General features: G+C 69.6%; 45 protein-coding genes, 1 tRNA gene and 1 pseudogene (1 of these 47 running past the window's edge). 14 read left to right on the top strand and 33 right to left on the bottom strand.

Annotation, left to right across the window (positions count from 1 at the left end; translation table 11 throughout):
• Nucleotides 1-2054: the 5' portion of a tetratricopeptide repeat protein gene (locus JK363_RS35745; RefSeq protein WP_201881838.1), read on the bottom strand. Its footprint begins 73 nt before the window's first position; only the first 2054 of its 2127 coding nucleotides appear in the window; it begins with the start codon at nucleotides 2052-2054; the stop codon falls past the left edge of the window.
• A 108-nt stretch (nucleotides 2055-2162) separates the two neighbouring features.
• On the opposite strand from JK363_RS35745, the pseudogene JK363_RS45200 reads away from it, so the two are divergent.
• Nucleotides 2163-2963 (top strand): annotated as a pseudogene (locus JK363_RS45200) (AfsR/SARP family transcriptional regulator); the annotation flags it as partial.
• A gap of 384 nt (nucleotides 2964-3347) precedes the next feature.
• Complete coding sequence (locus tag JK363_RS45195) at nucleotides 3348-5417, top strand: tetratricopeptide repeat protein (protein ID WP_504752525.1); 2070 nt, start codon at nucleotides 3348-3350, stop codon at nucleotides 5415-5417.
• A gap of 618 nt (nucleotides 5418-6035) precedes the next feature.
• Here JK363_RS45195 and JK363_RS44010 read toward each other — a convergent pair.
• Together JK363_RS44010 and JK363_RS35735 are read right to left on the bottom strand one after the other, a co-directional pair.
• A complete protein-coding gene (locus tag JK363_RS44010) occupies nucleotides 6036-6167 on the bottom strand; it encodes a hypothetical protein (RefSeq protein WP_268981139.1) in 132 nt (43 codons plus the stop codon).
• A gap of 820 nt (nucleotides 6168-6987) precedes the next feature.
• A tRNA-Pro gene (locus tag JK363_RS35735) sits at nucleotides 6988-7064 on the bottom strand.
• A 532-nt stretch (nucleotides 7065-7596) separates the two neighbouring features.
• Here JK363_RS35735 and JK363_RS35730 point away from each other — a divergent pair.
• On the top strand, nucleotides 7597-8298 hold the full coding sequence (locus JK363_RS35730; RefSeq protein ID WP_201881835.1) for a thiamine pyrophosphate-binding protein: 702 nt from the start codon (nucleotides 7597-7599) through the stop codon (nucleotides 8296-8298).
• Between the two features lie 56 nt (nucleotides 8299-8354).
• Entirely contained in the window at nucleotides 8355-9245 is an 891-nt protein-coding gene (locus JK363_RS35725; protein WP_201881833.1) for a transketolase family protein, read from the top strand.
• Between the two features lie 38 nt (nucleotides 9246-9283).
• Here the strand turns inward: JK363_RS35725 and JK363_RS35720 are convergent, their stop codons facing one another.
• Nucleotides 9284-10243 carry an alpha/beta hydrolase gene (locus JK363_RS35720; RefSeq protein WP_201881832.1) on the bottom strand — a complete coding sequence of 320 codons (960 nt, stop codon included), beginning with the start codon at nucleotides 10241-10243 and terminating at the stop codon, nucleotides 9284-9286.
• A 265-nt stretch (nucleotides 10244-10508) separates the two neighbouring features.
• Here JK363_RS35720 and JK363_RS35715 point away from each other — a divergent pair, with 265 nt between their 5' ends.
• Nucleotides 10509-13751, top strand: coding sequence for an amidohydrolase family protein (locus JK363_RS35715; protein ID WP_201881900.1), 3243 nt, complete (start codon nucleotides 10509-10511; stop codon nucleotides 13749-13751).
• A 51-nt stretch (nucleotides 13752-13802) separates the two neighbouring features.
• Here the strand turns inward: JK363_RS35715 and JK363_RS35710 are convergent, their stop codons facing one another.
• Together JK363_RS35710 and JK363_RS35705 are read right to left on the bottom strand one after the other, a co-directional pair.
• A complete protein-coding gene (locus JK363_RS35710; RefSeq protein WP_201881831.1) occupies nucleotides 13803-14228 on the bottom strand; it encodes a VOC family protein in 426 nt (141 codons plus the stop codon).
• A gap of 43 nt (nucleotides 14229-14271) precedes the next feature.
• A complete protein-coding gene (locus JK363_RS35705) occupies nucleotides 14272-15291 on the bottom strand; it encodes a LysR family transcriptional regulator (RefSeq protein ID WP_201881829.1) in 1020 nt (339 codons plus the stop codon).
• Nucleotides 15292-15361: 70 nt separating this feature from the next.
• On the opposite strand from JK363_RS35705, the gene JK363_RS35700 reads away from it, so the two are divergent.
• A complete protein-coding gene (locus JK363_RS35700) occupies nucleotides 15362-16594 on the top strand; it encodes a TDT family transporter (RefSeq protein WP_201881827.1) in 1233 nt (410 codons plus the stop codon).
• Here the strand turns inward: JK363_RS35700 and JK363_RS35695 are convergent.
• The 4 genes from JK363_RS35695 to JK363_RS35680 all read right to left on the bottom strand — a co-directional run bounded on the left by JK363_RS35695 (nucleotide 16566) and on the right by JK363_RS35680 (nucleotide 23116).
• The gene (locus tag JK363_RS35695; RefSeq protein ID WP_201881825.1) at nucleotides 16566-17303 is read right to left on the bottom strand and encodes a helical backbone metal receptor; all 738 of its coding nucleotides are present in this window, start codon (nucleotides 17301-17303) and stop codon (nucleotides 16566-16568) included. The genes JK363_RS35700 and JK363_RS35695 overlap by 29 nt on opposite strands.
• 28 nt (nucleotides 17304-17331) lie before the next feature.
• On the bottom strand, nucleotides 17332-18936 hold the full coding sequence (locus JK363_RS35690; RefSeq protein ID WP_201881823.1) for a TROVE domain-containing protein: 1605 nt from the start codon (nucleotides 18934-18936) through the stop codon (nucleotides 17332-17334).
• Nucleotides 18937-19350: 414 nt separating this feature from the next.
• A complete protein-coding gene (locus tag JK363_RS35685; RefSeq protein WP_201881821.1) occupies nucleotides 19351-21975 on the bottom strand; it encodes an ABC transporter permease/substrate binding protein in 2625 nt (874 codons plus the stop codon).
• Complete coding sequence (locus JK363_RS35680) at nucleotides 21968-23116, bottom strand: quaternary amine ABC transporter ATP-binding protein (RefSeq protein WP_201881819.1); 1149 nt, start codon at nucleotides 23114-23116, stop codon at nucleotides 21968-21970. Before JK363_RS35680 ends, JK363_RS35685 begins: the two co-directional genes overlap by 8 nt.
• Nucleotides 23117-23326: 210 nt before the next feature.
• On the opposite strand from JK363_RS35680, the gene JK363_RS35675 reads away from it, so the two are divergent.
• The 4 genes from JK363_RS35675 (at nucleotide 23327) to JK363_RS35660 (ending at nucleotide 28148) form a co-directional block, all read left to right on the top strand.
• Nucleotides 23327-24262 (top strand): 5'-3' exonuclease, encoded by a 936-nt coding sequence (locus JK363_RS35675; protein WP_236076367.1) that lies wholly within the window; start codon nucleotides 23327-23329, stop codon nucleotides 24260-24262.
• A 47-nt stretch (nucleotides 24263-24309) separates the two neighbouring features.
• Complete coding sequence (locus JK363_RS35670; protein WP_201881817.1) at nucleotides 24310-25194, top strand: siderophore-interacting protein; 885 nt, start codon at nucleotides 24310-24312, stop codon at nucleotides 25192-25194.
• 496 nt (nucleotides 25195-25690) lie between these two features.
• A complete protein-coding gene (locus JK363_RS35665) occupies nucleotides 25691-26479 on the top strand; it encodes an IPT/TIG domain-containing protein (RefSeq protein WP_201881815.1) in 789 nt (262 codons plus the stop codon).
• A 151-nt stretch (nucleotides 26480-26630) separates the two neighbouring features.
• Nucleotides 26631-28148, top strand: a complete 1518-nt coding sequence (locus JK363_RS35660; protein WP_201881813.1) for an IPT/TIG domain-containing protein — start codon at nucleotides 26631-26633, stop codon at nucleotides 28146-28148.
• Between the two features lie 29 nt (nucleotides 28149-28177).
• Here JK363_RS35660 and JK363_RS35655 read toward each other — a convergent pair whose 3' ends face one another.
• The 11 genes from JK363_RS35655 to JK363_RS35605 form a co-directional block, all read right to left on the bottom strand.
• On the bottom strand, nucleotides 28178-31000 hold the full coding sequence (locus JK363_RS35655; RefSeq protein WP_201881805.1) for a DEAD/DEAH box helicase: 2823 nt from the start codon (nucleotides 30998-31000) through the stop codon (nucleotides 28178-28180).
• A gap of 163 nt (nucleotides 31001-31163) precedes the next feature.
• The gene (gene tatC, locus JK363_RS35650) at nucleotides 31164-32138 is read right to left on the bottom strand and encodes a twin-arginine translocase subunit TatC (protein ID WP_201881797.1); all 975 of its coding nucleotides are present in this window, start codon (nucleotides 32136-32138) and stop codon (nucleotides 31164-31166) included.
• Between the two features lie 63 nt (nucleotides 32139-32201).
• Entirely contained in the window at nucleotides 32202-32492 is a 291-nt protein-coding gene (gene tatA, locus JK363_RS35645; RefSeq protein ID WP_201881789.1) for a Sec-independent protein translocase subunit TatA, read from the bottom strand.
• Nucleotides 32493-32722: 230 nt separating this feature from the next.
• A complete protein-coding gene (locus tag JK363_RS35640) occupies nucleotides 32723-32959 on the bottom strand; it encodes a hypothetical protein (RefSeq protein WP_201881788.1) in 237 nt (78 codons plus the stop codon).
• A gap of 173 nt (nucleotides 32960-33132) precedes the next feature.
• Nucleotides 33133-33396, bottom strand: a complete 264-nt coding sequence (locus tag JK363_RS35635) for a hypothetical protein (RefSeq protein WP_201881787.1) — start codon at nucleotides 33394-33396, stop codon at nucleotides 33133-33135.
• Complete coding sequence (locus JK363_RS35630) at nucleotides 33389-34348, bottom strand: helix-turn-helix transcriptional regulator (RefSeq protein WP_201881786.1); 960 nt, start codon at nucleotides 34346-34348, stop codon at nucleotides 33389-33391. The genes JK363_RS35635 and JK363_RS35630 overlap by 8 nt, the downstream gene beginning before the upstream one ends.
• A gap of 19 nt (nucleotides 34349-34367) precedes the next feature.
• Nucleotides 34368-35345 carry a helix-turn-helix transcriptional regulator gene (locus JK363_RS35625; protein WP_201881785.1) on the bottom strand — a complete coding sequence of 326 codons (978 nt, stop codon included), beginning with the start codon at nucleotides 35343-35345 and terminating at the stop codon, nucleotides 34368-34370.
• A gap of 114 nt (nucleotides 35346-35459) precedes the next feature.
• Nucleotides 35460-35831 carry an FKBP-type peptidyl-prolyl cis-trans isomerase gene (locus tag JK363_RS35620; protein ID WP_201881783.1) on the bottom strand — a complete coding sequence of 124 codons (372 nt, stop codon included), beginning with the start codon at nucleotides 35829-35831 and terminating at the stop codon, nucleotides 35460-35462.
• 40 nt (nucleotides 35832-35871) lie between these two features.
• Nucleotides 35872-36867 carry an FKBP-type peptidyl-prolyl cis-trans isomerase gene (locus JK363_RS35615; RefSeq protein WP_201881782.1) on the bottom strand — a complete coding sequence of 332 codons (996 nt, stop codon included), beginning with the start codon at nucleotides 36865-36867 and terminating at the stop codon, nucleotides 35872-35874.
• A gap of 114 nt (nucleotides 36868-36981) precedes the next feature.
• The gene (gene pafA / locus JK363_RS35610) at nucleotides 36982-38343 is read right to left on the bottom strand and encodes a Pup--protein ligase (RefSeq protein ID WP_201881780.1); all 1362 of its coding nucleotides are present in this window, start codon (nucleotides 38341-38343) and stop codon (nucleotides 36982-36984) included.
• Nucleotides 38344-38352: 9 nt separating this feature from the next.
• Nucleotides 38353-39756 (bottom strand): MFS transporter, encoded by a 1404-nt coding sequence (locus tag JK363_RS35605; protein WP_201881778.1) that lies wholly within the window; start codon nucleotides 39754-39756, stop codon nucleotides 38353-38355.
• Nucleotides 39757-39929: 173 nt separating this feature from the next.
• On the opposite strand from JK363_RS35605, the gene JK363_RS35600 reads away from it, so the two are divergent.
• Nucleotides 39930-41015 carry a LacI family DNA-binding transcriptional regulator gene (locus JK363_RS35600; protein WP_201881777.1) on the top strand — a complete coding sequence of 362 codons (1086 nt, stop codon included), beginning with the start codon at nucleotides 39930-39932 and terminating at the stop codon, nucleotides 41013-41015.
• A 904-nt stretch (nucleotides 41016-41919) separates the two neighbouring features.
• On the opposite strand, the gene prcA is transcribed toward JK363_RS35600, so the two are convergent.
• From prcA to arc, 5 genes are all read right to left on the bottom strand, one after another.
• Nucleotides 41920-42696 (bottom strand): proteasome subunit alpha, encoded by a 777-nt coding sequence (gene prcA / locus JK363_RS35595; RefSeq protein WP_201881775.1) that lies wholly within the window; start codon nucleotides 42694-42696, stop codon nucleotides 41920-41922.
• Between the two features lie 53 nt (nucleotides 42697-42749).
• On the bottom strand, nucleotides 42750-43595 hold the full coding sequence (prcB, locus tag JK363_RS35590) for a proteasome subunit beta (protein WP_201881772.1): 846 nt from the start codon (nucleotides 43593-43595) through the stop codon (nucleotides 42750-42752).
• 112 nt (nucleotides 43596-43707) lie between these two features.
• Nucleotides 43708-43926: a ubiquitin-like protein Pup gene (locus JK363_RS35585; RefSeq protein ID WP_069869121.1), complete on the bottom strand. Its 219-nt coding sequence runs from the start codon at nucleotides 43924-43926 to the stop codon at nucleotides 43708-43710.
• Nucleotides 43927-44061: 135 nt separating this feature from the next.
• The gene (gene dop / locus JK363_RS35580) at nucleotides 44062-45573 is read right to left on the bottom strand and encodes a depupylase/deamidase Dop (RefSeq protein ID WP_201881765.1); all 1512 of its coding nucleotides are present in this window, start codon (nucleotides 45571-45573) and stop codon (nucleotides 44062-44064) included.
• A gap of 258 nt (nucleotides 45574-45831) precedes the next feature.
• Entirely contained in the window at nucleotides 45832-47598 is a 1767-nt protein-coding gene (gene arc, locus JK363_RS35575; RefSeq protein WP_201881762.1) for a proteasome ATPase, read from the bottom strand.
• A gap of 257 nt (nucleotides 47599-47855) precedes the next feature.
• Here arc and JK363_RS35570 point away from each other — a divergent pair, with 257 nt between their 5' ends.
• Entirely contained in the window at nucleotides 47856-48146 is a 291-nt protein-coding gene (locus tag JK363_RS35570) for a ferredoxin (protein ID WP_201881755.1), read from the top strand.
• 19 nt (nucleotides 48147-48165) lie between these two features.
• On the opposite strand, the gene JK363_RS35565 is transcribed toward JK363_RS35570, so the two are convergent.
• The 3 genes from JK363_RS35565 to JK363_RS35555 all read right to left on the bottom strand — a co-directional run bounded on the left by JK363_RS35565 (nucleotide 48166) and on the right by JK363_RS35555 (nucleotide 51230).
• Nucleotides 48166-48762 carry a hypothetical protein gene (locus JK363_RS35565; RefSeq protein WP_201881753.1) on the bottom strand — a complete coding sequence of 199 codons (597 nt, stop codon included), beginning with the start codon at nucleotides 48760-48762 and terminating at the stop codon, nucleotides 48166-48168.
• Nucleotides 48763-48886: 124 nt separating this feature from the next.
• Nucleotides 48887-49861, bottom strand: a complete 975-nt coding sequence (locus JK363_RS35560; protein WP_201881751.1) for a tRNA (adenine-N1)-methyltransferase — start codon at nucleotides 49859-49861, stop codon at nucleotides 48887-48889.
• Between the two features lie 127 nt (nucleotides 49862-49988).
• Nucleotides 49989-51230 carry a site-2 protease family protein gene (locus JK363_RS35555; RefSeq protein WP_201881749.1) on the bottom strand — a complete coding sequence of 414 codons (1242 nt, stop codon included), beginning with the start codon at nucleotides 51228-51230 and terminating at the stop codon, nucleotides 49989-49991.
• Between the two features lie 83 nt (nucleotides 51231-51313).
• Between JK363_RS35555 and JK363_RS35550 the strand changes: the two genes are divergently transcribed.
• Nucleotides 51314-52300, top strand: a complete 987-nt coding sequence (locus JK363_RS35550; protein ID WP_201881747.1) for a RecB family exonuclease — start codon at nucleotides 51314-51316, stop codon at nucleotides 52298-52300.
• Between the two features lie 27 nt (nucleotides 52301-52327).
• A complete protein-coding gene (locus JK363_RS35545) occupies nucleotides 52328-52999 on the top strand; it encodes a response regulator (RefSeq protein WP_201881745.1) in 672 nt (223 codons plus the stop codon).
• A gap of 119 nt (nucleotides 53000-53118) precedes the next feature.
• On the opposite strand, the gene JK363_RS35540 is transcribed toward JK363_RS35545, so the two are convergent.
• The 4 genes from JK363_RS35540 to JK363_RS44845 all read right to left on the bottom strand — a co-directional run.
• Entirely contained in the window at nucleotides 53119-54711 is a 1593-nt protein-coding gene (locus JK363_RS35540; RefSeq protein ID WP_201881743.1) for an ABC transporter substrate-binding protein, read from the bottom strand.
• A 54-nt stretch (nucleotides 54712-54765) separates the two neighbouring features.
• A complete protein-coding gene (locus JK363_RS35535; protein WP_201881741.1) occupies nucleotides 54766-56370 on the bottom strand; it encodes an ABC transporter substrate-binding protein in 1605 nt (534 codons plus the stop codon).
• Between the two features lie 338 nt (nucleotides 56371-56708).
• Entirely contained in the window at nucleotides 56709-57410 is a 702-nt protein-coding gene (locus JK363_RS35530) for an HAD family hydrolase (RefSeq protein WP_201881739.1), read from the bottom strand.
• A 138-nt stretch (nucleotides 57411-57548) separates the two neighbouring features.
• Nucleotides 57549-57671: vitamin B12 dependent-methionine synthase activation domain-containing protein (locus tag JK363_RS44845; protein WP_201881738.1), on the bottom strand; the 123-nt coding region annotated here is incomplete at its 5' end.

The raw sequence follows: 57671 nt of genomic DNA, 5'->3' as shown, positions 1-57671 counted from the left end.
TGGGCGCGGAAGTCCGCAGCTGGCCCTGTGTCCCCACGCTCCCAGGCACTGTCACCAAGCATTTCAAGCGTGCGGGCTTGCCAGTGAGCGGCTCCAGATGAAGAGAATACTGCGAGCGCCTCTTGCATTGCGGCCGCACCCGCCGTGTGCTCGCCAGCTCGGACACGGGCACGACCCAAGAAGGCGAGGGCGCGCGCGGCATCATGCGGGTCGTTCACGGCAAGCAGACCGGCATGCGCTCGGTTGAAGTGTTCGATAGCGCGACTGGGATTGGTCTCGGCGAGCGCAATCTCCCCGAGGACGATTCTGGCGAGGGCCGCACCACGCGGGTAACCGCAATTCTCCCACACGGCGATGGCCTGGTTTAGGTACAGTCTGGCCTCTGCCATCCGTCCGGCCTCGCGGTGGCAGGTACCAATGCCCAGCAAAGCCTGTCCTTCATCCCTCACATCACCTGCGTCTCTTGCTGCTCGGAGGGACTGCGAATACCACTCGGCCGCATCGTCGATGCGCCCAGCGGCGCTGAGGCCGATGGCCCCGGAGTTGAGCATCTGGCGCTCGGCCTCGGCATTCCTCTCTCTCTGCGCCGCCTCCAGACCTACCTGATGGGCCTCAAGCCATAAGTTGTAGTAGCGCAGTCGGAGGAAGACAGGCCACATCGCATCCACAAGCTGCCAGGTCATGGCGTTCCACTCACACTGGAACGCAGCTCGTACCAGTGCCATCAGATTCATCCGCTGGGAATCCAGCCAGGCAAGCGCGCCTGGATCATCGGTGAACGGCACCGGCAGGCCAGCAGGATGGACAAGGGTCCTCTCGAGGGTGAACTGCGCTGGCGTGAGCCGCTTCTCAGCTTCTGTAGCAGTCTCCAGATACCAATCGCAGACCCTCCGCAGTGCCTCCTCCCGGGCCGAAGCCGTCTCTTCCGCAGATGCTCGACCATGGGCATGGATCTGTACAAGGTCATGGAAGCGGCAAGCGTTTGGGCCTACGTCCTCTACCAGGTTTGCCTCGACCAATTCGTCCAGCCGGGCTTCCGCCCACCCCAAAGGCTCGCCACAGGACGCGGCAGCAGTTCTCGAGTCGAAAGTACGCACTGGCAGCAGGCCAAGCCTGCGGTACAGGAGAGCAGCACCTTCGCTTAAGACGGCATACGACGCGTCCAGTGCCTTGCTCACCGTTGCCTCCCCCTCTACCTCAAGCGCAGCCAGACGTTCTGTGTTTCGCGTGAGAGCATCGGCCAGTGTCTTTACAGGCTGTTTCGGTCTCGACGCCAACCGAGCAGACGCAAGACAGACAGCAAGCGGCACACCGGCGCACAGCGTCACGACCTGACGCGCCGCATGCGGCTCAGTTGCAACCCGATCCTCGCCGATCGCACGGCTGAACAACTCGACGCCAGCAGCCGTTCCCAGCGCCCCCAGCTGACGAAAGGACGCTCCATCCATACGAAGTCCGGTCAGCTTGCGGCGGCTGGTAACGACCGTGACGCTGCTCGACCCCGCACACAGCAGTGGACGCACTTGTGCGGCGGTAAAGGCGTTGTCCAACATCACCGCTATCCGCGCATCCGCGGTCCAGGACCGCCACAGCGACGCCTTTTCAGCCACATCAACGGGCAGGGCGCCGGCGCCGAGTGCACGTAGGAACTGGTCCAGAACCTCGCCTGGGCCGGCTGGGCCCCCCGCGGAGTGCCCGCGCAGGTCGGCATAGAACTGACCGTCAGGAAAGTCGGAGCTAAGCGAGCGCAACCATCTGCACACCAGCGTGGTCTTGCCGATGCCTGCTGGCCCGCTGACCACGATCAGTGCCCGTGAGGAGGTGTTCCGTCCTGCTCGGGTGAGTAGTTCCCCCAAAGCAGCTAGGTCGTCGCATCGGTCTGTGAAGTGTGCTGACACTGGTAAGAGCTGACGCGGCGGAGGTGGAGCAGCGCCGTCCCGCACAGCATGCACATGGATGCCGCCATGCACGTCTCGCGCCTGTACCGTGGGCCCGTACAACCGAGTCAGCCCACTGATCGAATTCTTGTGGGAATCCTCCTGCGCCGCGTCCATGTACCGCCCCGATCATTCGACTCTCACGTCCATAGATCAGTCCGGTCCTACCCTTAACTGGGCCTCAACGATGCGCGCACTCAGCACCTGCGTCGCGATTCAGCCAGTGTGGCAGAGGGACTATGGCGACTCTCCCGACCTCATGTCATCCTCACTAGAAATGGACGGACCAGCGGGAGGTCGCTGGTGGACTTCCACATACTGGGGCCGGTGGGACTTCAGCAGGACGGAGAGCGGCTCGGGCTCGGTTCAGACAAGGAACGTGCCCTGCTAGCCGCGCTAGTGCTGGATCTAGGCCGCCCTGTCTCAATAGACGCCCTCATAGATCGACTCTGGGATGGCGAGGCTCCACCTCGCGCACGCGAGAACACTCACACTTACATCTCCAGGGTACGCAGACACCTGCGCCGTGCCGGTACAGACCCAGGTGCGCCGCGCATCGCTAGCCGGGCTCATACCTATGTTCTGGAAGCGAACCCCGATTCGGTCGACCTCAACCGCTTTCAACGCCTTGCCGATCTGGCGGGGTCGTTTGCGAAGAGAGGGCATGACGAGCGTACCGTGGAGGTTCTCACCCGTGCGGACACGCTTTGGCAGGGTGATGCCCTCGCTGGGCTCCCTGGCATCTGGGCCGAGACAGTACGCACGGCCCTCTCTGAGCAACGCCTCCAGGCCACCGTTTCCCGCATCTCCGCGAGCCTTCGGCTCGGCCGGTTCGCTGGCTCGGTCGGGGAGCTCGCAGCCCTAGTCCGCCAGCACCCGGAAGACGAGTCGCTGGCAGGACTGTTGATGCTGGCGTACTACGGCAGCGGGAGGTATACAGAAGCCCTGCGAGTCCACCAGCAGGCTCGTCAGCTGCTGATGGCGGAATTCGGCTCTCGCCCGGGCGTAGAGCTAAATCGGATACATCGCGGCATCCTCGACCGAAGGCCAGCAGAGAACCTTATCCAAGGTTCTGATGTAACTACGTCACTTCCCTCATCCGGCACAGGCTCCCGCTCAACGCCGCCTCCCCCACAGAATCTCCCGTACCAACCTCCGCTCGTCGGCAGGCGCTCCGAACTCGATGCCTTGATCGCTTCAGTCGGCGCCAAATCGGCGGCAAGCGGATCGGTTCTGACATTGGAGACTGTCAGCGGCATGGCAGGAGTTGGCAAGACGGCGGTTGCGGTACACACCGCACGCAGCCTCGCCTCCCGATTCCCAGACGGCCAAGCATTCCTGGACCTTCGGGCCCACTCGCCGGCTCAGGGACCCATGAGCCCGAGTGCCGCCCTCTCCACACTTCTACGCATGTTTGGCGTATCACCCGACACGATTCCCGTCCAACTCGACGAGCTGATCGCCCAGTGGCGGACCACCATCGCCGCGCGCCGAGCCGTGATCGTGCTGGATGACGCAGCCAGTCCCGAACAGGTCTCACCGCTGCTGCCAGGCAACTCGCCGTCCCTGACCATCATTACCAGTCGCCGTCACTTAGCCGGGCTACCACACGCCTTGCCAATCCCACTTGACGTTCTCCCGGCCGACGACGCAGTTGCCCTCTTCCGCAGTTTCGCGGGCCAGGAAAGAACCCAGGACGCCGCAGCGACCACCCGGATCGTTCACATGTGTGGGTACTTGCCCCTCGCCATAGAGCTGGTGGCCAGCCGATACCGCTCTCGCCCCTCGTGGACCCTGACCACCCTGTCGGAACGTTTGGCGCGTGGCACGGGACCCCTCAATGAGATCCGCAACGCCGACGAGGAGATGGTGCGCGCATTCGACCTCTCCTACCGGGCCCTCGACCAGGCGCAGCGAAGAGCGTTCCGCCGCCTAGGCCTACACCCGGGACCCGACTTCACGGCCAAAGCGGCTGCAGCTCTACTTGACCTGCCAGCCGAGGAAACTGAACGGCTGATCGAAGCCCTGCTGGAATGCCACCTCCTCCGGGAACCGACACCGGATCGGTATCGGTACCACGACCTTCTGGGCGAATACGCCCGCATGCTCGCTCGCTCGGAAGATACCGACCAGGACCACAGGCAGGCGATGGATCGGCTGACCACCTTCTACCTGATGGGCGCGGAACAGGCTGACCGCCTCGCCTATCCCAGGCGGGTTCGTCTCGCCGGCTACCGCACTGACCAGCCTCCCGCCCTCCCTCGCATACGAACCGCCCAAGAGGCGCGCGCCTGGTTCGCCGCTGAACACGGCAACCTCTTGGCTACCGAACACCACGCCCGCAGCCACGATGCCCCCTGGGGCGCGGCCCGGATGGCTCATGCCCTGGCTGGCTTCCTGGACGCCGAGTGTCACTGGCAGAACGCTGCCGACCTCCTCCAGCACGCCGTCGATTACTGGTCCCGGACCGGCGACCAGCCTGCCCTATGTCATGCGTTGCTCTGTCTCAGCTCGAACCAGGCGAGCACGGGCCGCTACCCGCAAGCCGCTGAGACCGGTGAGCGGGCCCTTGACATCGCGCGGACGACGGGCGATTACGAGGCAGAGGCAGAGAGCTACCGGGTGCTGGGGGTACTCCATTGGCACCTGGGGGAAAATCAAACGGCGGTGAAACTTCACCAGAGGGCCCTAGCAATAAGCATGAATGCGGGAAATTTGTGGACCCAAGCAAGGTGCCGCAACAACATTGCGATATCCTTGCTTGCTCTTGGAAAAATAAGCCTCGCGCAACACCACTTCCGGGAGGCAATTTCCGGATTCCGAGCCACCGGCGACCAATCAGGGCTCATTAGAACTCTCAATAACCTAGGCGATCTGTACGCCCACAGAGGTGACCTGACACTGGCAAGGCAGACTTTCGAGCAGCTCCTGCCACTGACGGAGTCCACCGGAAATCTCTACGCGCACGCGATGGTGCGCACAAATCTGGCTACGATCCTCGCCGAATCCGGCGACATTGATACCGCATTAGCTCTGCACCGTCAGGCGCTGGCGGACTTTCGCACACTTGGAGATAGAAAGAGTCAAGCGACGGCGCACAACGGACTAGGGGAAGCACACCACAAGAGCGGCTCCATCGAAGCATCCGCCGAGAATCACTTACAGGCACTCCAAATTGCCCGCGAAATTGGAGCACCCCAAGAGGTTACACGCGCATTGCGCGGGGCCGGAAGAGCTGAACTCTCAAGGGGTCAACTCGATTCTGCCGCTGAACACTTCGAGGCAGCCATAATCGTCGCCCATAGGGTGAACGCTCTGGACGAGGAAGCCAGAGCACAGGGCGCCCTCGCCGAGGTGCGGCTAGCAACGGGAAAAACTTCGGAAGCACGGAAACTATTACAGCAGGCACTCACCACACTGCGCTCGCTGGACGACCGAGAAGCGAACAGAATCAGCGAACAATTGAGCGAACTCGAGTGAGTCGACTACTGACCGGTTGGTAACTTATTCGCATGCAAACCGAGCACCCTCGCCGATTTTGAGTATGGAGACCCATCGGCTACCCTCCAGCAACGGACAGATGATCTTGTCCTAGGAGAGGATTAGCGAAGCAAGTGAAGAGAGTTACCCTGTCTGCCCTTTTTGCGGTAGTTGCAGTGACGTTTCTTGGGACATCGACGGCATCTGCGGCATGCATGCCGACGCTGGTCAAGAAGTCAGCGACTCAGTCTTCCGAGTAGCACGGGCCATGGCGATGCTTCCAGCACCGCCATGGCCCCCGGGCGCACGACGCCTTGAGGGAGAGACGATATGCCCTCGCCCGCGCAAGCCGCGTTCCTCATTGTGGTTGCCGTGAACTCACCAGGACCGAGGGTCTCGCCGGTTGGCTCACCCTAAGCCCGTGCCCTATGTGGCGAGTTGGACGTTGTCGAGGTATGGGGAAGGCGTCAATCCCCTCGCAGCGTGGACAAGATCTATGCGGCCAGTCCCTCGCGAGAGTGGCCCGGTAGCCACGTTTGCAGTCGATGCCTTGGCGACTTGACGGTCTGACAGGTTGAGCAGGAACTGCAGCACACAGACGGTGGTCAGCCGGGCAGGCTAGAGGCCGGGGCGTCCATCGCGCGGATACCAGGCGGCGAAGTCCGCGTCGCGCCACAGCCCGTCCAGCCGGTCTCTCACCCACATCGTCGTACCGCCCGGGCTGCTCGCCCGCGCGATCTGCCCGGCCACCAACGGGACTTGCTCACCGGAACTGAGACGGATGGACGCCGGACACCTCGACAACTGCAGCGACCCTCGCTGTACGACGGAGAGGGGCTTCCTCGCAGTACTGGGCCCCAGTGACTGACCGCGGCCTCACACCGGAAATATACGAAGCGCGGCTGAGCGAAGCTCTTCAGCGGTCGCTAAACGTTGAAGCGGAACTCCACCACATGCCATACCCCCTTCGCCCACTGCGCCCCACTCCCCCAGCCAGCAAGAGCACATTCACACCCCGCCATGCAAGTGATGCGTTCTGACGCTACCAACCACTCCTCGGCCGGATGTCTCGCTATGGCGCCACAGAGCCGACCACGGCGCTCGCGCCCTGGGAGTGCCCCGTCTGCCGCCCAGCGAAAAGGGGCTTTGCCCCGCCTTGACGGGACAAGCATCTGACAACCGGAGAGTCCGAGTGACTACTGGCCTGTGAAGACGCCCGCCCGGCGTCGCCAGCGTGACCAGACCTCCCCTGTCGCATGGGGAGCAGGAAACCCGTGCTCCCACTCCGAAAGGGGGTCGGGAGCCGTCAAGGGGTTCTTATGCCTCTCGATGGCGAGAGCATCCATACCGGCGGGGTGACCTTCGCGCCCTACGGTTGACGACGGCGCGCGGCGGCGCGGTACCGCGTGGCAGGTCGACCGGATCGGGTGACGGACAAACCGGACGGGATTGACCCGTCTGCGAGTTGGGAGCACGAGGGCTCCCAGAGGGCTCCCCATCGCTCCCAGTCCGGGAACGACAAAGGCCGCTTCCGCTACCTGCGGAAACGGCCTCCGACCTGCAAAAACGCTGGTCGGGACGACAGGATTTGAACCTGCGACCCCTTGACCCCCAGTCAAGTGCGCTACCAAACTGCGCCACGTCCCGGTGCTTGTCCGGCTCGGGCCTTCGCCCTCGCCGACCGCGCACGAGAACAATACCGCACTTCAGGGGGTGGTCGCTGCCAGCCCTGGAGGGACGGTGGATCTCTGCCAGGTGGGCGACGGTGCGGAAGGGACGGCGGGGGGCAGGCGCGCCAGCGGTGTCACGTTGCGTGGCCGGGTGGTTGCGGTTCGTCGCCCAGGAGGTAGCGGGCGCCGGGGCCGTGGGTGGAGGCGGTGTCGGCGGGGTGGTAGAGGGAGCATGTGCGCAGGGATAGACAGCCGCAGCCGATGCACCCGGTGAGCTTGCGCTTCAGGCGCTCCAGATCGGCGATCTGCTGGTCGATGCGGTGGGACCAGGTGCGGCGGGTCGACCTTCGACCTCCTCCCCGCGAATCGCGCCCCCACCGCCGCCCAGTGGGCGGTCGATCCTCAGGCCGCCTCGGCTCCAGGCCCCCGGCGCGGTTCTCCTCCGGGCCCCCGGCGAGCCGACCCCGAGCGCTTGACTTCAAGTCCGCTTGAAGTTGCACGCTCTTTCCATGACCTCCACCGCAGTTCACAGCGCATACGCCTACGCCGACCTTCCCCGGCTCATGGCCCTGATGACCGGCGACGAGAAGCACGGCCCGGCCGCCACCTCCACCCTGGACGCGCTCTGGGTGCTCTACGACCGGGTGCTGCGGGTCTCGCCGGAGAGCGTGGACGACGCCGAACGTGACCGGTTTCTGCTCTCCAAGGGGCACGGGCCGATGGCGTACTACGCGGTGCTCGCCGCCAGGGGCTTCTTCAGCGAGTCGCTGCTACCGGGCTTCGGGTCCTACGACTCACCGCTCGGGCACCATCCCGACCGGCTGCTGGTACCCGGCGCCGAGATCAGCAGCGGGTCGCTCGGACACGGGCTGCCGCTGGCCGTGGGGACGGCGCTCGGGCTGCGGGCCCAAGGGCGCGGCGGGCCCGCGGTGTGGGTGCTCATCGGCGACGCGGAGCTGGACGAGGGCAGCAACCACGAGGCGATCGCGTACGCCGGGGCGGTCGGGCTGGAGCGGCTGCACACGCTCGTCATCGACAACGCCTCCGCCACCCACGGCCGGCCCGGTGGCATCGCCTCCCGCTTCGCGGCCGAGGGGTGGTCCACGACCACCGTGGACGGGCGTGATCACCAGGCCCTGTACGAGGCGTACACCGCACCGCACCCGGGGCGGCCGCACGCCGTCGTGGCCCGGGTCGAGCCCAAGATCTGAGCCTTGCCCGATCCGCGGTAGTCGATCACTCCTCTTCGCGAAAGGACCTTCGCGCCATGGACACCATGCGTGAGCGCTTCGCCTCCACCGTCTCCCGTCTCCTCGACGACGACCCCCGGCTGGCGGTCGTGCTCGCCGAGATCGGCGTGGCCGGCTTCGCCGACGCCCAGCGCGCTCATCCCGACCGTGTGATCAACGTCGGCATCCGGGAGCAGTTGCTGGTCGGGGTGGGCGGCGGGCTGGCGCTGACCGGAATGCGGCCGATTCTGCACACGTTCGCCAGCTTTCTGGTCGAGCGCCCCTTCGAACAGCTCAAGCTGGACTTCGGGCACCAGGGCACGGGTGGGGTGCTGGTGAGCGCGGCCGGTTCGTACGACTGGCCCGCGGGCGGCTTCACCCATATGTCGCCCGGGGACATCGCCCTGCTGGACACCCTCGACGGCTGGACCATGCAGGTGCCCGGCCACCCCGATGAGGCCGAAACGCTGCTGCGGCACGCCGCCGCGGCCGACGACGACGCCGTTTACGTCCGGCTGTCCGCCCACACCAACGCCACCCCGCGCGCCATCACGCCCGGCCGTTTCCTGACCGTACGGGAGGGGCGCGGCGGTGTGGTGGTCGCGGTCGGGCCGATGCTCGACAACGTGCTCGCCGCCGTGGAGGGGCTGGAGGTGACCGTGCTGTACGCCACGACCGTCCGCCCCTTCGACGAGCACGCGCTGCGCGCCGCCGTCGGGACGGACGTCGTGCTTGTCGAGCCGTATCTCGCGGGGACCTCGACCGCCGCCGTCAACGACGCCCTCGCCGATCTGCCGCACCGGGTGCTGGGGCTCGGTATCGGACGGCGCGAGCTGCGCCGCTACGGCACCATCGACGAGCACCTCGCAGGTCAGGGGCTGGACCCCGCCTCGCTCCGGCGGCGCATCTCCGGCTTCCTGGCCCGGTGACATGACCCCGGTGAGGCGGACCCGCGTCCTCCGTCACCTCAGATGTGCTGCTCCAGCCAGCCCAGCAGGTCCGCGTGCACCTCGTCCCGGTTGGTCTCGTTGAGGATCTCGTGCCGGGCACCCTGGTATCCCCTCCAGCTCAGCTCCCGCGTACCGATGGAGCGGAAGTCCTCGAGCAGTTCGTAGACCAGGGTCATCCGCTGGTTGCAGGGGTCCTCGGTGCCCACCACCAGGTGCACCGGCAGTCCGGCCGGGATCCGGGCCTGCTGACGGGGGTCGTTGATCTTGCGTACGGCGCGTACCCAGTCCAGGGCCAGGCCCGCGCTGAAGGCGAAGCCGCACCGGTCGTCCGCGGCGTACGCCGCCACCTCCGCCGCGTCCCGTGAGAGCCATTCGAAGCCCGTGCCGCGCTCGTACGGGTCGTTGAAGGAGGCGAAGAGGGAGGGGGTGAAGGCGGATGGCGCGCTCCGGCCGCCGGCCGCGATCTCCTCCCCGATCCGCGCCATGGCGTCCTCGATCTCGACGCCCGGGAGGGTGCGGAAGGTGCCCGAGAGGATCAGCCCGGCCAGCTCCGCGCCGTACTCCTGGGCGCAGTCGCGGGCCAGCATCGAGCCCAAGCTGTGGCCGAAGAGGACCAGCGGCAGACCGGGGTGCTCGGCGCGGGCGCGGGCGCCGATCGCGCGCAGGTCCGAGACGATCGCCCGCCAGCTGTCGCCCTCCTCGCCGACGACCCCGACACCCCCGACGACTCCAAGGCCGCCCGTGAACGCCGCGGTGGCACCGTGTCCGCGGTGGTCCGAGGCCACCACGGCGTAGCCGTGCCCGCTCAGGAAGCGGGCGAACCGGTCGTAGCGCTGGGCGTGTTCGGCGGCGCCGTGGGCGATCTGCACGATCGCGCGCGGCGCGCGCCCTTCCGGCAACCAGGTGTACGTCGCGATGCGCACACCGTCCGGAGTGGTCAGATGGTCGGTGCGGTAGGTGGTACCTCCTGCTGGCATACGGTCTCGTCTCCTGAGGGTTGAGGGCCGGGTCCCACTGGAACAAGAGGCTCACTCTCCCCCTGCCCGCGGCTCAAACCAAGGCTGTTGGCCGGGAGGTGTTGACCACGGACCTGTGGGGTGTGCAACGATCAAGCGTTTTGTCTGCCGTTTGTGCACTCCTGACCCGTGCAACCCCCGTGTTCCAGGAGGACAGTTGGACACTCCAGACGCCCCAGGCGCCATCAACGCTTCCGTCACCCCCGGCGTTCCAGAAAGCCCGAACATCCCGGACACCCCGGACACTTCCCTCTCCGCCCTCTCCCGGCGGCGTTTCCTCCAGGCAACCGCCGTCGGCACCGCAACCGCCGCCGCCGTCACCGCACTGCCCGCCGAAGCGGCCGCCGCCGTCGGGGCGCAGGCCGCCTCTCGGACGCGGCGCGCCTCGCTCTCCTTCACCGCGGCCACCAACGGCGCCGCGACCCTCGCGCCCTCCGGCCGACGTCTCGTCGCCGAGGTGCAGAACGTGCTGTGGTCCGTGCCCCGTGACGGCGGCGACGCCACCCCGCTCACCCCGCCCGAGCTCGAACCCACCCGCCCCGTCTTCTCCCCCGACGGCAAGCTGCTGGCGGTGTGCGCCTACAAGGGCGGGGGGTTCCACATATGGACGCTGCGCCCCGACGGTACGGATGTGCGACAGCGAACGGACGGTCCCTGGGACGACCGCGGGCCGGCGTGGTCGCCCGACGGCACCCGTATCGCCTTCGCCTCCGAGCGCGGCGGTGACCCGGTCGCGGGCAGCCCGTACCGGGTGTGGGTGCTGGACCTGGCGAGCGGTGAACTCACCCGGCTCACCGGGCTGCCCGGCCAGGAGGGGCCGCTCCAGGACGGCGCCTGGGAGGACTTCGACCCGACGTGGTCCGCGGACGGCGAGCGGGTGCTGTTCGTCCGCGGGGTGCCCGGAGGATTACCCGTGGGGAGCGTTCTGGACGCCCGTACGGTGGCCTCCGTACGGGCCGACGGCAGCGGTCCGGTGCGGGTGGAGCACACCGAGACGGCCACCGGTACGCAGGTGATGACACCCGCCCTCTCGGCGGGCGGACGGCTGGCCTATCTGCGGACCACCCCCGCGCCGAGCGCGTCCTGCACCCTGGTGGTGGACGGCAGACCGGTCGCCCTGGAGGGCGAACCCCATCCCGTACCGCCGCGCTGGACGCCCGAGGAGCAGCTGCTGCTGACCGTGGACGGGCGGTTCCGGATGGTGCGGCCCGATCCGTCCGGCGGCGGTGGGCACGCCGGGCGCGCGGCGGAGGAGATACCCTTCCGCGCCACCCTGCCCGTCGACCGGCCCCGCTACCGCGTCAAGGACTACGACTTCGACGGCGGCGGAGCACGGCCGGTGCGCGGGATCCATCTGCCCGCGCTGTCCCCGGACGGCCGCCAGGTGGCCTTCGCCGCGTTCAACTCCCTCTGGGTCGCGGACATCTCCGGCGGCCGAACTCCCAAGCGGGTCGTACGGGCCGCGCCCACCCGCTATCTGCTGGCGCCCACCTGGACGTCCGACGGGCGCGCGCTGGTGTACGCCGACGACCGGGACGGGCTGCTGGCGGTGCGCCGCCGGGACCTCCGTTCCGGAGAGGAGACCGTGCTCGCCTCCGGGGGCCGCGTGCATCCCGCGCTGTCCCCCGACGGCAAGCGGCTCGCCTGTGTCGACATGTCGGGAAACCTGGTCCTGCGCGATCTCGAGGCCGCTACGGAACGGGTGCTGGCCACGCCCCTGGGCGCGGGCGGGCTGCCGGGGCGGCCGAGCTGGTCCCCCGACGGCCGGTCTATCGCACTGTGCGATCGCAACCGTCTGAACCAGCGGTTCCGTGAGGGCTACAACCTGATCCGGGTCGTGGACGCCGGCAGCGGCGCGGCGAAGCTGCACGCGGTGGCGGCGCACACCTCGGTCTCGGACCGCTATGACTCCGGGCCCGTCTGGTCCCCCGACGGCCGCCATATGGCGCTCATCGTCGAATCCGCGCTGTGGCTGCTGCCGGTGCGGCCCGACGGCACCCCCGACGGGAAGCCGCGGCGGCTGACCGACGAGGCCGCCGACCACCCGTCCTGGTCGGGGGACTCGCGCCGGCTGCTGTATCTGTCGGCGGGCCGGCTGCGGCTGCTGGACGTGGAGTCGGGTGAGGCCCGTACGGTGCGGGTGCCGCTGGACCGGCGGCGGCCGCGCCCGGCCGACACCGTGGTGCACGCCGGGCGGTTCTGGGACGGTACGGGCGGTGGCGGCACGGTCCGCGAGGACGTCGACATCGTGGTGCGCGGCGGGCGGATCGCCGCCGTGGAGCCGCACCGCGGCGGGCGGGTGGCCAAACGCCGCGTCGACGCCTCGTCCCGCACCGTCCTGCCGGGGCTGTGGGACGCGCACACCCACCCCTGGCAGTACACCTACGGCGGCCGTCAGACGGCTCTCCAGCTCGCCTACGGCATCACCACGGCGGTCTCCCTGGGCGGTTTCGCGTACGAGCAGGCGCGGCTGCGGGAGGCGGTCGCCGCGGGTGCCCTGGCCGGACCGCGGCTGCTGGCCACCGGTGAGCTGCTGGACGGGCCGCGGGTGGCGTACAGCATGGGCCGCGCGCATCGCACCCGGGACGGACTGCGCCGGTCGCTGGAGCGCGCCGCCGGGCTCGACTGGGACTTCGTCAAGACCTATGTACGGGCGCCCGGTTGGGTCATGGAGGAGGCCGCGCGGTTCGCGCACGAGCGGCTCGGGGTACGCACCGGAAGCCATCTGTGCACCCCCGGTATCCAGCTCGGCCAGGATCTGACGACCCACCTCCAGGCCACTCAGCGGCTGGAGTACGGGCATGCGACAACGGCCGCCGGGCGCGCGTACCAGGATCTGGCCGAGGTCTACACGGCCACATCGGACTTCCGGCTCATCGCAACGCCGTTCACGGCCTCGCCGCTGATCGGCGACGATCCCTCACTGGCGCAGGACGAGCGGGTCACCCGGCTGATGCCGCCCTGGGACACCGCGCTGGTCCAGAAGACCGCCGGAACACGGCCGACCGACGCCCAACTCGCCACTCTGCGCACCGAGATCGGCGTCTACCGGAGGATCCTGGCGGCGGGCGGGGTGGTGGCCCTGGGCACCGACCAGCCGCTGGTGCCGGTGGGGCTCCATCTGCACCTGGCATTGCGGGCGCTGCACCGGTACGGGCTCTCGCCCGCGGAGGCGCTGCGCACGGCGACGGTACTGCCCGCGCGGACCTTCGGCGCCGAACGCGATCTGGGCACCCTGGAGGTCGGGAAGCTGGCGGACCTGACGGTCGTGGACGGCGATCCGTTCACCGACTTCGACTCCCTGGTGCGCACGGTGGCGGTGCTGCGCGGCGGAATTCCGTTCCAGAGCCGGGACCTGGTCGAGTCCTTCCCGGCCGCCGGGCAGCCGCTGCGCGGGAAGACGGCCGACCGCTGGCTGGAGGTGGGACGGCAACTGCGCCGCGACACCTGCTGCGAGCTCCACGGCTGACGAGAGGGGTGGTGGGGCGGCGCCGGGTCTCCGGGCCCGGTGCCGCTCCGTTCAGCACACCAACTGGCCGACGCCCAGCAGGTTTCCCTCGCTGTCCCGGAACCAGAAGGCGCGTTCCCCCCGGGCGCCCTTGCTCGGGTAGTTCCCCTCGATCTCGGCGATTCCGCCCTGCGTACGGAACCCGGGGACGTCGACCTCCTCGAACACCACACCGCGCCCGCGGAGCTCGGAGGCGGCCGCCTCGAGGTCCTCGACCTCCCAGCCCATCTGGGTGAAGGTGCCGGGCGAGGCTCCACTCGACTGGAACACCGCGAAATCCACGCCTCCGCAGCGGTACAGCAGCCCGCCGGGGCGTTCGTCGACGGGCTCCAGGCCGAGCTTCTCGGCGTAGAAGCGCCGGGCCCGCTCCAGGTCCTGGGCGGGAAGCCGGGTCGCCACGCGGCCCCGGCCCAGGGCACCGCTGTTATCTGCGTTCATTCCCCCACTGTGCCCGCGGCGGGTCCGTTCGGCCCGCCGCGGTTCAGCCATCCGGCCGTTCACCACCACCGGCTGCCGGCCGGGTCAGCCCCAGGAGGTCGCGGGCGGGGCCCGCGGGGCGGTGTCCGGCGGGCCAGACCGCGCGCAGGTCGCGGCGCAGCGTGACGTCCGCCACGGCGACCTCCACCAGCCGCCGGGCCACCAGTTCCTCGTGCACGGCCAGTCGGCTGAGCACGGCGGGTCCGGCGCCGCTCACCGCCGCCGCCTTGACCGCGGTGGTGGAGGCGAGCTCGAGCAGCGGGGCCGCCAGACCGCCGTGCTCGGCGAGGGCGGCGTCCAGGACCTGCCGGGTGCCGGAGCCGCGCTCGCGCAGGATGAGCGGGGTGGCGGCGAGTTCGGCGGGGCCGACCGGGGCGCGGCGGCGCGCCCAGGGGTGGGCCGGGGCGGTGACGACGGCCAGCCGGTCATGGCCGATGACCACGCCGTCGAGCCCGCCGGGCACATCGAGGCCTTCGACGAAGCCGATGTCCGCCTCGTCGCCCAGCAGCCGTCCGGCGACGGCCGCGGTGTTCCCGGCGAGGAGGGAGACGGCGGTGTCGGGGCGCAGGGTGCGCAGCGCTATCAGCCAGCCGGGCAGCAGATATTCGGCGATGGTCATGCTGGAGGCCACCCGCAGCCGGGAGTCGCGGCGGTCGCGCAGCGCGTGGACGCCCGCGTCGAAGGCTTCGGCGGCCTCCACCACCCGCCGCGCCCAGTCGGTGACCAGCGCCCCGGCCTCGGTGAGCCGGGATCCGCGCGGTGAGCGGTCCACGAGGGCGACGCCCAACTGCCGTTCCATGGCCCGGATCCGGCTGCTGGCGGCGGGCTGGGTGATGCCGAGCTCACGGGCGGCGCGGCCGAGGCTGCCGAGGCGGGCGACGGCGAGCAGCAGCTCCAGCGCGCCGAGGTCGGGGACGCGGTGGGAGACGGGCGCGGCCTCCGGGCCGCCGCCGTGTCCGGTGGGCGGCACCGCGCCACCGTGTGGTGTCGGCGGGGCCGCGCCGCCGTTCCGTCCCTCGCTCATAAAGCCAGTTTATGCCCTCATAGGAAGGCGGTGTCTGGTGGCCGCGGGCGGCGCGCGCGAGGCTGCGGTCATGGTCACTGTCACGTCTGCCCGCTCCCTCCCCGACACCGTGGGCGGACGCCCCCGGGCGTCCGTACGCCATCTGGGTCCCAACTGGTACGCCACGGTGATGGGCACCGCGATCGTGGCCGGTGCGGGCGCCGGTCTGCCGGTGGACGTTCCGGGGCTGCGGGAGGTCTGCCGCCCGGTGTGGGGGCTGTCGGTGCTGATGCTGGCCGCCGTGCTGGCGGCCCGTACGGTGCACTGGGCCCGCCACCGCGACCGGGCCCGTGCCCATCTGCTCGATCCGGCGGTCGCGCCGTTCTACGGCTGTCTGGCGATGGCGCTGCTCGCGGTCGGCGGCGGCACGCTGACGGTCGGCGCGGATGTCATCGGCGTCACCGCGGCGGTCGCCCTGGACGCGGTGCTGTGGACGGCCGGGACACTGCTGGGCCTGGTGGTCGCGGCCGGGATCCCGTACCTGATGGTGGTCCGGCACCGGATCGGCCCCGCGGACGCCTCCCCGGTGTGGCTGCTGCCCGTGGTGGCGCCGATGGTGTCGGCGGCGCTCGGCCCGCCCCTGGTGCCCCATCTGCCCGCCGGGCAGTGGCGGGAGGCCATGCTGCTGGCGTGCGCCGCGCTGATGGGGGCGAGTCTGCTGGCGACGCTGCTCATGCTGCCGCTGGTCTTCGCCCGGCTGGTGTGCCACGGACCGCTTCCGGCGGCGCAGACACCCACGCTGTTCCTCGTCCTCGGGCCGCTCGGCCAGTCCACGACGGCCGCGGGCGCACTGGCCGACGCCCTGCGGTCCGCGGGGTACACCGGGGCCCCGGAGGCGGCCGCGCGGTTCGCCTCGGTGGCCTACGGGGCGCCGGTGATGGGGTTCGCGCTGCTGTGGCTGGCGCCGGCCGGGGCGCTGGTGGTGCGGGCGGTCCGGCGCGGGATGCCGTTCGCGATGACGTGGTGGGGCTTCACCTTCCCGGTCGGCACCTGTGTCACGGGGGCGGCGGCGCTGTCGCGCCACACCGGGCTGCACGCGTTCAGCTGGCTGTCGGTGGCGCTGTACGGCTTTCTGGTGGCGGCGTGGGCGCTGGTGGGGACACGTACGGCGATGGGTCTGGCCCGCGGCACCCTGCTCGGGCCGCCGCCGTCCAGCGGCACGTCCGGCGGACAGAGCACGTCCGGCGGACAGGTGATATCCAACGGACCGGGCATGCCCAGTGGCCGCCCCGGCCTCAACGTGCCGATGACAGCGCCGCGTTGAGCACCGCGGGCGCCTCCGCCAGCGAGGGCCCGTACCAGGTGAGATGACGGCCGCTGACCAGGGCCGCGGGCAGACCGGGGAATGCCTCGGGCCCGTCCTCGGCCGTAAAGCGGTACGGCTCGTCCGGCAGCACCACCAGATCCGCGCCCCGCGCCGTCAACTCGTCGAGGGGGATACGGGGATAGCGCTCGTCGTGGCCGCTGTAGAGGTGGCCCACCCCCAGCCGGGCGAGGACGTCCCCGGCGAAGGTGTCCCGGCCCAGCACCATCCACGGCCGCCGCCACACCGGGACGACGGCGCGCCGCACCGGCCCGGTGGGCGTTACGTCCGCCCAGGCGGCCTCGGCCTCCTCCAGCCAGCCGGGGCGCGGCAGTCCGCAGCCGCGCACCAGGACCCGGTCCAGTTCGCCGAACGCCTGGTCCAGGGTACGCACTTCGGTGACCAGCACCGTCAGGCCGGCGGCGCGCAGGGCGTCGAGGTCGGGGGCGCGGTTCTCCTCCTCGTTGGCGATGACCAGGTCCGGCGCGAGGGCGGCGATCCGGGCGGTGTCGGGGTTCTTGGTGCCGCCGATCCGCTCCGCGCCGAGGCCGGGCGGATGGGTGCACCAGTCGGTCACCCCGGCCAGCAGCTCGGGCGCGGTGGCGGCGACCGCATCGGTGAGCGAGGGCACGAGGGACACCACATGCCGTACGGGGGTGCGAGGGCTCATCGCTCCACCGTACGGCGTGTGTCCGCCGCTACGCCGCCGTGTCCTGCCGCTCCTCCCACGGCCAGACCGTCCGGCCACCGCCGCCCCGCTCCGACAGCAGCCCGACCATGGTGAACAGCTTGTCGCTGAAACCGCCGATCTCGTACCGGTTGGGCCGCCGGGTGTCGATGGACGAGGCCGCGTAGCCGGTGGTGTTGACGCCGAACACCGGCACCCGCGCCGGAACGACCTCCGAGGCCGGGGCGGAACGGCCGCCGTCGACGAACGGCATCGCCTGCATGTCCGAGATGACGACCACCCGGTCGTGGTCGCGGTAGGTGTTCCGCAGCGCCGCGGCCAGTTCGGTGCCGTGGCCCACCTCGCCGATCCGTGCGCAGAACTCCTCGATCCCGCGCAGCGCCGAACCGCCCGGGGTCAGCCGGTGGGTGAAGTGGCCCGTGGCGAAGCCCACCAGGTCCACCTGGCAGCCGCGGTGGGCCAGCGCCACCGCGAAGAGCGCGCCGATGTCCACGTGGCGCACCTGGGAGCGGCCGGAGACCGTGCCCCGCATCGAGGCGGAGGTGTCCACGAGCACCAGGGTGCGGCCGGGCAGCTTCGGCACGGACGCCGTGGCGGCCGTCAGCGCCTTGTCCAGGGCGTGGCCCCAGCGCAGCGAGGGCGCGGCCCGGTAGGCGGACAGGAAGCGGTACGGGAACTGGCGGGAGCGGGCGACCTCGGCGGGGTCGGCCAGCCGGGCCGCGATCGTCTCGGCCACCTCGTCCGGCAGTCCGGTCCCGCCCGCCTGGTCGAAGTTGCGCAGGTTCCGCAGCAGCGCCATGTACCCCATGGACGGCAGCACCGCCTGCCAGGCCACCGCGTCCATCGGTCCCTGGAGCCAGCCCGCGGTCGCCTCCCAGGTCATGCCCGCGGCGGCCAGCGCCTCGGCGGCGTCCGGCCGCTCCAGCACCGCGCGGCGCTCCCAGCGCGGCAGCGCCATCAGCCGGGCGCGGGCGCGCAGCGTCCGCAGCGAGACCGGGGGCGCCGCGTCCTTCTGGTGGCGGCGGTCGAGGGCGTGCCGGAACAGCTCGCCCTGCCACGGCTTGTCCGGATCCGGGGCGGCGTGCACCAGCTCCAGGACGTCCGCGAAGCGGAAGCCGTGGCTTCCGGTGTCGTACTTCAGCAGGGCGCGCTCGGTGTAGAGGCGGCGGACGGCGTCCGCCAGGCCGCGCTTGACCGGCTTGGGCACGGCGCGGCCGTAGGCGCCGATCCAGTAGGCGAGCAGTTCGCCGGGCTCGTCGGCGCGCAGACACGCGGCGTCCACGATGCGGCGGTTGTCGCCGTGCAGCCCGGTCACCAGGCGGGCCATGACGGCCTCGGCGGCGGCGACGAGCGAGGCGCTGCGCATCTGGGCCTCGGCGCGCAGCCAGGTGATGAAGCGGGCCGTCCAGTCGGCGTCCTCGACGGCGACGGCGTGGACCAGGTCGCGGAAGCGGTGGTCGCGGTCGTCGGAGGACTCGTAGAAGGTCCGCTCGCCGACCATGTTGACCACGGCGAGCAGCACCAGCTCGGACTTGGCGTCCCGGGTGACGGCGGCGCCGCCCTCGTAGGTGGTGGCCGTGGTGGCGCGCCGCTGGGCGCGGTTGAACTTGCTCATGCTTCTCCCCCGAGTGAGCACAGGAGGAGACCGCGCGCGGATCCGGCGGCGGCGCCCGAGATCAATGGTGGGCGGCGGTGGTTTCTTTGGAAGGAAGTAACCGCGGCCCGCGCACCGGGCGCCGGCGCGGGTGTGCGCGCGTCTCCCGAGATCAGAGTCGACGACGGTGTTTCCCACTCCGCGCGCGGCGGAGTGTTTCAGGAATCGAACCCAAATCGACCGAAGTAACCGTCGTCTTCGCACCGGGAGGTGCGTTCACGGGTACGACCCTAGGGGCGCTCCCCCGGGCCGTCATCCGAATTTCCCCCCGCCCCGGGCAACTTGGTCCCGCGTCCGGGGGAAAACGCCGCCGCGGCCCGGAGCGGCATGCTCCGGACCGCGGCGGTGTGCGGTCGTGGTGGTGACGCGGTGGGGTCAGGAAGCCACCGGCGCCATCTTGTCCACGATGCCGGGGTGGGCGTCCATCCACTTCTGGACGCCCTTCTCCTCATTGCCCTTGCCCGCGTCCTGCACGGACGCCTCGAGGCTCGCGAGCTCCTTCTCGCTCATGTGCCACTTCTTCAGCCACCCGGTGAACTCCGGGTACTTCTGCGGGAAGGACTTGTTGGCGAGGGTGTGCAACTGGTTGTTGGCCCCGAACGCCTTCTGCGGGTCCGCCAGCTTGGTGAGCTTGTACTTGTTGTACGCCCAGTGCGGGGACCACAGGACGACGGCCACCGGCTCCTTCTTGGCGTACGAGCGCTGGAGCTGCGCGAGCATCGCCGGGGAGGAGCCGTTGGTGACCTCGTACTCCTTGTCCAGGCCGTACTGCTTGAGGACCTTGGTCTTGAGCAGCTTCATCTCGCCGGTGCCCGGCTCGATGCCGACGATCCTGCCCTTGAAGAGCCCGGACTTCCCCTTGAGGTCCGCCAGGGACTTCACGTCCTTGACGTAGGAAGGCACCGCGATCTCCAGCGAGGTCTTGTCGTACCACGCCCCGACATCGACGAGATTCTTCTTGTACCGGTCCCAGTACGGTTTCTGCGCGACCGGCAGCCAGCCGTCGAATTCGACATCGACCTGTCCGGTGCTCATGCCGGTGAACATCGACCCGACGTCGTACTGCTTGATCTGGGGCTTGTAGCCGCGCCGCTCCAGGACGCTCTTCCACAGGTAGGTGGTGGCGATGTCCTCGTCCCACGGGAAGTAGCCGATCTTGGGCGCGGCACCGGCGTCCTTGCCCTTCTGGTCGCCGCCACCGCCGGGCACCGGAGCGAGCTTGTTGGCGATGCCCGGGTTCTCCTTCAGCCAGGCGCGCACGCCCTGCTGCTCGTTGCCCTTGCCCGCGTCCTGGATCGCCGACTCCAGGCTGGTGAGCTGCTTCTCACTCAGCTTGAAGTGCTTCATCCACTTCGCGACCTGCGGGTTCTCCTTGGAGAAGCCCTTGCGCGCGATGGTGTCGATGTGGTCCCCCTTGCCGAAGGCGCCCTTGGGGTCCTTCAGCTTGGTGAGCTTGTACTTGTCGTACGCCCAGTGCGGGGACCACAGGGTGACCGCGATCGGCTCCTTCTTGGCGTAGGAGCGGTCCAGCTGCGAGAGCATGGCCGCGGTGGAGCCCTTGACCAGGGTGTAGTCCTTGCTCAGGCCGTAGCCCGGCATGACCTTGTCCTGCATCAGCTTCATCTCACCGGCGCCGGGCTCAATGCCGATGATCTTCTTCTGGAAGGTGGAGGACTTGCTCGTGAGGTCCTCGAGGGACTTCACGCCCTTGACGTACGACGGCACCGCGACCTCCAGCGAGGTCTTGTCGTACCAGGAGCCGAGTTTCTCCAGCTTGTCCTTGTACTTCGACCAGTACGTGGCGTGGGTGGCGGGCAGCCAGGCGTCGGTCTGCAGGTCGACGTTGCCCGCGGCCATACCGGTCCACAGGGCGCCGACGTCGTACGACTGCACCTTGGGCTTGAAGCCGCGCTGCTCCAGGAGCTCCTTCCACAGGAAGGTGGAGGCGATGCCCTCGTCCCAGTTGATGTAGCCGAGGTTGACCGACTGGCCCTTGCCGACGTTGGCGGAGACGGTGGGGCCGGTGTCGTTGCCGCCGAACATCTTCATCCCGCCGGCGACCAGGGCCAGGACGACCACGCCGACCATGGCGACCGAGGTCGCGGGCCGCCAGTGGAGCACCTTCGCACCCCTGAGTCCCTTGGCCCGCTCCTTGGCCAGCGCGCGGCGGGCGAGCGGGGAAACGCGCTGATTGAGCGCGCTCGTCATCCGGTCCAGGTACATGGCCAGAATGACCACCGCGATACCGCCCTCGAAGCCCATCGCCACGTCGACGGAGCTGATCGCCTGGAAGACGGTGGCTCCGAGGCCCGCGGCGCCGACCATACCGGCGATGACGACCATGGACAGCGCCAGCATGATCACCTGGTTGATGCCCGCCATGATGGTGGGCAGGGCAAGCGGCAGCTGGACGCGGAGCAGGGTGCGGCGCGGATGAGTGCCGAAGGCGTCGGCCGCCTCGACCAGCTCCGCATCCACCTGGCGGATGCCCAGTTCCGTCATGCGGACGCCCGGGGGCATCGAGAAGATGACGGTCGCGACGACACCGGGGACCACCCCGAGGCCGAAGAAGAAGATGCCGGGGATCAGGTAGACGAAGGCGGGCATCGTCTGCATGAAGTCCAGCACCGGGCGGATCAGCGTGCTCACGGTGCGGTTACGGGACGCCCAGATACCCAGCGGCACCGCGAACACGATGGTGATCACACCGGCGACCAGCACCAGGGCGAGGGTGTTCATCGCCTCGTCCCACAGCTGGATCGAATCGATGAGCGCGAATCCCGCGAAGGCGAGGACGGCGGGCAGCAGCCCGCGCAGCCACCAGGCGAGCACCGCGAGGATGCCGGCCAGCAGCAGCGGCTCGGGGGCGCTGAGCACCGAGTTCACCGCGTCGTACATGCCCTGCACGACCGTGGTGATGAAGTCGAAGAACCAGCTCAGGTTGTCGCGGAGCCAGTTGACGCCGGAATTGATCCAGTCGCCGAGCGGAATCCTAGGCATCGGCGATCACCTTCTTCCCGGACTCGGGCGCGTCCGGTTCACCGGGGGAGGTCGGCTTCGCGCCGTCGGGTCCGGTGCCCGGTTCGCCGAGGGCGGCCAGCAGCCGGGCACGGGAGACCACACCGACGAGCGAGCCGTTGTCGTCGGTCACGGCGACCGCGACGCCACTGCGCGAGCAGGGGGTGAACAGCTCGATGATCGGGGTGTCCTCGGTGACGGTGGCCGGGGCCGCGTCCAGGACGTCCCGCTCGGTGCGGAGCGTGGTGCCGTCGTCGGTGGTGGTACCCAGCGCCTCGGCGGGGTCGGTCATGATCGCTCCGGCGGTGAGCACCCGGCTGCGGTCGACGTCCTGGATGAAGGAGGCGACGTAGTCGTTGGCCGGGGTGACCAGGATGTCCTCGGCGCTGCCGATCTGGACGATCCGGCCGTCGCGCATGACGGCGATGCGGTCGCCGAGCCGCATGGCCTCGTTGAGGTCATGGGTGATGAAGACGATCGTCTTCTTGAGCCGCTTCTGGAGCTGGAGCAGCTGGTCCTGCATATCGCGGCGGATCAGCGGGTCCAGCGCGCTGAAGGACTCGTCCATCAGCAGCAGGTCGGCGTCGGTGGCCAGGGCGCGGGCGAGGCCGACGCGCTGCTGCATACCGCCGGACAGCTCGTCGGGCCAGGAGCTCTCCCAGCCGCCGAGGCCCACCAGCTCCAGCGCCTCGGTGGCGCGCTGGAACCGCTCCTTGCGCGGTACGCCCTGGACCTCCAGGCCGTAGGCCGCGTTCTCCAGCACACTGCGGTGCGGGAAGAGGGCGAAGTGCTGGAAGACCATGCTGATCTTGTGGGAGCGCACCTGGCGCAGATCGCGCGGCTCCAGTCCGGTCAGATCGTGGCCGTCGAAGTGGACACGTCCCGCGGTCGGCTCCAGCAGTCCGTTGAGCATCCGCAGCAGGGTGGACTTACCGGACCCGGACAGACCCATGACGACGAAGATCTGGCCCGCCTCGACGTCGAAGGAGGCGTCGATGACCGCCGCCGTCGTACCCTCCGCGCGCAAGTTCTCACGGTCGGTGCCGCCCTCGAGTTTCGCCACCGCCTCATCAGGTCGTCTGCCGAACACCTTGTACAGGCGTTCAGCTCGCAGCTTGGACACGTACACCTCTCAGATAGCACCAAAAAACGACCCGCCACCCCCGCCGGCGGGTCGTGGAGCGACGCGATATCGGACCGCATGCCCCTTGCAATAGTTGAATCTTTGAACGGGTTTGCTCCGGGCGCGCGCCTGCCCTGATCCTGTTGACGTAAACCCTATGGTGGCTCACTTCACACTCCCCATGCGTTGATGTCCGCGGGGTGCGGCATCATGCGAGGCGTGACGCGACGCCTGATGCTTCTCGATACCGCTTCTCTCTACTTCCGAGCCTATTTCGGAGTACCGGATTCAGTCAGAGCTCCGGACGGCACTCCGGTGAACGCCGTGCGCGGTCTGCTCGACTTCATCGCCCGGCTGGTGCAGGACCACCAGCCGGACGACCTGGTGGCCTGCATGGACTTCGACTGGCGGCCCGGCTGGCGGGTCGCCCTGATCCCCACCTACAAGGCGCACCGGGTGGCCGAGGAGGCCCCCGAGGGCGAGGGAGTGGACGAGGAGGAGGTGCCGGACACCCTCTCCCCGCAGGTCCCGGTGATCGACGCGGTGCTGGACGCGGTGGGTATCGCCCGGGTGGGCGCCGCGCACTACGAGGCGGACGATGTGATCGGCACCCTCGCCGGGCGGGCCACCGGGCCGGTCGACATCGTCACCGGTGACCGCGACCTGTTCCAGCTGGTCGATGACGGGCGGCAGGCGCGGGTGCTCTATCCGGTGAAGGGGGTCGGCACCCTCCAGCTGGTGGACGAGGCGCATGTGCGCGAGAAGTACGGAGTGGACGGCCCGGGGTACGCGGATCTGGCGCTGCTCCGCGGCGACCCGAGCGACGGACTGCCCGGGGTGCCCGGGATCGGCGAGAAGACCGCGGCCAAGCTGCTCGCCGCCCATGGCGATCTGGCCGGGATCATGGCCGCCGTGGACGACCCGACCTCGAAGCTGACACCTTCGCAGCGCAAGCGGCTGGACGAGGCGCGGCCGTATGTCGCGGTGGCCCCGAAGGTGGTGCGGGTGGCCCACGATGTCCCGCTGCCCGCCTTCGACCCCGCGCTGCCGCGGCGGCCGCGCGATCCGCGGGTGCTGGGCGCGCTGGAGGAGCGCTGGGGTTTGGGCGGATCTTTGCACCGCCTTCTGTCCACCCTGGAGGGATGAGCTGTTAGGTTAGGTAAACCTAACTCTTGTTGATCAGGGAGACCGCCATGGCAGAGCGTCCGGCCCGTAGGATTCCTCGGCCCCACCGGGCCCAGGTGGTGCGCACCGACCAGCTCACCCCCCATATGGTGCGGGTGGTGCTGGGCGGTGACGGACTGGCCGAGTTCTCCGCGGGCGAGTGGACCGATCACTACGTCAAGCTGCTCTTCCCGGCTCCGGGCGTGAGCTATCCCGAGCCGTTCGACATCGAGCGGATCCGGGCCGACTTCCCTCGCGACCAGTGGCCGGTGACGCGTACGTACACGGTGCGCGCCTGGGATCCGGTGGCGCGTGAGCTGACCCTCGACTTCGTGGTCCACGGCGACGAGGGGCTGGCCGGCCCCTGGGCGCGGCAGGCCGCACCGGGCCAGGAGATCCATCTGCTGGGGCCGGGCGGTGCGTACGCCCCCAGCGCGGACGCGGACTGGCATCTGCTCGTGGGGGACGAGAGCGCGCTGCCCGCGATCGCCACCGCGCTGGAGCGGCTCGCCGGGGAGCCGGCCGGGCCCGGCGGCGCGGACCGCGCTCCGGTGCGCGCCTTCGTGGAGGTCGCGGGCCCGGAGGAGGAGCAGAAGCTGACCGTGCCGGAGGGGAGCGATGTCGTCTGGCTGCACCGGGGCGGAGCGCCGGTGGGCGAGGCGCTGGTGGACGCCGTGCGCTCGCTGGAGTTCCCACCGGGCCAGGTGCACGCCTTCGTCCACGGCGAGGCGGGTTTTGTGAAGGAGATCCGCCGCCATCTGCGTCTGGAGCGACAGGTCGCGCGCGAGTGGCTGTCGATCTCCGGCTACTGGCGGCGCGGCCACAACGAGGACGGCTGGCAGGCGTCCAAGCGGGAGTGGAACGAGCGGGTGGAGGCCGAGCAGGAGGGCGCGGAGCGGGACGCCGCGGCATAGCGCACCGGGACGCGGCGCAGCGCGCCGACAGAAGTCGCGCGATGGCCCCGGCCGGGTGAGGACACCCCGGCCGGGGCCATCGGCATGTACGGCGGGGCGAATCGGCGGGGACGAGGGGCGCACTCCCGCGTAAAAAAGACGTGTCGGCTTTAAAGCCTATTTTCGGGAGAGTGACAGGATGCCCCCGATTGCACCTGTCGCACCTATCACCCGATTGCTTTAATCGACTCAGCGAGATCGGCACACAGCACCTGGTTCTCGGCGCCGACCGGTTGCGCCGACGCGACGCAGCCGCGACGGTCCCGAGCGTGCTCGGTCCTCATCGCTTCTGAACCCTCGTCATCGCTTCACACCCGTACCCGGGATGCCTGGCGCGGCCGCCGGCCGCGTATGTCAACGGCCCGCTCACCCCCATCGCCCGGACGACCCGGGACCCCCGGTGCGCCCCGGGGCCCCGCGGCCCCTGGCCGAGCGGCCCCTCAAAGGAGGCAACATCATGGCAACCATCACCTCGTTGAGCCCCACCCAGGGCAAGGTCGGCGACACCGTCACCATCAACGGCACCGCCCTGACCGGCACCATCAGGGTGAACTTCGGGTCGGCGGCGGTCACCCCGACGGGCGTCACCGCCACCACGGTCACCTTCGTCGTGCCCGCCAGCGCGCCGTGTGCCGGCCAGGTCTCGGTCAGCGTGACGAGCAATGCCGGCGCCACCAGCAATGCGAGGCCGTTCTTCGTCCTCGCCTCGCCGACGACCACCGGTCTGGATGAGACCTGCGTGGCCGCGGCCACGGGTGGGCCGCTCACCGTCTTCGGCAGCGGCTTCGCGTCCGGGGGCAGCGTCACCGTGTCCGGGTTGGCCCCGGTCGCATTCGCCGCCGGCGGCAACAACTCCGAGGTCACCGTCACCGTGCCGGCCGACGGCGCGCAGGCCGTCTGTATCGCGCCCCACAATGTCACCGTCACCACACCCGGCGGTACGAGCACGGCGGGCACCACCGTCGTCGACTACTACAACCCGCCGACCCTGACCGCCGCCACCGCGACTCCCGCCACGGGCACGGGCAGTGACGAGATCACCATCAGCGGTGGCACCTGCCTCAACGGGGTCACAGCCGTGACGTTCACCGACTCCGCCGCCGCGACCTTCTCCGCCGCCTTCCAAAGCGTCAGCGAAACCACGCTCGTCGTCACCGTGCCCACCGGAACGGCCACCGGCGCCGGCACCTTCACGGTCACCACATGCGGCGGTACCTCCGACGCCCTGGCCTTCACGGTCACCTGATCGCCGGACCACTGCTGTGAACGTACGGCACACCCGCACCGTCATCCCCCTCCGCGTCCGCACCATATGACGCACCGTGAGCCGTCCAACCGCCGCGCCCTGCCGACGGAACCGACCAGGGCGCGGCCGGTACGAGAAAGGGACCAGCATCATGGCCCCCGTAGTCACCAGCGTCAGCCCCAACCAGGGTGCTCCAGCGGGAGGCACCTCCGTCATCATCACCGGCACCGGCTTCCTGGGCGCCACGGTCGTGAGGTTCGGCGCCCAACTGGCCACCAATGTCATCGTGGTGAGCAATACGCAGATCACCGCCAAGACGCCGCCGGGAACGGGCACGGTCAAGGTCACGGTCACCGGCCCGAGCGGCACCAGCACCCAGAACGTGTTCTTCACCTACACGACTGTGGCTGCGCCAGTGCTCACCAGTCTCAGCCCCAGCTCCGGGCCCGCCGCGGGCGGCAACACCGTCACCATCACCGGCACCAACCTCACCGGCGCGACACAAGTCCTCTTCGGAGCCACCCCCGCCACCATCCTCACCAACACCCCCACCCAAATCACCGTCACCGCACCCGCAGCACCAGCATCCACAGTCAACGTCACCGTCACCACCCCCGGCGGCACCAGCAACCCACTCACCTACACCTACGTAGCCACCCCAGCACCGGTCATCAACAGCCTCAGCCCGACGTCCGGGCCAACCTCAGGCGGCAACACCGTCACCATCACCGGCACCAACCTCACCGGCGCGACACAAGTCCTCTTCGGAGCCACCCCCGCCACCATCCTCACCAACACCCCCACCCAAATCACCGTCACCGCACCCACAGCACCAGCATCCACAGTCAACGTCACCGTCACCACCCCCGGCGGCACCAGCAACCCACTCACCTACACCTACGTAGCCACCCCAGCACCGGTCATCAACAGCCTCAGCCCGACGTCCGGGCCAACCTCAGGCGGCAACACCGTCACCATCACCGGCACCAACCTCACCGGAGCCACCTCGGTGAAGTTCGGTCTCAACTCCGCCACCATCCTCACCAACACCGCCACCCAGATCACCGTCACCGCCCCCGCGGGGGCACCGTCACCGGTCAATGTCACGGTCACCACGCCCGGAGGCGCCAGCAATCCGCTGCCGTACTTCTATGTCGCCGCGCCCACCGTGGTCGATCTGTCCCCGCACTTCGGCCCGGACTCCGGCAGCAACACGGTCACCATCTTCGGCACCGGGCTGACGCTCACCAGCGCCGTCAACTTCGGACCCACTCCCGCCACCAACATCACCGTCATCTCCGACAGCCAACTGACCGTCACGGCCCCCAGCGGCTCCGGCACGGTCGTCGTCACGGTGACCACGCCGGGCGGTACCAGCACGGTGGGATTCGGGGACCCCTACTACACCTATCTGGGCACCCCCACGATCAGCAGCCTCAATCCGACGCATGGCGCGGACACCGGCGGCGAGTCGGTCACGATCACCGGCACCAACCTCACCTACACCGACTCCGTGACCTTCGGAGGTCTGCCCGCCTCGTTCGCTGCGTTCTCGGACTCCGTGGTCGTCGCGACGACTCCGCCCCATGCGCCCGGCCCGGTCAGCGTCGTGGTGCATACCCCGGCCGGCAACAGCAACGCCGTCACGTACACCTACGACCCGTCCTGATCCGGCCCGCCAGGTGTCCGGAGCGGACTTCAGCCCACCGAGGAGTACGCCACGACGCCGCGCAGCAGCCCGTCGACCGCGCGACGGGCGCTGCGCGCCACCGTGCCCTCGGGGGCGGCGGCCGCGATCTGGCCGAGCACATCGATGACTTGCTTGGTCCAGCGCACGAAGTCACCTGCGGGCATGTCGATTTCGCGCAGCACCTCGTCCAGACCGTGTCCGGACGCCCAGCGGTAGGCGGCCCAGGCGAAGCCGAGGTCGGGCTCGCGCTGGCCGACGCCCTCGGCCTGGTTGATCTTGTGCTCCTCCTCCAGGGCGTCCAGCCGTCCCCAGATGCGCACCATCTCGCCCAGCGCCTCCTTGGCGCGGCCCGCGGGCAGCTTGGGCGGCAGCGCGTCGTCCGCGGCGCGCGCCTCGTAGACGAGGGCCGAGGCGCACGCGGCCAGCTCGGCGGGGGCCAGGCCCTCCCAGACGCCGTCGCGCAGACACTCGCTGGCGAGCAGATCCAGCTCGCCGTAGAGCCGGGCGAGCCGCTTGCCGTGGTCGGTGACCTCGTCACTGCGCAGATAGCCCAGCTCGGTCAGGAGCGCGCAGATCCGGTCGAAGGTGCGGGCGATGGTGTTCGTCCGGCCCTCGATCCGCCGCTCCAGCTGCTTGGTGTCACGTAGCAGCCGGTGGTAGCGCTCACCCCAGCGGGCGTGGTCCTCACGGTCGGAGCAGCCGTGGCAGGGGTGGGCGCGCAGCGCGGCGCGCAGCCGTGCGATCTCGGTGTCGTCGGCGGCGGCCGAACGCTCCTTGCGGTGGCGGCGCACATCGTGGTGACCGGCCTTGGTGCGCAGCGCGGAGGCCAGGTCCCGGCGGGACTGGGGGCTGCGCGGATTGAACGACCGGGGGATCCGCATCCGGTCCAGCGGCTCGACCGGGACCGGGAAGTCGATCGAGGCGAGCCGCTTGACCTGGCGCTCGGCGGTGAGGACCAGCGGCCGCGGCCCGTCGTGGTGCTCGAAGCCGCGATGGCCGTTGGAGCGGCCCGCGGGCAGCCCGGGGTCCAGCACCAGCGCGAGACCGGCGAACTTGCCGGTGGGCACATGGATCACATCGCCCGGTCGCAGCTTCTCCAGGGCGACCGCGGCGGCCGCCCGGCGCTGGGCCACGCCCTGCCGGGCGAGCTCGGTCTCACGGTCCTTCAACTCGCGGCGCAGCCGGGCGTATGCGTCGAAGTCACCGAGGTGGCAGGTCATGGAGGCGCGGTAGCCCTGGAGGCCCTCCTCGTTCCGCTGGACCTGGCGCGAGATGCCGACGACCGCCTTGTCGGCCTGGAACTGCGCGAAGGAGGTCTCCAGCAGCTCGCGCGAGCGGTGCCGCCCGAACTGCGAGACCAGGTTGACCGCCATGTTGTACGACGGCCTGAAGGAGGAGCGCAGCGGATAGGTGCGGGTGCCGGCGAGCCCGGCAAGCCCGGCCGGGTCCATGGCGCGCTGCCACAGCACCACCGCATGGCCCTCGACGTCGATCCCGCGCCGTCCGGCCCGGCCGGTCAACTGGGTGTACTCACCGGGGGTGATATCGGCGTGCTGCTCGCCGTTCCACTTGACCAGCTTCTCCAGCACCACCGAGCGGGCGGGCATGTTGATGCCGAGCGCCAGGGTCTCGGTGGCGAAGACCGCCTTGACCAGACCGCGGGTGAACAGCTCCTCGACGACCTCCTTGAAGGTGGGGAGCATTCCGGCGTGGTGGGCGGCGATGCCCCGCTCCAGGCCCTCCAGCCATTCGAAGTACCCCAGGACATGGAGGTCTTCGTCCGGGATGCCCGCGGTGCGCTCCTCGACTATGGACCGCACCTGGGCGCGCGCCGTGTCGTCGTTGAGCCGCAGCCCGGCGTACAGGCACTGCTGGACGGCCGATTCACAGCCCGCGCGGCTGAAGATGAAGGTGATGGCGGGCAACAGCCCCTCGGCGTCGAGCCGGTCGATGACCTCGGGTCTGCCCGGGGTCCAGATCCGGCTGCGCTGACGGCGCTCGCGCTCCCGGTCGGCCTCCCGCATCGAGCGACCGCGGCGCTTGTCGCGGCCGAAGGCGGGGCGGCTGTTCTCCATCCGGGCCAGCCGGACCAGATCGGGGTTGACCTCGCGGCGGCCGCGCTGGTCGCCTTCCTGGCCGTTCTTCTCCTCGAAGAGGTCGTACATCCGGCGCCCGGCGAGCACATGCTGCCACAGCGGCACCGGGCGGTGCTCGGAGACGATCACCTCGGTGTCCCCGCGGACCGTGTCCAGCCAGTCGCCGAATTCCTCGGCGTTGGAGACCGTGGCGGACAGTGACACCAGGGTCACCGACTCCGGGAGGTGGATGATGACCTCTTCCCAGACCGCCCCGCGGAACCGGTCGGAGAGGTAGTGGACCTCGTCCATCACCACATAGCCCAGGCCGAGCAGCGACTGCGAGCCCGCGTAGAGCATGTTGCGCAGCACCTCGGTGGTCATGACGACCACCGGGGCCTCGGAGTTGACGCTGTTGTCACCGGTGAGCAGGCCGACCTTGTCGGCGCCGTAGCGCTTGACGAGGTCGGTGTACTTCTGGTTCGACAGCGCCTTGATGGGCGTGGTGTAGAAGCACTTGCGGCCCTGGGTCAGCGCCAAGTGGACGGCGAACTCGCCCACGATGGTCTTGCCCGAGCCGGTGGGGGCGGCGACCAGCACGCCCTTGCCGGTTTCCAGGGCCTTGCACGCCTCGATCTGGAAGTCGTCCAGTGCGAAGTCGTACATCTCGCGGAAGGGGGCCAGCGCGGTGGCCTGCTCGGCGGCCCGGACCCGGGCCGCGGCATAGCGCTCGGCGGGAGATAGCTCGTCGGTCATCGTACGTACGAGACTACCGGCCACCTCCGACAGCGCACGCGATCTTTATCCGGGCTTTGTTCCGCCCTGGGTCAGCAGCCCGGCGGCCGCACCGCGCGGTGGCCGCCGGGGCGGTCACCGGCGGCAGGCCGGGGTCCTCACCGTCCGCGTACGCGAGGACGCGTCAGGTGACGTCGTCGTAGCCGTTCCGCCGGGTGGGGCCGGACTCGTCGTCACCGCCGGTCAGCTCCGCCGGGGTGGCACTGGCGCCGACCGCCTCGGGCGTCAGATCCAGGTGCGACGCCTCGTCGTCGTCCAGCCCGAAGTCGGGGTCGGCGGCCTGGCGGCGGGCCTTGCGCCGGTCGTTGAGCAGCGCGATACCGCAGGCGCCGAAGTAGAGCACGGTGACCGGCACGGCCAGGCCGAACATACCGACCGGGTCGGTACTCGGGGTGGCGATGGCACCGAAGACGGTGATGCCCATGATCATGCCGCGCCACCAGCCGATCATCCGGCGGCCGCTGAGGATACCGGTGAAGTTCAGCAGGAGCAGCAGCAGCGGAAGCTCGAAGGCAAGCCCGAAGACCACGATCATGCGGGTCAGCAGATCGAGGAAGTCGTCCAGCGGGAGGAGGTTGTTGACCCCTTCGGGGGTGAACTCGAGCAGCACCTCGGCGGTGGTCGGCAGGATGTTGTAGGCGAAGAAGCCCCCGCCGACGAACAGCGGCACCCCGAGCCCGACGAAGAACAGGCCGTACTTCTTCTCGTTGCGGTGCAGACCGGGGGCGAGGAACGCCCACAGCTGGTACAGCCAGACCGGAGTGGCGAGGACCACACCGGTGGTGAAGGAGACCTTCAGCATGATGGTGAACGGCGACAGCAGACCGTTCGTGGTGAACTCCGCGCACCGCTTCCCGGCGCCCTTACCACCGTCCTCGGTGAGCTGGGACATCCGCGTCCCGTCGGGGCAGCCGACGGAATCCAGGACCGGCTTCATCAGGAAGTCGGCGATGTCCTTGTAGAAGAACATCGCCACGATGGTGATCACACTGATCGCCAGGACCGCCTTCAGCAACCGGTTGCGCAGCTCACGCAGGTGCTCCGCGAGGGGCATCCGCCCCTCAGGGTCCTTCTCCGTCTTGCGGGCAGACTTGAGCAACCCACGTCCTCATCTCGTGCGTCAGACGGCGGCTCGTCCAGGCCGCCTCCAAGTGGCCCTCGGTCAGCGCTTTGTGGTGTCGCTCGGCTCGGACACCGGGCGCGAGCTGGTGACATCACCCGGGGCGGCCTGGATGGTGCGGTGCGCGCTCTGGTCCTGACCGGGGGTGGGCGGGTCGGCCGGGGCGTTCTGCTGCTGCTGGCCGTCCGACTTCATCGCCTTGGCCTCGCTCTTGAGGATCCGGGCGGACTTGCCCAGGGAGCGCGCCATGTCGGGGAGCTTCTTCGCGCCGAACAGCAGCACGATGACGACCAGGATGAGGATGATCTCGGTGGCGCCGAGCCTTCCGAACATAAGCGTCTACCTTCTCACCGAGGCGGCTGGGGGTGGGGCTGCCGGACTGGTCGGACATGCGTCCGGTCGCCGTACTGTCAGCGATCGTAGCGCGCACGGGTAAACCCGGGGCAATCCCCATGCAGACGCCTGGTTGCGGCCCTCCGCCTCGTGTCCAGGGCCGCGAAAAGCCAGCCTACCTCGGGTGTGTGGCTCCCAGCAGGGTGCCGGCACCCCGGGCTCCAGGCGCGTCAGTCGCGGTCGGTGGCCGCCGGTGCGGGCCGCCCGCTGCCGCGCAGCGCGTCCACCTGGGAACCGAGCGGCGCGGTCGCCCGCTCCAGGTCCTCCGCGGCCCGGCTGATCCGCCGCGAGCTCTCGGCCACCTGCCGGGACAGTCTGCGCGTCTCCGCGTAGACCCGCGCCGCGCACAGTGCGAGTACGGCGATTCCGCAGAAGGCGAGGGAGAGCGCGAGCATCGGCCAGAGCATGACGCAGAGCCTAGCGCCGCGTCAGCCAAGGTTCACCCCGCTCGCCGCCCTGGCACGCACGCTCGCCGCGTTGGCCGAAAGCCCGAGTAGGCCCACTACGAGGGCTTCCGGCCGCCTTGCGATCGCACGCACCAGGACACCTCACTACCGGGCAAACCCTGACTGACGCGGCACTAGACCGTGGAATGCAGCCGCAGCGTACGCACCCCGCCGCCGGTGAGCAGCTCCACGATCCGCTCCCCGGCCGGTTTGCGCACCGCCGAACCGCAGTCGGGGCAGGTGAAGGAGTAGAAGGTGGTGCGGTGGCTGGCGCCGATCGCCAGCCGGAGCGCCCCCGCGGCCAGCTCGAAACGGCCGCGGCAGTCCGGGCAGGCTGCCTTGAAGATCACTGAGGCGGGATTCCCCCCAGGGGTCACTGTGTGCGTCCCTTCACTCACCGTACGCCGCGAGCGCCCGCTGCGCCGCGTCCCGCGCACTGTCCGCGAGGCCCCGCGGGGAGACGATCCGGCCATCCCTGCCCAGCCGGAGCGCCAGCCGCCGCAGCGAACCGGGGTCGGGGGTGCGCAGGGTGATCCGCAGCCCGCCGTCGGGCAGCTCCTCCGCGCTGTCGTGCGGGTAGTACTCGGCGACCCAGCGCCCGCCGGGGGCCACCTCGATGACGACCTCCGGGTCCTCGGCGCCGGTCTGCACCAGTCCGGTGGACAGGTCCGACAGATCGCGCAGCTCGATCCGCGGCGGATCGGACGCCTCGTCCAGCAGCTTGATCTCCACGACCCGGTCCAGCCGGAAGGTGCGCCGCGCCTCGGAGAGCCGGCACCACGCCTCCATATAGGTGCGGCCGACGGCGAACAGCCGGATCGGGTCGACCTCCCGCTCGGTGATCTCGTCGCGCGCGGGTGAGTAGTAGCGCAGCCACAGCCGCCGCCGCTCGGAGATGGCCCGGTCGACGTCGGCGAAGACACCGCCCTCGGACTCGAAGGTGACCGAGAGCCGGGCGCTGGCCCCGGCCGCCTCGCCCGCGGCGGCCTCCAGCTTGGCGGTGGCGCGCAGCAGCGCGTCCCGGTCGCTCTCGCGCAGCCCGGGGAGGGTGGCCACGGCGCGGGCGGCCACCAGCAGCGCGGTGGCCTCGTCGGCGGCCAGCCGCAGCGGTTCGGCGACATCGTCGGGGTTATGCCACCAGATGCGGTCACCGTCGGTGTCGATGTCGAGCAGGTCCCCGCCGCGGAAGCTGGTGCCGCACAGCGGCAGCACATCGAGGTCGGAGATCAGCTCGTCCTCGCTGATGCCGAACGCGCGGGCGACGTCGGCGACCCGGGCGCCGGGGCGCTCCCGCAGATACGTCACCAGAGAAAGCATCCGGCGGGTCTGGTCAATGGCGTTTCCGGCCATGTGAAGTCGGTCCGTCCCCTCAGCCCTTGGCCACGGCGCGCAGCCGGTCGACGACATCCGCCCGCAGTTCGTCGGGCGCCAGCACCACCACGTCCGGGCCGAACTCCACCAGCCAGGCGTCCAGCCCGTGCCCGTACGGGATCTCCAGCTCGTCCCAGCCGTCCCCGGCACCGGTGGTGGACAGCGCCTTGGCCCGCAGCGGATAGCCGTGGCCGGAGCGCAGCCGGATCCGGGCGGTACGGGTGGCGGTCTCCCCCGACCACCGCTCCACGGTCTCGCGCACGGTGACGTGGTCGGGCACCTCGGCGGTGAAGGCGCCGGTGCGCAGCCGGACCCGGCCGCAGATCCGGGAGAGCCGGAAGACCCGCTCGGCGGCTCGCTCGCGGTCCCATCCGGCCAGGTACCACTGGCCGCGCCAGCACTCCAGCGCCCAGGGCTCGACCTGGCGCGGCTCGGGGCGGGCGGCGTTGGCCTTGCGGTAGTCGAAGACGACGGGGCGGCGGTCCCGGCAGGCGAGCATCAGCGGTTCGAAGGCCGCCTCGTGGACCGGGATATGCGGCTCCAGCGCGCTGTGCGCCTGGGTGTCGTACGGGTCCTCGGCGACCGGCATCCCGGCGGCGCGCAGCTTCTGCAACGCACCGCTGGCGGCACCCGCGAGCCGGGCCTGCTGCCAGACCTTGGCGGCCAGGCCCAGGGCGGCGGCCTCCTCGGCGTCCAGGGTGATGGGGGGCAGCCGGTTGCTGTCGCGGCGGGCGAGATAGCCGATCTCGCCGTCGATGCCCTCCACCGTCTCGATGACCAGGCCGAGTTCGCGCAGATCGTCCTTGTCGCGCTCGAACATGCGGTTGAAGGCGTCGTCGTTGCCGCCGCTCGCTGCGCCGCCCGCCTCCAGATACGCCTCGATGGAACCGCGCAACTCCCGTTTGGTCAGCGGGCGCCGGGTTCCCAGCAGGCACAGCGCCAGATTCATCAGCCGCTCGGCCTTGGCAATCGCCATCGACGCCCTTTCTCTGTGACCTTACGACCGTGACCGTACCGCTACCGGGACGTGGGGCAAAAGCCGAGGGCCCCTGCCCGCAGGCAGGGGCCCTCGGCGGGGCTCACCCGGGTCTCAGGCGGAGACCAGGTCGCAGACGAAGATCAGCGTCTCGCCCGGCTTGATCCGGCCACCGGCGCCGCGGTCGCCGTAGGCCAGGTGCGGCGGGATGATCAGCTGGCGGCGTCCGCCGACCTTCATGCCCTGGAGACCCTGGTCCCAGCCGGGGATGACCTGTCCGACACCGAGCTGGATCCGCAGCGGGGTGTTGCGGTTGTAGCTGGCGTCGAACTCCTCGCCGGTGCTGAAGGCCACGCCGACGTAGTGGACGGCGATGTTGCTGCCGGCCTTGGCCTCGGGGCCGTCACCCTCCCAGATGTCCTTGATCTGGAGATCGGCCGGCGGCTCGCCACCCGGGAAATCGACCTCGGGCTTCTCGGTGCTCACGAAATTGCTCCTCGTCACGTTGTGGGCAACCCGCACAGTCTTACAGAACCGCCAGGATGTCGACGGAGAAGACCAGTGTGGAGTTGGCCGGAATGCCCGGCTTGGCCTCGTTCTTGTAGCCCAGGTCGGGCGGTACGACGATCAGCACCCGGCTGCCCACCTTCTTGCCCGTGAGCCCCTGGGACCAGCCCTTGACGACCTGCTGGAGGGAGAACTGGGCCAGCTCGCCGCGCTTGTAGGTGGAGTCGAACTGCTTGCCGTTCTTCCACAGCACGCCCTTGTACTGGACGAGCAGCGCGTCGGACTTCTTCACCTTCGGGCCGTCGCCCTCGATGACGTACTCCGAGACCAGCTTCTTCGGCTCGGACTTCTTGGGGACGGTGATGGTGGGCGCCTTGCCGTCGGTGTTGTCGGACACCTTGGGCAGGTCGATGTTGCTCTGGGCCACCTTGTCGCCCTTGGCCGAGCTCTTGCCGTTGAAGCGGTTCACGATGTCGATGACGAACACCAGCGTGTCGGTGCCCTTGATGCCCGCCTGCGGCTGGCCCTGCTTGCCGTAGGCGTAGGCGGGCGGCACGGCGAGCTCCAGCCGGCTGCCGACATTCCGCTTCACCAGCGCCTGGTCCCAGCCCGGGATGACCTGTCCGGCGCCCAGCTGGAAGGTGGCCGGCTTGTCCTTGTCGAATGACTGGTCGAGGACCTTGGCGGAGCTCCAGATCTGGCCGAGATAGTTGACCTGGAGGAAGTCCTTCTTGGCCGTGGTCGGCCCGTTCCCCTTGATGACCGTCTTGACCGCGAGGTCGGACGACGGCTTGCCCGTGCCCTTGGCAAGCTTCGGCTTCTCACCGAATTCCTTGCCGGAGGTGATGGGGGGCACCGGTCCGCTCACGATCTTGCCGGTGGGGGCCGGCGACGGCGTCGGGCTGGTGGGCTCCTTGGACGGTGATGCCTTGTCGGATCCTGACTTGTCGTCACCGCAGCCGGCCAGCGTGAGCAGGCCCGCGGGCACGGCAAGCAGTACGGAGCGTCGGCGCACGGAGTCCTCGTTACGTAGATCTTGCGATGGACGATGCGCGTCACTCTACGTCGTACGGCGGGCCCCGTCCGAGGAACGCACGGGGCCCGCGCGGAACACAAGCCGTCCGCCGCCTCACATACCGGCGATGAGTTTCTCCACCCGGTCGTCGACCGACCGGAACGGGTCCTTGCACAGCACGGTGCGCTGCGCCTGGTCATTGAGCTTCAGATGCACCCAGTCCACGGTGAAATCGCGGCGCTGCTCCTGGGCGCGGCGGATGAAGTCACCGCGCAGCCGGGCGCGGGTGGTCTGCGGGGGAACCGACTTGCCCTCGAAGATTTTCAGGTCGTTGCAGACCCGGGCCGCCTGACCACGCTTCTCCAGCAGGTAGTAGAGCCCCCGGCGGCGGTGGATGTCGTGGTAGGCGAGGTCTATCTGAGCGATGCGCGGATGGGACATGGTGATGTTGTTCTTGGCCCGGTACCGCTCGATGAGCTTGTACTTCATCACCCAGTCGATTTCGGTTTCGATCCGGTCCAGCTCCTCGGTGCGGACCGCCTCCAGGGTGCGGCCCCACAGCTCCAGGACGCGCTCGACGGTGCCGGTGCGGATCCCGCGGCGGTCGCAGAAGTCGACGGCCTTCTCGTAGTACTCCTGCTGGACCTCCAGGGCGGATGCCTCACGCCCGCTGGCCAGCCGCACCTTGCGCTGACCGGTGATGTCATGGCTGACCTCGCGGATGGCCCGGATCGGGTTCTCCAGGGTCAGATCGCGCATCACCGTGCCCGCCTCGATCATGCGGAGCACCAGGTCGGTGGCGCCGACCTTGAGGAGCATGGTGGTCTCGGACATGTTGGAGTCACCGACGATGACATGCAGCCGGCGGTAGCGCTCGGCGTCGGCGTGCGGCTCGTCGCGGGTGTTGATGATCGGCCGGGAGCGGGTGGTGGCGGAGCTGACGCCCTCCCAGATGTGCTCGGCCCGCTGGCTGACGCAGTAGACCGCGCCGCGCGGGGTCTGGAGCACTTTGCCCGCGCCGCACAGCAGCTGCCGGGTCACCAGGAACGGGATGAGAATATCGGCGAGCCGGGAGAACTCGCCGTGGCGGGCCACCAGATAGTTCTCATGGCAGCCGTAGGAGTTGCCCGCCGAGTCGGTGTTGTTCTTGAAGAGATAGACGTCGCCCGCGATTCCCTCCTCGTGCAGGCGACGCTCTGCGTCCACGAGCAGACCCTCGAGAATGCGCTCGCCTGCCTTGTCGTGGGTGACCAGCTCGGTCACGTTGTCGCACTCGGGGGTTGCGTATTCCGGGTGCGAGCCCACGTCGAGATAGAGGCGGGCGCCGTTGCGCAGGAAGACATTGCTGCTGCGGCCCCAGGAGACGACACGGCGGAAGAGGTACCGCGCCACTTCGTCAGGAGACAGCCGGCGCTGTCCCCTGAATGTGCACGTGACGCCGTACTCGTTCTCCAGCCCGAAAATGCGGCGGTCCATGCCTGAACATTACGCCTGATGGCCTGCTCTGAAACCGGGTTCGGCCGCACGGTTGCGATCATTTTCCGCGGCGGGTGAACAGGGCGCCGGGAGAACCGGATCGGAAACCGGGTCCGGACCCGGCTCCGCGGGCGACTCCGCGACCGGCTCGGTGCCGCGTCCGGTGTCCGGCTCGGTGCCGGGCTTGGTGGCCGGTTCGGTGTCCGGCTCGGTGGCCGGTTTGGCGGCTGGTTTGGCGGCTGGTTTGGCGAGAAATCGCCGGGCGGCCAGCAGCACCGCCAGCCCGGCGGCTCCGGCGATCCCGGGGACGGCGAACCCCGGGCCCACGCCCCCGAACTCGACCGCCGGCCCGGCAGCGGCCGTTCCCACCGCGTTGCCGACCACAAAGGTGGTCACCAGCCAGGAGAACGCCTCGGTGACGGTCCCCCTGGGGGCGTGCCGGTCGACCACGACGAACGCGCAGGCCAGCGCCGGGGCCAGAAACACACCCGCCACTCCGGCCAGGACCGTCATCGGCACCACACCGGGCACCAGCATCAGCGGCAGATAGCCCAGCGCGAGCGCGGCCACCAGCACCAGCAGCCGCCGTTCCGGCGCTCCGGCCCACGGGCGGGCCCCGTAGACCACCCCGCCGACCAGCGCGCCCGCGCCGAGCGCGGACAGCAGATAGCTGGCGACCATGCCGCCGCCGTGCTCGTCCGCGTAGGCGACCGAGGCCACCGCTATGGCCCCGAGGGCCAGTCCGACGAAGAAGAACGAGCCGAGCAGCACCAGCAGCCCGGGTGAGCGCAGCGCACCCAGCCAATGCGCCTCGCGCGGTGCGGAGCGCCACGCGCGGGACGGTGGCGACACCACGACCGACAGCGCGCCCGCGACCCCGAGGGCGTTGATGACCAGCAGCGCGGCCCCCTCCGACCACACCGCCACCACCAGGGTGACCAGCAGCGGGCCGACCGCGAACATCACCTCCTGCGCCACCGCGTCCAGCGCGTAGGCGGCGTGGATGCGGTCCTCACGCCCCAGCACGCTCGGCCACAGCGCCCGCAGCCCGCCCTCCAGCGGCGGGGTGAAACCGCCCGCGATCAGCATCGCGGCGTAGGCCACCGGCAGCGGGTCGAGCCCGACTGCCACGAACAGCGCCATACCGAGCGCGGACACCACCGCGGCCGGCAGCATCACCCGCGGCTGGCCGAAGCGGTCCACGGCCCGGCCCAGCAGCGGCTGGCCGATGGCGTTGGCCGCGCCGTAGACGGCCGACAGCGCCCCGGCCAGGGCGTAACTGCCGCCCTCCGCGCGGGCGAAGAGCAGCACCGCGATGGCGGCCGTGGCGTTCGGCAGCCGTCCGACGAGCGTGCCGGTGAGCAGCCGCGCCGCATGGCGCGTGCGCAGCAGGTCCCCGTAGCCAGCCGCCATCGTGCGTTCCTCCTCGTGGGTCGGTGGGTCCGTGGGTCGTGGTTCGCTGCGGTGCCTGGTCGCGTTTTACGTATAACGTCGCCGTCATACGTACCATGGCCGCCAGCCGCGGGTCCACTCCCGGGCGCGCGGACGGGGCGGATCGCCGGGCACGGCGGAGGGAAGCGGAGGCGATGGTGGCGAGCGGGGCCGCTGAGAAAGGTGTCCCGGAGACCGGCCGGACGGGTGACACCGCACCGGGCGGGGATCGCACGGCTGCGGGGCGAGCCACCAGCCGGGACGTGGCGCGGGTCGCGGGCGTCTCGCAGGCGACGGTCTCCCTGGTCCTCGGGGACAAATGGGCGGGCCGGGTCTCCGAGCGCACCGCCGAGACGGTGCGCGCCGCGGCACGGCAACTGGGCTACCGGCCCAACCTCGCGGCACGCAGTCTGCGGCTGGGCCGCACCCGGACCGCGCTGCTGGTGGTGCCCGCCCTGACGACCGAGTTCTTCGCCCGGGTGTACACCGGCGCCGCCCGGGTCGCCGCCGACCACGGGTTCGGGGTGGTGCTCTATCCCTCCCCCGAGGGCGTCGGCCCCGCCCGGGACCCCTTCGACTCCGCCCGCGCCTCGCTCGACGGTGTGATCGCCTCCTCCATGGCGGCCGGCGCGCTGGCGGCGGTGCGCGGTGGCGGACTGCCGCTGGTGATGCTCGACAGCGACCCGGACGACGCGGCCGCGGCCGCCACCGTCAACCTCGATATCGCCGACGGCGCCCGGCAGGTGGCGGACCACCTGCTCGCCCTCGGCCATCGCCGTATCGCCCATCTCGCGGCGGCCGTGGACTCCTGGACCTTCCGGGTACGCGCCCGCGCCCTCGCGTCGGCGCTGGGCACGGCGGACGGCGTGACACTGCGCACGGAACCGGCCGGGCTGAGCGTCGAGGAGGGCCGCCGGGCGGCCGAACGCATCCTGTCCACCCCGGGCCCGCGGCCCACGGCGCTGGTGTGCGACGACGACATCATGGCGGCGGGCGCCTGCAAGGCGGCCCGACGGCTGAGGCTGCGAGTGCCGGACGACGTATCGGTGACGGGCTTCGACGACCTGGCGCTGGCCACCGCGGTGGAGCCGGAGCTGACGACGGTACGGCTGCCCGCGGAAGCGGTGGGCGCGGCCGGGATGCGGGCCCTGATGGCGGTCCTGAACGGCGAACCGCCCCAGGACACCACGCTCCCGGTGGAACTCCTCCCCCGAGGTTCCACGGCCCCGCCCCCGGACTAGGGTCCGCCTTCGAAGGCGGCATCCGGCCGCGAGCGGCGTCTGGTGCAGGGGGCACCTCCCAGCGGTAGCGGGGGCGCCATGCGAGGCGCCGGGAGCAGGGCAGCCCCCGTGAAGACGAGCCCTGGCGACCGGGACGGCGCCCCCTGCGGGGGACGGCATCCTAGGACCGCCGTGCGCCACGAGGCGATGGAGAGGTTGTCCGTGCGGCACCGCCTCGCGCGGGGCACGGCCGCCGCGTAACGCACCACTGCCACCGCTGTGGCGTGGTCCCGGAGTGCGGCGAGCGCCGCCGGGAGCGCGGGCATCCGCGAGCGTGACACCTGTGGCGCACCAGCACGGCACGTACAGCCGACGCCGGGCACCGCCACTGCCCGAAAGCCCCCGAACGCGGCCAGCGGAACCAGGATCGCGGTGTGCATGTGCCACCCACCGCACCCCGGGGACCACAACACAGCGATGGAGCCGCGTGCGCGGCAGGGCGCGCGCGGCCGGTCCGGGGCTCCCCCGTCACCCTGCGGGGAGCCCTGGGAGCGGGGGCCGTGAGTGACCGCGTACCACCCATCCCACGGCGCGCCCGGCCGCGGCGCATGCGTGCCCATGTGCCACTGTCCGGCAGGGTCGGGAGCGCATATCGCGGAGCGCTCGGGCCACAGGTGTCCATGTGCCGTGCCGCCGCTCCGCGTGCGCCCGGGCCGCCGCACACGCGGCCCCTCCAAGGCTCCCTCGCCACCTCGCGGGAGCCCTGGGAGCGCGGCGCGCGGCCCGGGGCCGCGCGTGTCCGCCTGCCACCCGGGCCGCCACCCGGCAGGGCCTCGCGGAACATGGCGGCGTACAGCGGGGGTCACACGCACCGCGCCCCGGGGCCCTTGGGCCGCCGGGGCGCGGAGGGGACGGGAGGGGTGGATTACTCCTCGGTCTCCTCGGTCTCCTCGGCTTCCTCGGCCTCGGAGGAGGCGGACGAGTCCTCCGCCGCGGCGGTGCCCTCCGACTCCAGGAGCCGGGAGAGCTGGCGGCCGAGCACCCGCTTGAACTTCCGCTGCTGGGGCCGCTTGCGGTCCAGAATCGCGACCTCGAGCTGCTCGGCGGTGAGATTGCGCTCACCGCCGTTGGTGTCACGGGTGAGCGACTCGACGGCCAGCTTGAGGGCTTCGGCGAGGGTCATGCCGTCCCGGTGGCGCTGGTCGAGATAGCTGCTGATCTGGTCGGCGTTGCCACCGACCGCGACCGAGCCGTGCTCGTCCACGATGGAGCCGTCGTGCGGCAGACGGTAGATCTGGTCGTCCTCGGGGGCCTCCCCGACCTCCGCGACGATCAGCTCGACCTCGTACGGCTTCTCGGCGGCGCTGGAGAAGATGGTGCCCAGCGTCTGTGCGTAGACATTGGCCAGGCCCCGGGCCGTGACATCGTCACGGTCGTAGGTGTAGCCGCGCAGATCGGCGTAGCGGACACCGCCGATGCGCAGATTCTCGAACTCGTTGTACTTGCCGACCGCCGCGAAGGCGATCCGGTCGTAGATCTCGCTGACCTTGTGCAGGGCACGGGACGGGTTCTCGGCGACGAACAGGATGCCGTCGGAGTACTGCAACACGACCACGCTGCGGCCGCGCGCGATGCCCTTGCGGGCGTATTCGGCGCGGTCGGCCATGGCCTGCTGAGGAGATACATAGAACGGCGTCGTCACCGGCTGTCCGTCCCTTCTGTCAGTGGCGAATGCATTCCGGGTCAACCGTCCTCTCAGAGCAGGGCGGCGCGGGGGCCGTCCGGCTCTTCGAGCCGCCGCTCGTGGATGGCGCGGGCGATCTCGGACACCTCTGCGTCGGTGTACCTCTTGTAGCCGTCCTCGGTGATGACCGTGACGAGGGGGTAGATCCGCCGGGCCAGATCGGGCCCACCGGTGGCCGAGTCGTCGTCGGCGGCGTCGTAGAGCGCCTGGACGACGGCGGTGGCGGCCTGGTCCTCCGTCAGGTCGTCGCGGTAGAGCTTCTTGAGCGCGCCCCGGGCGAACATCGAGCCCGAGCCGGTGGCCGCGAAGCCGTGCTCCTCCGAGCGCCCGCCGGTGACGTCGTAGGAGAAGATGCGGCCCTTCTCCCGGTCGACGTCCCAGCCCGCGAAGAGCGGGACGACGGCCAGGCCCTGCATCGCCATACCGAGATTGCCGCGGATCATGGTCGACAGCCGGTTGGCCTTGCCCTCCAGGGAGAGGACGGTGCCCTCGACCTTCTCGAAGTGCTCCAGCTCCAGTTGGAAGAGCTTGACCATCTCCACGGCGATACCGGCGGTGCCCGCGATGCCGACGGCCGAGTACTCGTCGGCGGGGAAGACCTTCTCGATGTCCCGCTGCGCGATCACATTGCCCATGGTCGCGCGGCGGTCACCGGCGAGCACCACACCGCCGGGGAAGCTGGCCGCGACGATCGTGGTGCCGTGCGGGGCCTCGACGGCGCCCTGCACCGGGGGAAGCGGACGGTTTCCCGGAAGCAGGGCGGGCGAGTGCGCGCCCAGGAAATCCATGAACGACGAGGAGCCGGGCGTCAGGAAGGCAGCCGGCAGACGCCCTGTGTCACGAGTGTTGGCTTCCACACGTTTCCTTCCACCAGATCTTGAAATACTGCACGGACCATACCCCTGGCCATGGAAGTCATCCGTCCTGCGCCCCCCTCTTCGCGGGGACGCAGGACGGAGAACACGCGCCTTACTGGCCGCCCTTCTGGACGAAGGACCGCACGAAGTCCTCCGCGTTCTCCTCGAGCACGTCATCGATCTCGTCCAGCACGGAGTCGACGTCGTCGGAGAGCTTCTCCTGCCGTTCCTTGAGGTCTTCCGCGGCTTGTGCGTCCTGCGTCTGCTCCTCGACCTCCTCGGTCGAGCGCGACGCCTTCTGCTGTCCGCCGCCGGTGTCCTTGGTCGCCATATCCCTCACCCCGCTCGGTTCGCCCGCTGATTCGACAGGTCTCAAGATCAGACCCTACAAGCCGGGTCCGACATCGGCCTCCCACTTGGTACAACGCACGGAGGCCACCTCGATGATTCCCGGCCGGAGCCCGTTTCAGCCGCCCGAGAGCACCCGGACCAGGTCTTCCGCGGTGCGGCAGCGGTCCAGCAGCTCCTTGACGTGGTTCCGGGTGCCGCGCAGCGGCTCGAGCGTGGGAACCCGTTGCAGAGAGTCACGGCCCGGGAGATCGAAGATCACCGAGTCCCAGGAGGCGGCGGCGACATCGTCCGCGTACTGCTCCAGGCAGCGGCCGCGGAAGTAGGCGCGGGTGTCCTCCGGGGGCTTGTTCTGGGCCCGTGCCACGTCCTGGTCGTCCAGCAGCCGCTTCATCTTGCCGCGCGCCGCCAGACGGTTGTACAGGCCCTTCTCGGGCCGTACGTCGGCGTACTGGAGGTCCACCAGGTGGAGCCTGGCGGCATCCCAGTCCAGGCTGTCGCGGCGCCGGTAGCCCTCGAGCAGCTCGCGCTTGGCGACCCAGTCCAGCTCGCCGGACAGGCTCATGGGGTCGCGCTCGAGCCGGTTGAGCACGTCCTCCCAGCGGGTCAGCACATCACGGGTCTGGTCGTCGGCATCGGCGCCGAAGCGGTCCTCGACGTACTTGCGGGCCAGCTCGAAGTACTCCATCTGGAGTTGTACGGCGGTCAGCGTACGTCCGCTACGCAGAGTGATGAGACGACCCAGCGTCGGGTCGTGGGACACCTGGTGCAGGGTGCGCACCGGCTGGTCCACGGCCAGGTCCACCGCGATAAAGCCGTCCTCGATCATCGACAGCACCAGCGCGGTGGTGCCGAGCTTGAGGTAGGTCGAGATCTCGGAGAGGTTGGCGTCACCGATGATCACGTGCAGTCGGCGGTACTTCTCGGCGTCGGCGTGCGGCTCGTCGCGGGTGTTGATGATGGGGCGCTTGAGGGTGGTCTCCAGACCCACCTCGACCTCGAAGTAGTCGGCCCGCTGGCTGATCTGGAAGCCGTGCTCATGCCCGTCCTGACCGATACCGACGCGGCCCGCGCCGGTGACCACCTGGCGGGAGACGAAGAAGGGCGTGAGGTGGCGCACGATGTCCGAGAAGGCGGTCTCCCGCTTCATCAGGTAGTTCTCGTGCGTGCCGTAGGAGGCGCCCTTGTTGTCGGTGTTGTTCTTGTACAGGTGGATGGGCTGGGCACCGGGCAGCTCCGCGGCGCGCACGGCGGCCTCGGCCATGATGCGCTCGCCCGCCTTGTCCCAGAGCACCGCGTCCCGCGGATTGGTGACCTCGGGGGCTGAGTACTCCGGGTGCGCATGGTCCACATAGAGCCGGGCGCCGTTCGTGAGGATCACATTGGCCAGGCCGATGTCCTCGTCCGTGAGCTGGCTGGCGTCGGCGGACTCACGTGCGAGGTCGAAGCCGCGGGCGTCCCGCAGCGGATTCTCCTCCTCGAAGTCCCAGCGGGCGCGACGCGCCCGGTGCATCGCCGCCGCGTAGGCGTTGACGACCTGGGATGAGGTGAGCATGGCATTGGCGTTGGGGTGCCCCGGGACGGAGATCCCGTACTCCGTCTCGATTCCCATTACGCGCCGTACGGTCATGCGGCCCTCCTTGCCCGGCGCCGCCCCCGGACGGGGTCGGCGCTCAAGTACCGCTGCGCTCCTGGTCCGTGCGCGGCCCCCGATCCCCCACGCCGCGATACTGCGGTACCGACGAGCCTAGGACGGCTTTGCGGTGAAGCGGAGATCATGTCAGTCATTGCTCCGTCGGGCTCGTAGGACTCATACGAAGAATGCGGTCCGAAAAGCGCATCCGGCTGCGGATGCCCCGTCGTGGACATCCGCAGCCGGACAGCGGTGTTACAGGTACTGACCGGTGTTCGCCACCGTGTCGATGGAGCGTCCGGTGTCCGCGCCCTGCTTTCCGGTGACAAGGGTGCGGATGAAGACGATCCGCTCGCCCTTCTTTCCGGAGATCCGGGCCCAGTCGTCCGGGTTGGTGGTGTTGGGCAGGTCCTCGTTCTCCTTGAACTCATCCACACAAGCGGCGAGCAGATGGGAGACGCGGAGTCCCTTCTGGTTGTGGTCGAGGAATGCCTTGATGGCCATCTTCTTGGCCCGGTCCACAATGTTCTGGATCATGGCACCGGAGTTGAAGTCCTTGAAGTAGAGGACTTCCTTGTCACCATTGGCGTAGGTGACCTCCAGGAAGCGGTTCTCCTCGGATTCCGCGTACATCTGCTCGACGACCGACTGGATCATGCCCGCGACGGCGGCCTGCGACGATCCGCCGTGCTCGGCGAGGTCGTCCGCGTGCACCGGGAGGGTGTGCGTCAGGTACTTCGAGAAGATGTCCTTGGCGGCCTCGGCGTCCGGACGCTCGATCTTGATCTTCACATCGAGACGGCCGGGGCGCAGGATCGCGGGGTCGATCATGTCCTCGCGGTTGGAGGCGCCGATCACGATCACGTTCTCCAGGCCCTCGACACCGTCGATCTCCGAGAGCAGCTGCGGAACGATGGTGTTCTCCACGTCCGAGCTGACACCGGAGCCCCGGGTGCGGAAGAGGGAGTCCATCTCGTCGAAGAACACGATGACAGGCGTGCCCTCGCTGGCCTTCTCCCGTGCCCGCTGGAAGACCAGCCGGATGTGCCGCTCGGTCTCACCAACGTACTTGTTGAGCAGCTCGGGGCCCTTGATGTTGAGGAAGAAGCTCTTCCCCGCGGGCTTGCCGGTCACCTCGGCGACCTTCTTGGCAAGGGAGTTGGCGACGGCCTTGGCGATGAGCGTCTTGCCGCAACCGGGCGGGCCGTACAGCAGCACACCCTTGGGCGGCCGCAGTTCGTGCTCCTTGAAGAGGTCGGGGTAGAGATAAGGGAGCTCGACCGCGTCGCGGATCAGCTCGATCTGGTTCCCCAGACCGCCGATCTTCGTGTAGTCGATGTCCGGGACCTCTTCGAGGACGAGCTCCTCGACCTCGCTCTTGGGCACGACCTCGTAGACATAGCCGGACCTGGGCTCGAGCAGCAGGGCGTCACCGGGGCGGATGGTGGTTTCCAGCAGCGGCTCGGCGAGCCGCACCACACGCTCCTCGTCGGTGTGCCCGATCACCAGGGCGCGCTCGCCGTCCTCAAGGACTTCCTTGAGGGTGACGATGTCCCCGGCGCGCTCGAACTCCATGGCCTCGACCACGTTGAGCGCCTCGTTGAGCATGACCTCCTGGCCACGCCTGAGGTCGTCGAGATCGACGCTCGGGCTGACGTTCACCCGGAGCTTGCGGCCCCCGGTGAAGATGTCCGCCGTGCCGTCCTCGTTCGCCTTCAGGAAGGCCCCGAAGCCGGCCGGCGGCTGCGCGAGCCGGTCGACCTCTTCCTTGAGGGCCACGATCTGGTCGCGGGCCTCACGGAGTGTGTTCGCGAGCCGCTCGTTCTGTGCGGAGACTCCCGCCAGATTTGTCTGCAACTCGACGATCCGCTCTTCGAGAATCCTCGTATGCCGCGGAGAGTCGGCGAGCTTGCGGCGCAGGACGGCGATTTCCTGCTCGAGATAGGCAACCTGACCGGCTGGGTCGTCAGACCCCCGCCCCGGCCGGATGCCGCGGTTGATGTCGTCGTCGTGGGCTGCCACGGTCCTCACCTCCTCCAAGGGGAGCTGGACGCTTCCTGACCCTACCTGGGCCGGTGCGGGTTGAAACCCCTAGATCACAAACCCGGTCGGCGTGTGTCCGATCTTCACCCTTGCGCACTCCCTCACGCCAGGTGAATACCCACCCAACAACATCGGAAAGCGAGCGGTTGTATCGTCGAGACGGTCAACACCCGCCAGAGCTGGCGATATTTAGTCAATGTTGAATCACGTATCGAGGGAACGGCAGGCGACGTACCGTGCGGAACGAGGAGCTCGGCGATCTTGAAGTCTGGATTGACCAGGACCTGTGCACGGGCGACGGGATCTGTGCCCAGTACGCCCCCGAGGTCTTCGAACTCGACATCGACGGTCTAGCCTACGTCAAGAGCGCCGACGATGAGCTGCTCCAGGACAAGGGGGCCACGACCCCCGTTCCACTCCAGCTGCTGACCGAGGTGGTGGACTCCGCCCAGGAGTGCCCCGGCGACTGCATCCATGTGCGCCGTGCCGCGGACAAGGTCGAGGTCTACGGCCCCGACGCGGATTGACGGGACGCCCCGTAACCGATCACACACTCCCCGGGACCGGCAGCGCCTTGAGTACGAACTTGCCGTCCCGCCACTGCCAGTTGACCTGGCGTTGCAGATCCGGGCAGCACCGCGGGACCTTCCTCGAGGAGTATCCCAGCAGGGTGGCCGAAACCTTCTTTCCGCGTACCGCGAAATCCCGGATGCTCATGCCCTCCTCGGGATCCACGAACGTGGCCACGATCCGGGGCGCGGCGCCCTTGCCGCCGTTGCCATCGGCGCGTTCCGCGGACGACAGGACATAGACGCCGCTGGGCGGGGTACCGGTCGCCGAATGACAGCGCACCACCGCGACGGTCTCCGGCCGCCCGTCCCCGTCCAGATCCCCCGAGCCCCGGTCCACCACATCCGGCCGGGCCCCGCCACAGTCCATCGGATACCGCGCCGCGCGGGGATCGGGAGCCTTGGCGGCCGCGGTATGCGGCGCGGTGGTGGTGGCCTTGGCGCCCGACGGCTGGAGGACCGATGATCCGGCGACGACGGCGGCGACAGCGGCCGCGGTCGCGAGCCAGTGCACCGGACGGGGATGGGTGTGCGCGAGATCCGGGCCCAGAGGCTGCACGCGGGATGACTCCATGTGAGAGCTGAGGCGAGGGGTGCCCCGCATGGTGCCACATCTCACACGGCGCGGCCACCGTCCCGCGAGGGGAAGTCGGCGGCCGCGCCGGGGCGTTGATGCCGGACGTGGTCCGGCGGGGCCGTCAGGCGCGCCCGGAGGCGGTGTCCTGGCCCTCCTCGGCGGCGCTCTTCGTGCCGCCCGTGGCGGCAGTGTCCTTCCCGGTGGCCTTTCCGGTGGCGCCGTAGCCCGTGTAGTCCTCGCCGTAGGCGCCCTTGGCGGGGCGGCGGCGGCGCAGCGGGGGCTCCACACCGTCCGCGAGGCGGCGGGCGGTGAGCAGGAATCCGGTGTGGCCGATCATCCGGTGGTCGGGGCGTACCGCCAGCCCTTCGACGTGCCAGGTGCGGACCATGGTCTCCCAGGCCGACGGCTCGTTGAAGGTGCCGTGCTCGCGGATGGCCTCGACGGCCCGGGCGAGCTGGGTGGTGGTGGCGACGTAGGCGCACAGGATGCCGCCGGGGACGAGCGCCTTGGAGACGGCCTCCAGGCACTCCCAGGGGGCGAGCATGTCCAGGATGACGCGGTCGACGTCGGTGTCGGACAGATTGTCCTGGAGGTCGCCGACGGTCAGCCGCCAGGCGGGGTGCGGGGAGCCGAAGTAGCGCTCGACGTTCTGGGAGGCGATCTCGGCGAAGTCGGCCCGGCGCTCGTAGGAGTGCAGCATGCCCTGGTCGCCGATGGCCCGCAGCAGGAACGTGGAGAGCGAGCCGGATCCGACGCCCGCCTCGACGACCCGCGCGCCGGGGAAGATGTCGGCCATCGCCAGGATCTGCCCCGCGTCCTTGGGGTAGACCACGGCGGCACCGCGTGGCATGGACAGGACGTAGTCGGGGAGCAGGGGGCGCAGCGCGAGATACGCGACGTTTCCCGTGGTGCGCACGACGGTTCCCTCAGGGGCACCGATCAGCTCGTCATGGGGGAAGGAACCCTTGTGGGTGTGGAAGTTCTTCCCGGCCTCGAGCGTGAAGGTGTAGTGGCGTCCCTTGGGGTCGGTGAGCTGGACCTGGTCCCCGACCTGGAAGGGCCCGCGACGGCGGGCGGCACCGGTCGGTTCGGACATGTGAACAGCCTACCGGGCGCCCGCCCCTGCCCGGGACCGCAGGGCTCCTGCCGGCGCCGGGACGGACGTCCGGGGGAGACGGGTGCCCGGAGGCGGGTAAGCCTCCGGGAGAGGCCGCGAGCGGGCCTCAGGAGGACGTACGGGCCATGGCGGCGACGAAGGCGCGCTCGACGTCGGCCGTGGACAGCACGCCGTAGATCTCGCCGGTCTCCTCCATCACCAGATACTCGGTGGCGGGGGTGGCCCGCAGGGTGTCCAGCAGCTCCTCGCCGGTCAGCTCGGCGGAGACCCGCATCCCGTCCTTGAGGTCCTGGGCCAGACCGCTGACCGCGACCCAGGGACGGCGGTGCTCGGGGACGCCGACGATGGCCGCCTCGCGCACCACGGCGGTCGGAGTGCCGTGCGCGTCCACGACGACCAGGGCGCGGGCCCCTGCCTCGTTGGCCCGGCGCAGCGCCTCCGAGAGCGGGGTGTCGGCCTCGACCGGGACGGCGCGGCGGGTGAGCGTACGGGCGCGCAGATCCGGCAGCCGCTCCCGCAGCCTGGCCATCCGCAGGCTGTTGCCCGCACCGGTCCAGATGATCGCGGCCAGTATGGCGGCGAGCAGCGCGTCGGTGAGCGAGTCCACGCTGCCGAAGTTCTCGGGCTCACCGCCGAGGCCGCCGGCCTGGGTGAGCAGCGGCAGACCGACCAGCACCGCCACGGCCAGCGCCCGGCCGCTCCAGGCGGCGGCGACGGTGCCGGTCATGGGCTTGCCGCTGAGCTTCCAGACCACGGCGCGCAGCATCCGCCCGCCGTCCAGCGGCAGCCCGGGGAGCAGGTTGAAGGCGGCCACGATCAGGTTGGAGATCATCAGGCCCGCGAGCAGCACTCCGGGCACCGTGCCGGGCTCCACCAGCAGCATGCCGAGGTAGAAGACGCCGGAGAGGACCAGGGAGAGCAGCGGACCGACGAAGGCGAGGACGAACTCCCGGCCGGGGGTCTCGGACTCCTTCTCGATCTCCGAGACACCGCCGAAGAACTGGAGCTGGATCCGGCGCACGGGCAGCTTGAAGCGGAGCGCGGCCACCGTGTGCGCCAGTTCGTGCACCAGCACGGAGGCGTAGAAGGCCACGGCGAAGAAGAGCGAGACCAGATAGCGTGCGGCACCGAGCTCGGGCAGGACACGCTCGAGCTGTTCACCGAAGACCCAGGTGATCAGGGCGGCGACCAGGAACCAGCTGGGCGATACGTAAACGGGTACGCCGAAGGGCCGGCCCATCAGGATGCCGCCGCCCGACTCGCGTGGGCGCTGCGGTTTACCGGCCTCCGGCTCGGTCGTGCGGTCCGATCCCCCGCTGTCGGACTGCGGCTGCCCGCTGTTGTCCACGGTGTCCCCTCGTCGGATGCGTCGGTCGCACCCAGTTTTGATACGGTCCCCACGATCATGCAGTGCCAGGGGCTCGGACGTCGATGGTATGCGTCCGGCTGTCGGTGGCGGGCCGTAGGGTCTTCGCCATGGGAACCACCACCGGGAAGGCCGAACAGACGGACGGACCACCGCAGTCCGACCGCTCCGCGTCGCTGTCGCCGTCACGGGCGTCCGACTTCATGCGGTGCCCTTTGCTGTACCGCTTCCGGGTGATCGACAAACTGCCGGAGAAGCCGAGTGCGGCAGCGACCCGGGGCACGGTGGTGCACGCCGTGCTGGAGAGGCTCTTCGACGCGCCGGCGGCCGAGCGCACCGCCCCGCGCGCCCGCGCGATGGTGCCGGGTGAGTGGGAGCGGCTGCTCGCGGACCGGCCGGAGCTGGCGGAGCTGTTCCGTGACGACGGTGGCGGCGACGGAGACGGGGATGGCGACGGCGGCGGTGAGGGCGGCGCGAGCGGGCCGGCCCCGGAGCGGCTGGCCGAGTGGCTGGCGGGGGCGGAGCGGCTGGTGGAGCGCTGGTTCTCGCTGGAGGACCCGGCACGACTGGAGCCCGCCGAGCGCGAGCTGTTCGTGGAGACCGAGCTGGAGTCCGGGCTGACCCTGCGCGGGATCATCGACCGCGTGGACATCGCCCCCACCGGCGAGATCCGGATCGTCGACTACAAGACCGGCAAGGCCCCTGCCCCGCAGTACTCGGCGGAGGCGCTGTTCCAGATGAAGTTCTACGCCCTGGTGCTGTGGCGGCTGCGCGGCAGGGTGCCGCGCCGTCTCCAGCTGGTCTACCTGGGCAGCGGCGATGTGCTGAGCTACGACCCGGAGGAGGGCGATCTGCGGGCGGTGGAGCGCAAGCTGCTGGCCCTGTGGGAGGCGATCCGGCGGGCCACCGAGTCCGGCATCTTCCTGCCCCGGCAGACCAAGCTGTGCGGCTGGTGCGACCATCAGGCCCATTGTCCGGAATTCGGCGGTACTCCCCCGCCCTATCCACTGCCGATCATCCCCATTCCATCCGCCGAGACGGCTTCGGGATAATGGGTCCGGTCGAGCGAAGGAGATCCCGTGGCGATCCGTGTCCTACTGGTTGATGACCAGCCGCTGCTGCGCACCGGTTTCCGGATGATCCTCGAGGCGGAGCAGGAGCTCGCGGTCGTCGGCGAGGCGGGGGACGGTCTGCAAGCTCTGGACCAGGTACGCGCCCTGCAACCCGATGTGGTGCTCATGGACATCCGGATGCCCCGGATGGACGGCGTGGAGGCGACCCGTCAGATCACCGGCCCCGGACGGGACGGCCCGGCCAAGGTGCTGGTGCTGACCACCTTCGACCTGGACGAGTACGTGGTGGAGGCACTCCGCGCGGGGGCCAGCGGCTTTCTGCTCAAGGACGCGCCCGCCACCGAGCTGGTGCAGGCGATCCGGGTGGTGGCGGCGGGTGAGGCGATGCTCGCGCCGAGCATCACCCGACGGCTGCTGGACAAGTACGCCGGGCATCTGCCCTCCGGCGAGGAACCGGTGCCGGACACCCTGCACACCCTCACCGAGCGCGAGGTCGAGGTGCTGAAGCTGGTGGCCCGGGGGCTGTCCAACGCGGAGATCGCCGCGGATCTGTTCGTCAGCGAGACCACGGTGAAGACCCATGTCGGCCATGTGCTGACCAAGCTGGGTCTGCGGGACAGGGTCCAGGCGGCCGTCTACGCCTACGAGAGCGGACTGGTCCGCCCCGGCGCGCAGTAGCCGCCGGGTGCGGATGCGTCAACTGGCCGGTGCCGCCGGGGCCTTCGGCACAGCACAGCCGGCACTCCTCGGCGCTCCGCCCCGGCACCCTGCGGGCGCCGGGGCGGACGACCCGGTCGTCAGTCCTGGGGCGACTTGCTGATCTCCCAGAAGCGGAAGACGGTGGACGAGTCGAGCGTCCACTGAAGCCCGGAGATGGTGTTCTGGGCCACCGCGTACTGCTTGCCCTGCCACAGCGGGAGCATGGGCACATCGTCGGCGACGATGTCCTGGATCCGCTGGTAGTCGCCGACCGTGGCCGAGCGGCTGGGCTGCTCGGCGGTGGCCGGTATCAGCTGACCGGTGAGCAGCGCCGAGGTGTAGTGGTTGGCCAGGACGTTGTCGTCACCGAAGAACGGCGCGACGAAGTTGTCCGGATCCGGGTAGTCCGGCACCCAGCCCTTGACATACACGGCGTACTTCCCGTCCGCGACGCCCTTCTCGTAGGCCGCGACGTCGGTGCTCTTCACATCGACGTCGAACAGCCCGCTGGCGTTGAGCTGCTTGGCGATCGCGCGCAGCCCGGGGACGGTGCCGGGGCCGTAGCGGATCGGGGTGCCCCACAGGGTCAGCTTGACCTTCCCGGAGATCCCCGCCTCCCGCAGGGCCTGCTTGGCCTTGGCAGGCTGCGGCCGGTCGCCGTACTTGTCGTAGAAGGCCGTGTTGTGGCCGGTGATTCCGGCCGGGACGACCGAGTACAGCGGTTCGGCGGTGCGCTTGTAGACGTCGCGTACCAGGGTGCTGCGGTCGACGAGGTAGGCGATGGCCTTGCGCACCCCGCGCTTGCCCGCCACCGGGTCCTTCATGTTGAAGATCAGGTGCTGGACCTCGGCGCCGGTGCCCTCGACCACGTCCAGGCTCTTGCCGCCGACGCTGCGCGCCTGGAGGTCTGCGAGGTCCTTCATGGCCAGTCCGCGGTAGGCGAGGTCCACATCGCCGTGCTCCACGGCGCTCTTGAGCTCCTCCTGCTTTCCGTGGAACAGCTTCAGAGTCAGCCCGGTGTTCTTGGCCTCGGCGGGACCCTTGTAGCCGTCGTTGACCTCGAAGTCGGCCTTGGTCTTGTCGTACGACTTCAGGGTGTAGACACCGGAGCCGACCGCCTGGTTGTCGGTGCGCAGCTTGTCGGCCGGGTATTCCTGGTGGTCGACGATGGAGCCGGCGCCGGAGGCGATCTTCTGCGGGAAGGTGGCGTCCGCCTGCTTCAGGTTGAACACTACGGTCCGCTTGTCCGGGGTCTTGATCGACCCGATGGAGGCGAACATCAGCGCCGGACCGTCTTCGTCGTTGATCCGCAGGGTGCGCTCGAAGGAGAACTTGACGTCCTCGGCGGTCAGCGGGTGACCGTTGGAGAACGTCAGGTCGTTCCTGAGCGTGCAGGTGTAGACCCGGCTGGCGTTGTCCTTGAAGCTGCACGTCTCCGCGGCCTCCGGCTGCGGGGTGGTGCTGCCCTTGGGGAAGCTCAGCAGTGACTGGAACACGTTGTTGAACAGCAGCCAGGAGCCGGGGTCGTAGCCGGACGCCGGGTCGGTGGCGAGCACCTCGTCCGACATCCCCATGACCACGTGCTTGCCGCCTTCGGCAGCGTCACCGTCCTCGCTTCCGCAGCCGGTCAGCAGGGCGGCGGCCAGCCCCGCCCCGAGGGGGGCTGCCAGCCACTGGTCACGTTTCCTCACGGGTTGGTTCCTCACAGTTTCGTCGTGTTCTCACTCGGCCCCCGTCTGTTGGGGTCAGCCCCCGGCGCCGCGCCCGAGCTCCCAGAGCTGGAGCGTGGTCGAGGAGTCGTATGCGTACTCGGCGCCGGTGATGTTCTCCCGGGCGGCCACATACGTGTTCCCCTGCCACAGCGGCAGGTAGGGGACATCGTCGGCGACGGCGTTCTGGATGGACTGGAAGTCCTTGGAGGCCAGGGCGCGCTGCGCTTCCTGCCGCGTCTTGGGGATCAGCTCGTCCTGGATCACGCTGTTGCGGTAGGGCGAGTTGAGGAAGTTGTCCTTGGTCAGGAAGGGGGCGATGTAGTTGTCCGGGTCCGGGAAGTCCGGCAGCCAGCCCATGCCGTAGACGGGGTACTCGCGCTTGATGAGCTTGGGGCGGAACTCCGCCCACCGCACGCCCTTGATCTTGATGGAGAACAGACCGCTGTCGTTGAGCTGCCGCTTCAGCTCCTTGAACTCCTGCGCGGTCTCCGGACCGTAGTGGTCGGTGGTGTACGTCATCGTCAGCTTCACCGGGGTGTGGATCCCGGCCTGGCGCAGCACCCGGCGGGCGGCGGCGGGGTCGGGGTCGCCGTACTCGTTGTGGAAGGAGTTGGTGTGCGTGGTGACGTTGGACGGGATCAGCGAGTAGAGGGGCACGCCGGTGCGCTTGTACACATCGCGCACCAGGGCCTGCCGGTCGACGAGGTGGGCCATCGCCTGGCGGATCGCCTTGTTCTTCACCGACCGGTCGGCGGTGTTGAAGCCCAGGTAGCGGATGCCCTGGCCGGATGCCTCGAAGAGCCGGACGCCTTTGACCTTCCCGCGGTTCAGCCGGTCGATCTGGTCGGGCGAGAAGCCGCGGTGGACCACATCGACATCGCCCTTGACCAGCGCCCGCTCCAGCTCCGCCGAGGTCTTGTAGAAACGCATCTCGACCGTGTCGGCCTTGGGCTCGACATCGCCCTTGTAGTGCGGGTTCTTGGTGAAGTTGACCTTGGTCAGCCGGTTGTCGCGCACCTCGGTCTTGGCCTGGTATGGGCCAGAGCCCACCATCTCGAAGCCCTTGTGGAGCCGGTCCGGCTCATAGACCTCGCTGTCGAGGATGGCCGCGGCCGGGGTGGTCAGCTTGGAGGGGAAGGTGGCGTCCGGGGAGGCGAGGTGGATGACCACCTCACGGTCGCTGGGGGTCTCGACCTTGTCCACGTTGGAGAGCAGGGAGACCGGACCGTTGGGGTTGTTGATGCGCAGGATGCGCTCGAGGGAGAACTTGACGTCCTCGGAGGTGAGCGCGTGGCCGTTGGAGAACTTCAGTCCGCTGCGCAGGGTGCAGCGGTACTGCTCGCTCTGCCGGTCCTGGAAGCCGCACTTCTCGGCGGCGTCGGGGATGGGTTCGGTGCCCGAGCGGGGCAGCCGCATCAGCGTCTGGAAGGTGTTGTGCAGGACGCTCCAGGAGGCGAAGTCATAGGCGAGGTCCGGATCCAGGGGCGCGGGGGCCTCCTTGGTGGCCTCGATCCCGTCCGTACTGCCCAGGACGAGCGCGTCACCGTCCGACCCCGAGCCGTCGGTACCGCCGCACGCGGTGAGCGCTGACATCAGTAGGCCCGCCACGGCCGGCAGCACCAGCGACTTGCGCTTCATTGTCGGGAGTCTCCCTGCGATCGATCAATCACTCGCGACGAGATTAGTCCGCGGCACCAGCCATGCTGAGACACAACGAAGTTGAGGCGATATCACGCCCCGATAACGAGCAACGATGGACCGATATGCGGACGCGGTCGCGTTTCGTACGGCGTGTCACCAATCCGGACACAAGGGCGTGCGCAAACCGCACCAGACGGGGCGCGCAGCATAGACCCACCCCCCGTGTCGACGGCAAGTTCAGTGATAAACATCACGTTCGTTATGTCGCCATCCACGACGGGAAAGACCCGCGCGTTATTCAATCTGCAATGGACAGAAATACGCTCAGTATGCGATCAGTGCATTCCCGTGACCAGGGCCTGAAGAAAAGGGAGATCGACTTCTTCGAGCGATCCGACGACCGTACGGCCCGTCGCGGGTTCGATCGGCACCACGGACGGAACAGCCACCACGTGGCAGCCCGCGGCCTCGGCCGCCCGCACCCCGGTCGAGGTGTCCTCGACGACGACACAGCGGGACGGGTGGGCGGCCAGTTCGGCGGCGGCGAAGAGATACGGGTCGGGGTGCGGCTTGGTCCGTGCGATCTCGTCGCCCGCGACCGTCAGGGAGAAATGCTCGGGTCCCAGCGAGCGCAGCACCCGGTCCATCACCCTCCGGTGCGAGGCGGATACCAGGGCGGTCGGGACGCTGTGTGCGGCCAGCTCGGTGAGCAGCCTGCGCGCTCCGGGCAGCATCGGCACGGTGCCGTCGATCAGCTCGGTGAAGCGGCTGTTCAGCAGGCCGGTGAGCTCCGCAAGCGCGATATCGGCGCCGGTGGCCTGGATCAGAAAGGAGGCACTGCGGGTCATCGGACCGCCGACGACGACCGCGCGGTACTCCTCGGCCAGTGCGTGGCCGAGCTCGGCGAAGATCGAGACCTCTGCGTCCCACCAGATGCCCTCGGTGTCGACCAGGGTGCCGTCCATGTCGAGCAGAACGGCTTGCAGAGCGGATCCTTCGGCCGTACGGGTAGTGACGACGGGGATGCTGCTGGTCATCCAAACACCTCCGGATGAGGGGCATGAAGGCCGGTCTCCTCCCGTGAACGGAAGGCGACCGGCCTCTACCGGATCGACCAGTTTACGACGTGCCGCCGCGCGGCGCCTCATGGCCGCTCGCGGGCGGTCCCGTGGCCGTCACCGTGCGTTGAAGTACTTGGCCTCGGGGTGGTGAATGACGATGGCGTCCGTGGACTGCTCGGGGTGCAGCTGGAACTCCTCGGAGAGCTTCACACCGATGCGCTCCGGCTGGAGGAGTTC

The sequence above is a fragment of the Streptomyces coffeae genome, from assembly GCF_016741875.1.
GTDB classification, from domain to species: domain Bacteria; phylum Actinomycetota; class Actinomycetes; order Streptomycetales; family Streptomycetaceae; genus Streptomyces; species Streptomyces coffeae.
This window is presented reverse-complemented; position numbering and strand designations above follow the sequence as displayed.

Bases quoted from the DNA above. Each gene is read 5' to 3' on its own strand.
- JK363_RS35730 (WP_201881835.1), top strand. From the start codon at position 7,597: ATGACCTCCACCGCAGTTCACAGCGCATACGCCTACGCCGACCTTCCC.
- JK363_RS35630 (WP_201881786.1), bottom strand. From the start codon at position 34,348: ATGGCCGGAAACGCCATTGACCAGACCCGCCGGATGCTTTCTCTGGTG.
- JK363_RS35685 (WP_201881821.1), bottom strand. From the start codon at position 21,975: ATGCCTAGGATTCCGCTCGGCGACTGGATCAATTCCGGCGTCAACTGG.
- JK363_RS45195 (WP_504752525.1), top strand. From the start codon at position 3,348: ATGTTTGGCGTATCACCCGACACGATTCCCGTCCAACTCGACGAGCTG.
- JK363_RS35640 (WP_201881788.1), bottom strand. From the start codon at position 32,959: ATGCTCTGGCCGATGCTCGCGCTCTCCCTCGCCTTCTGCGGAATCGCC.
- JK363_RS35710 (WP_201881831.1), bottom strand. From the start codon at position 14,228: ATGAACGCAGATAACAGCGGTGCCCTGGGCCGGGGCCGCGTGGCGACC.
- JK363_RS35560 (WP_201881751.1), bottom strand. From the start codon at position 49,861: ATGTCCGAACCGACCGGTGCCGCCCGCCGTCGCGGGCCCTTCCAGGTC.
- JK363_RS35720 (WP_201881832.1), bottom strand. From the start codon at position 10,243: ATGCCAGCAGGAGGTACCACCTACCGCACCGACCATCTGACCACTCCG.
- JK363_RS35655 (WP_201881805.1), bottom strand. From the start codon at position 31,000: ATGACCGACGAGCTATCTCCCGCCGAGCGCTATGCCGCGGCCCGGGTC.
- JK363_RS35530 (WP_201881739.1), bottom strand. From the start codon at position 57,410: ATGACCAGCAGCATCCCCGTCGTCACTACCCGTACGGCCGAAGGATCC.
- pafA (WP_201881780.1), bottom strand. From the start codon at position 38,343: ATGGACCGCCGCATTTTCGGGCTGGAGAACGAGTACGGCGTCACGTGC.
- JK363_RS35675 (WP_236076367.1), top strand. From the start codon at position 23,327: ATGCGAGGCGTGACGCGACGCCTGATGCTTCTCGATACCGCTTCTCTC.
- JK363_RS35670 (WP_201881817.1), top strand. From the start codon at position 24,310: ATGGCAGAGCGTCCGGCCCGTAGGATTCCTCGGCCCCACCGGGCCCAG.
- JK363_RS35705 (WP_201881829.1), bottom strand. From the start codon at position 15,291: ATGAGCGAGGGACGGAACGGCGGCGCGGCCCCGCCGACACCACACGGT.
- JK363_RS35605 (WP_201881778.1), bottom strand. From the start codon at position 39,756: ATGGCGGCTGGCTACGGGGACCTGCTGCGCACGCGCCATGCGGCGCGG.
- JK363_RS35535 (WP_201881741.1), bottom strand. From the start codon at position 56,370: ATGAAGCGCAAGTCGCTGGTGCTGCCGGCCGTGGCGGGCCTACTGATG.
- JK363_RS35565 (WP_201881753.1), bottom strand. From the start codon at position 48,762: ATGGAGTCATCCCGCGTGCAGCCTCTGGGCCCGGATCTCGCGCACACC.
- JK363_RS35550 (WP_201881747.1), top strand. From the start codon at position 51,314: ATGGTATGCGTCCGGCTGTCGGTGGCGGGCCGTAGGGTCTTCGCCATG.
- JK363_RS35600 (WP_201881777.1), top strand. From the start codon at position 39,930: ATGGTGGCGAGCGGGGCCGCTGAGAAAGGTGTCCCGGAGACCGGCCGG.
- dop (WP_201881765.1), bottom strand. From the start codon at position 45,573: ATGACCGTACGGCGCGTAATGGGAATCGAGACGGAGTACGGGATCTCC.
- JK363_RS35700 (WP_201881827.1), top strand. From the start codon at position 15,362: ATGGTCACTGTCACGTCTGCCCGCTCCCTCCCCGACACCGTGGGCGGA.
- JK363_RS35665 (WP_201881815.1), top strand. From the start codon at position 25,691: ATGGCAACCATCACCTCGTTGAGCCCCACCCAGGGCAAGGTCGGCGAC.
- JK363_RS35660 (WP_201881813.1), top strand. From the start codon at position 26,631: ATGGCCCCCGTAGTCACCAGCGTCAGCCCCAACCAGGGTGCTCCAGCG.
- JK363_RS35695 (WP_201881825.1), bottom strand. From the start codon at position 17,303: ATGAGCCCTCGCACCCCCGTACGGCATGTGGTGTCCCTCGTGCCCTCG.
- JK363_RS35585 (WP_069869121.1), bottom strand. From the start codon at position 43,926: ATGGCGACCAAGGACACCGGCGGCGGACAGCAGAAGGCGTCGCGCTCG.
- JK363_RS35625 (WP_201881785.1), bottom strand. From the start codon at position 35,345: ATGGCGATTGCCAAGGCCGAGCGGCTGATGAATCTGGCGCTGTGCCTG.
- JK363_RS35690 (WP_201881823.1), bottom strand. From the start codon at position 18,936: ATGAGCAAGTTCAACCGCGCCCAGCGGCGCGCCACCACGGCCACCACC.
- tatA (WP_201881789.1), bottom strand. From the start codon at position 32,492: ATGTTCGGAAGGCTCGGCGCCACCGAGATCATCCTCATCCTGGTCGTC.
- JK363_RS35725 (WP_201881833.1), top strand. From the start codon at position 8,355: ATGGACACCATGCGTGAGCGCTTCGCCTCCACCGTCTCCCGTCTCCTC.